Origin of the sequence: Shewanella sp. W3-18-1 (assembly GCF_000015185.1) — a bacterium.
Lineage (GTDB): Bacteria > Pseudomonadota > Gammaproteobacteria > Enterobacterales > Shewanellaceae > Shewanella > Shewanella putrefaciens.
This window is the reverse complement of the sequence record NC_008750.1, coordinates 2,191,521-2,249,191: the sequence shown is the minus strand read 5'-3', so window position 1 is coordinate 2,249,191 and position 57,671 is coordinate 2,191,521. Positions and strand designations below refer to the sequence as shown.

General features: G+C 44.3%; 43 protein-coding genes (2 of these 43 cut by a window edge). 23 read left to right on the top strand and 20 right to left on the bottom strand.

Going from position 1 to position 57,671, the window contains the following annotated elements:
• The 3 genes from SPUTW3181_RS10095 to gyrA form a co-directional block, all read right to left on the bottom strand.
• Positions 1-320, bottom strand: partial view of a ribulokinase gene (locus SPUTW3181_RS10095; RefSeq protein WP_011789270.1) — the beginning only. 1,354 nt of this gene lie to the left of the window's left edge; the window shows 320 of its 1,674 coding nt (coding positions 1-320); its start codon is at positions 318-320; the stop codon falls past the left edge of the window.
• Positions 321-659: 339 nt separating this feature from the next.
• Complete coding sequence (gene serC / locus SPUTW3181_RS10090; RefSeq protein ID WP_011789269.1) at positions 660-1,751, bottom strand: 3-phosphoserine/phosphohydroxythreonine transaminase; 1,092 nt, start codon at positions 1,749-1,751, stop codon at positions 660-662.
• A gap of 101 nt (positions 1,752-1,852) precedes the next feature.
• Positions 1,853-4,606: a DNA gyrase subunit A gene (gene gyrA / locus SPUTW3181_RS10085; RefSeq protein ID WP_011789268.1), complete on the bottom strand. Its 2,754-nt coding sequence runs from the start codon at positions 4,604-4,606 to the stop codon at positions 1,853-1,855.
• Between the two features lie 384 nt (positions 4,607-4,990).
• On the opposite strand from gyrA, the gene ubiG reads away from it, so the two are divergent.
• The 5 genes from ubiG to yfaE all read left to right on the top strand — a co-directional run bounded on the left by ubiG (position 4,991) and on the right by yfaE (position 10,715).
• Entirely contained in the window at positions 4,991-5,701 is a 711-nt protein-coding gene (gene ubiG, locus SPUTW3181_RS10080) for a bifunctional 2-polyprenyl-6-hydroxyphenol methylase/3-demethylubiquinol 3-O-methyltransferase UbiG (protein ID WP_011789267.1), read from the top strand.
• A 1-nt stretch (position 5,702) separates the two neighbouring features.
• Entirely contained in the window at positions 5,703-6,371 is a 669-nt protein-coding gene (locus tag SPUTW3181_RS10075; RefSeq protein WP_011789266.1) for an HAD family hydrolase, read from the top strand.
• A gap of 393 nt (positions 6,372-6,764) precedes the next feature.
• Positions 6,765-9,053 (top strand): class 1a ribonucleoside-diphosphate reductase subunit alpha, encoded by a 2,289-nt coding sequence (nrdA, locus tag SPUTW3181_RS10070; RefSeq protein ID WP_011789265.1) that lies wholly within the window; start codon positions 6,765-6,767, stop codon positions 9,051-9,053.
• A gap of 64 nt (positions 9,054-9,117) precedes the next feature.
• Positions 9,118-10,248 (top strand): class Ia ribonucleoside-diphosphate reductase subunit beta, encoded by a 1,131-nt coding sequence (gene nrdB / locus SPUTW3181_RS10065; protein ID WP_011789264.1) that lies wholly within the window; start codon positions 9,118-9,120, stop codon positions 10,246-10,248.
• Between the two features lie 11 nt (positions 10,249-10,259).
• Complete coding sequence (gene yfaE, locus SPUTW3181_RS10060; RefSeq protein ID WP_011789263.1) at positions 10,260-10,715, top strand: class I ribonucleotide reductase maintenance protein YfaE; 456 nt, start codon at positions 10,260-10,262, stop codon at positions 10,713-10,715.
• Between the two features lie 31 nt (positions 10,716-10,746).
• Here the strand turns inward: yfaE and SPUTW3181_RS10055 are convergent, their stop codons facing one another.
• Entirely contained in the window at positions 10,747-11,229 is a 483-nt protein-coding gene (locus tag SPUTW3181_RS10055) for a YciI family protein (protein ID WP_011789262.1), read from the bottom strand.
• Between the two features lie 154 nt (positions 11,230-11,383).
• On the bottom strand, positions 11,384-13,402 hold the full coding sequence (locus tag SPUTW3181_RS10050; protein WP_011789261.1) for an FAD-dependent oxidoreductase: 2,019 nt from the start codon (positions 13,400-13,402) through the stop codon (positions 11,384-11,386).
• Between the two features lie 165 nt (positions 13,403-13,567).
• On the opposite strand from SPUTW3181_RS10050, the gene sppA reads away from it, so the two are divergent.
• Complete coding sequence (gene sppA / locus SPUTW3181_RS10045; RefSeq protein ID WP_011789260.1) at positions 13,568-15,415, top strand: signal peptide peptidase SppA; 1,848 nt, start codon at positions 13,568-13,570, stop codon at positions 15,413-15,415.
• A 139-nt stretch (positions 15,416-15,554) separates the two neighbouring features.
• Positions 15,555-16,568 (top strand): asparaginase, encoded by a 1,014-nt coding sequence (gene ansA, locus SPUTW3181_RS10040; protein ID WP_011919361.1) that lies wholly within the window; start codon positions 15,555-15,557, stop codon positions 16,566-16,568.
• 173 nt (positions 16,569-16,741) lie between these two features.
• Here ansA and mdoH read toward each other — a convergent pair whose 3' ends face one another.
• The 8 genes from mdoH to SPUTW3181_RS10000 all read right to left on the bottom strand — a co-directional run bounded on the left by mdoH (position 16,742) and on the right by SPUTW3181_RS10000 (position 26,321).
• Positions 16,742-18,925, bottom strand: a complete 2,184-nt coding sequence (gene mdoH, locus SPUTW3181_RS10035) for a glucans biosynthesis glucosyltransferase MdoH (RefSeq protein WP_011789258.1) — start codon at positions 18,923-18,925, stop codon at positions 16,742-16,744.
• A 23-nt stretch (positions 18,926-18,948) separates the two neighbouring features.
• Positions 18,949-20,583 carry a glucan biosynthesis protein G gene (locus tag SPUTW3181_RS10030; protein ID WP_011789257.1) on the bottom strand — a complete coding sequence of 545 codons (1,635 nt, stop codon included), beginning with the start codon at positions 20,581-20,583 and terminating at the stop codon, positions 18,949-18,951.
• A gap of 448 nt (positions 20,584-21,031) precedes the next feature.
• Positions 21,032-22,426, bottom strand: a complete 1,395-nt coding sequence (locus SPUTW3181_RS10025) for an ATP-binding protein (protein ID WP_011789256.1) — start codon at positions 22,424-22,426, stop codon at positions 21,032-21,034.
• 71 nt (positions 22,427-22,497) lie between these two features.
• Positions 22,498-23,157 carry a response regulator transcription factor gene (locus tag SPUTW3181_RS10020; protein WP_011789255.1) on the bottom strand — a complete coding sequence of 220 codons (660 nt, stop codon included), beginning with the start codon at positions 23,155-23,157 and terminating at the stop codon, positions 22,498-22,500.
• 10 nt (positions 23,158-23,167) lie between these two features.
• Entirely contained in the window at positions 23,168-23,995 is an 828-nt protein-coding gene (locus SPUTW3181_RS10015; RefSeq protein WP_011789254.1) for an FAD:protein FMN transferase, read from the bottom strand.
• Between the two features lie 238 nt (positions 23,996-24,233).
• A complete protein-coding gene (locus SPUTW3181_RS10010) occupies positions 24,234-25,553 on the bottom strand; it encodes a DUF3570 domain-containing protein (protein WP_011789253.1) in 1,320 nt (439 codons plus the stop codon).
• Between the two features lie 78 nt (positions 25,554-25,631).
• Entirely contained in the window at positions 25,632-25,850 is a 219-nt protein-coding gene (locus SPUTW3181_RS10005) for a DUF4266 domain-containing protein (RefSeq protein WP_011789252.1), read from the bottom strand.
• A gap of 3 nt (positions 25,851-25,853) precedes the next feature.
• A complete protein-coding gene (locus SPUTW3181_RS10000) occupies positions 25,854-26,321 on the bottom strand; it encodes a TlpA family protein disulfide reductase (protein WP_011789251.1) in 468 nt (155 codons plus the stop codon).
• A 364-nt stretch (positions 26,322-26,685) separates the two neighbouring features.
• Between SPUTW3181_RS10000 and hyaA the strand changes: the two genes are divergently transcribed.
• The 8 genes from hyaA (at position 26,686) to SPUTW3181_RS09960 (ending at position 37,906) form a co-directional block, all read left to right on the top strand.
• Positions 26,686-27,822 (top strand): nickel-dependent hydrogenase small subunit, encoded by a 1,137-nt coding sequence (gene hyaA / locus SPUTW3181_RS09995; RefSeq protein ID WP_011789250.1) that lies wholly within the window; start codon positions 26,686-26,688, stop codon positions 27,820-27,822.
• Positions 27,823-27,825: 3 nt separating this feature from the next.
• Complete coding sequence (gene hyaB, locus SPUTW3181_RS09990; protein WP_011789249.1) at positions 27,826-29,529, top strand: nickel-dependent hydrogenase large subunit; 1,704 nt, start codon at positions 27,826-27,828, stop codon at positions 29,527-29,529.
• Positions 29,530-29,548: 19 nt separating this feature from the next.
• Positions 29,549-30,223: a Ni/Fe-hydrogenase, b-type cytochrome subunit gene (gene cybH, locus SPUTW3181_RS09985; protein WP_011789248.1), complete on the top strand. Its 675-nt coding sequence runs from the start codon at positions 29,549-29,551 to the stop codon at positions 30,221-30,223.
• Positions 30,224-30,230: 7 nt separating this feature from the next.
• Positions 30,231-30,794, top strand: coding sequence for a HyaD/HybD family hydrogenase maturation endopeptidase (locus tag SPUTW3181_RS09980; RefSeq protein WP_011789247.1), 564 nt, complete (start codon positions 30,231-30,233; stop codon positions 30,792-30,794).
• Positions 30,775-32,628 carry a hypothetical protein gene (locus SPUTW3181_RS09975; RefSeq protein ID WP_011789246.1) on the top strand — a complete coding sequence of 618 codons (1,854 nt, stop codon included), beginning with the start codon at positions 30,775-30,777 and terminating at the stop codon, positions 32,626-32,628. The genes SPUTW3181_RS09980 and SPUTW3181_RS09975 overlap by 20 nt, the downstream gene beginning before the upstream one ends.
• Positions 32,629-32,658: 30 nt before the next feature.
• On the top strand, positions 32,659-35,064 hold the full coding sequence (hypF, locus tag SPUTW3181_RS09970; RefSeq protein WP_011789245.1) for a carbamoyltransferase HypF: 2,406 nt from the start codon (positions 32,659-32,661) through the stop codon (positions 35,062-35,064).
• A gap of 223 nt (positions 35,065-35,287) precedes the next feature.
• Entirely contained in the window at positions 35,288-36,913 is a 1,626-nt protein-coding gene (locus SPUTW3181_RS09965) for a cation:proton antiporter (RefSeq protein WP_011789244.1), read from the top strand.
• Between the two features lie 30 nt (positions 36,914-36,943).
• Positions 36,944-37,906 carry a universal stress protein gene (locus SPUTW3181_RS09960; protein ID WP_011789243.1) on the top strand — a complete coding sequence of 321 codons (963 nt, stop codon included), beginning with the start codon at positions 36,944-36,946 and terminating at the stop codon, positions 37,904-37,906.
• A 68-nt stretch (positions 37,907-37,974) separates the two neighbouring features.
• Here SPUTW3181_RS09960 and SPUTW3181_RS09955 read toward each other — a convergent pair whose 3' ends face one another.
• The 5 genes from SPUTW3181_RS09955 to dmeF all read right to left on the bottom strand — a co-directional run bounded on the left by SPUTW3181_RS09955 (position 37,975) and on the right by dmeF (position 45,010).
• Positions 37,975-39,000, bottom strand: a complete 1,026-nt coding sequence (locus tag SPUTW3181_RS09955) for a GGDEF domain-containing protein (RefSeq protein WP_041408173.1) — start codon at positions 38,998-39,000, stop codon at positions 37,975-37,977.
• A gap of 148 nt (positions 39,001-39,148) precedes the next feature.
• Positions 39,149-40,774 (bottom strand): phosphoethanolamine transferase, encoded by a 1,626-nt coding sequence (locus tag SPUTW3181_RS09950; RefSeq protein WP_011789241.1) that lies wholly within the window; start codon positions 40,772-40,774, stop codon positions 39,149-39,151.
• 288 nt (positions 40,775-41,062) lie between these two features.
• On the bottom strand, positions 41,063-43,156 hold the full coding sequence (locus SPUTW3181_RS09945; protein WP_011789240.1) for a prolyl oligopeptidase family serine peptidase: 2,094 nt from the start codon (positions 43,154-43,156) through the stop codon (positions 41,063-41,065).
• Positions 43,157-43,367: 211 nt separating this feature from the next.
• Entirely contained in the window at positions 43,368-43,817 is a 450-nt protein-coding gene (locus SPUTW3181_RS09940) for a MarR family winged helix-turn-helix transcriptional regulator (RefSeq protein WP_011789239.1), read from the bottom strand.
• Complete coding sequence (gene dmeF / locus SPUTW3181_RS09935; protein ID WP_011789238.1) at positions 43,817-45,010, bottom strand: CDF family Co(II)/Ni(II) efflux transporter DmeF; 1,194 nt, start codon at positions 45,008-45,010, stop codon at positions 43,817-43,819. The genes SPUTW3181_RS09940 and dmeF overlap by 1 nt, the downstream gene beginning before the upstream one ends.
• Positions 45,011-45,631: 621 nt before the next feature.
• Here dmeF and gloA point away from each other — a divergent pair.
• Entirely contained in the window at positions 45,632-46,042 is a 411-nt protein-coding gene (gloA, locus tag SPUTW3181_RS09930) for a lactoylglutathione lyase (RefSeq protein ID WP_014610517.1), read from the top strand.
• Between the two features lie 73 nt (positions 46,043-46,115).
• On the opposite strand, the gene msrQ is transcribed toward gloA, so the two are convergent.
• Together msrQ and msrP are read right to left on the bottom strand one after the other, a co-directional pair.
• Positions 46,116-46,739, bottom strand: a complete 624-nt coding sequence (gene msrQ, locus SPUTW3181_RS09925; protein ID WP_011789236.1) for a protein-methionine-sulfoxide reductase heme-binding subunit MsrQ — start codon at positions 46,737-46,739, stop codon at positions 46,116-46,118.
• Positions 46,740-46,761: 22 nt separating this feature from the next.
• Entirely contained in the window at positions 46,762-47,796 is a 1,035-nt protein-coding gene (gene msrP, locus SPUTW3181_RS09920; protein ID WP_011789235.1) for a protein-methionine-sulfoxide reductase catalytic subunit MsrP, read from the bottom strand.
• A gap of 242 nt (positions 47,797-48,038) precedes the next feature.
• On the opposite strand from msrP, the gene rmuC reads away from it, so the two are divergent.
• From rmuC to recC, 7 genes are all read left to right on the top strand, one after another.
• A complete protein-coding gene (rmuC, locus tag SPUTW3181_RS09915) occupies positions 48,039-49,595 on the top strand; it encodes a DNA recombination protein RmuC (RefSeq protein WP_011789234.1) in 1,557 nt (518 codons plus the stop codon).
• 77 nt (positions 49,596-49,672) lie between these two features.
• On the top strand, positions 49,673-51,598 hold the full coding sequence (locus SPUTW3181_RS09910; RefSeq protein ID WP_011789233.1) for a transglycosylase SLT domain-containing protein: 1,926 nt from the start codon (positions 49,673-49,675) through the stop codon (positions 51,596-51,598).
• 215 nt (positions 51,599-51,813) lie between these two features.
• Positions 51,814-52,518, top strand: coding sequence for an EAL domain-containing protein (locus SPUTW3181_RS09905; RefSeq protein ID WP_011789232.1), 705 nt, complete (start codon positions 51,814-51,816; stop codon positions 52,516-52,518).
• Between the two features lie 146 nt (positions 52,519-52,664).
• On the top strand, positions 52,665-53,576 hold the full coding sequence (locus tag SPUTW3181_RS09900; RefSeq protein ID WP_011789231.1) for an AAA family ATPase: 912 nt from the start codon (positions 52,665-52,667) through the stop codon (positions 53,574-53,576).
• Positions 53,577-53,647: 71 nt separating this feature from the next.
• Positions 53,648-54,712 carry a DUF58 domain-containing protein gene (locus SPUTW3181_RS09895; RefSeq protein WP_011789230.1) on the top strand — a complete coding sequence of 355 codons (1,065 nt, stop codon included), beginning with the start codon at positions 53,648-53,650 and terminating at the stop codon, positions 54,710-54,712.
• Positions 54,709-56,838, top strand: coding sequence for a DUF3488 and DUF4129 domain-containing transglutaminase family protein (locus tag SPUTW3181_RS09890; RefSeq protein ID WP_011789229.1), 2,130 nt, complete (start codon positions 54,709-54,711; stop codon positions 56,836-56,838). The genes SPUTW3181_RS09895 and SPUTW3181_RS09890 overlap by 4 nt, the downstream gene beginning before the upstream one ends.
• A 151-nt stretch (positions 56,839-56,989) precedes the next feature.
• Positions 56,990-57,671, top strand: partial view of an exodeoxyribonuclease V subunit gamma gene (gene recC / locus SPUTW3181_RS09885; protein ID WP_011789228.1) — the 5' end (the start) only. 2,999 nt of this gene lie beyond the right edge of the window; 682 of the gene's 3,681 nt are visible here — the first part of the coding sequence; it begins with the start codon at positions 56,990-56,992; its stop codon lies off the right edge, out of view.

The window sequence follows — 57,671 nt, the reverse complement described above, 5'->3', positions numbered from 1 at the left end:
AATGCCATACCTGACTCATCAACAGCAATCGGAGTCGAACCTGTGGTATCGACACTCAAACCACACACTTTTTCAGCGGCTCCCGGTGGCGCTTTAGTCCAAAGCCCCTGAACAACGTCAATTAAACTTTCAATGTAATCGAGTGGATGCTGCCTAAATTGATTTTTAGCAGGATCGCAAAATAACCCCTTTTTCCACCGTGGGTAATAGACCACATTAGTGGCAACCTCAACACCTGTCAGCGTATCAACCAATAACGCGCGAACCGAATCAGAACCGTAATCTAGCCCTAACGCGTAAGACCCTAAAACATTAGCCATTAGCATCCCCGTACATTGAACTCTGCCCTAACCAAGTGAGTGCAGATGACATCAAAACATTTAGTACTACAATACTACTATAGCTTAATGGTATTACAATATTATTTTAATTGGGAATGATAAATTTTTTAACATCACCAAACAGCAAGGGAGGTTTTTGATGATGAAAAAGAGGAGTTATTCAGGATTTGAGGATAAAAAAAAAGCGAATGCACTGTGGCATTCGCTGCTTACTGCTTGACATCTTTTGGTGGTAACCCAAAAAAGTGAGAAAATATTTTGGGATATTTCGCGGTCAAATCAACATGACTTTATCGCTAATATTTAAATAAGCCTGTGTTAGCGGTACTTTGCGGCAAACTCATTCATAAACTTCACTAACGCGATAACGCCCTCAAGTGGCATAGCATTGTAAAGGCTAGCGCGCATACCGCCGACAATTCGGTGGCCTTTTAAGGCCACGAGCCCTGCGACTTGTGCTTGCTTTAAGAACTCACCATCAAGTGTTTCATCAGCGAGCTGAAAGGTCACATTCATTTGTGAACGGTTAGAAGCAACAACACCATTACGATAAAAGGTATTACTGTCGATGCATTGGTACAGCATTTGTGCTTTTTGTTGATTAATTTTTGCAATACTCGCAATGCCACCAATGGACTTAAGCCAAGCAAAGACTTCAGCGGCGAGATACCAAGCAAAGGTTGGCGGTGTGTTGAACATAGAATCATGTTCTACGGCTAAACGGTAATCCATGATGGACGATTGCACTAAACTCGGCAGTTTGAGCATGTCATCACGCACGATAACAATTGATAATCCCGATGGACCAATGTTTTTTTGTGCACCTGCGTAAATCAAGCCATAACGACTAACATCGATTTCGCGGGACATAATGGTTGACGATAAATCGGCAACGATTGGCCATGGACTATCTAACTCATCAAAAATTTCGATACCATCTACTGTCTCATTTGGGCAGTAGTGAACATAACGATAATCGGCATCAATTTTATGGAGATCTGGCAATACTACAGCATTGAGTCCATTGTGTTTTTCAACAATGTTTAGACTATCAATTTGGGCATCACCCGCCAGTTTTTGGGCTTCAGCTAAGGCGGAAGATGACCATTGGCCGCTGACTAAATACAGGGCTCTACCATCATTACCTAAAAAATTATTCACGACAGCGGAGAACTGTCCACGACCACCGCCGTGCATAAATAGCACATGGTAATTGGCCGGAATATGCATCAACTCACGTAAATCAGCCTCGGCTTGCTTAGTCAGCGCGATAAACTCTTTACTTCTGTGGCTTATCTCCATCACGGAAACGCCTTGGCCATTCCAATCAAGTAATTCCTGTTGTGCTTTTTTCATTACCGCAGTAGGTAACATTGCAGGTCCAGCACAGAAATTATAAATCGCGCTCACTGACACTCTCCTTATTTCCAACCATGATTTTTGTATTCATAACATGACTGTGCCCTTAAAAAACGAGCGTCCAATTGGACGCTCGATTTAAAGGCACTTAATTAGTCTTCGTCTTGCTCATCGGCAAGTTCGTCGTCTTCATCGTCGTCCAGTTCATCCTCGTCGATATCATCGTCAAGAGGTTCATTATTGGCTAATTCACCTTCAATGATCGCAGGAACGATCGGCAAACCATTTTCATCCAGTTCGACTTCATCATCTTCATCGGTTTGGATTTCATCAATACGCTGTAGACCAACCACTTTCTCGTCACTTGCGGTACGAATAATAGTCACGCCTTGGGTATTACGACCGATAATAGAAACCCCCTTAGCCGGAGTACGGACTAATGTTCCTTTATCACTGATCAGCATGATTTCATCATTAGAGCCGACTTGTACTGCGCCAACGACCGCGCCATTACGCTCACTCACCTTGATTGATACCACACCTTTAGTCGCACGGCTCTTCGCTGGATATTCAGACAGTTGAGTCCGTTTACCGTAACCGTTTTCAGTCACAGTCAAAATCGCACCATCGCCTTTCGGTACGATAAGCGACACGACTTTCTGGCCTTCTTCTAAACGGATACCACGAACGCCTGTTGCAGTGCGGCCCATAGGACGCAGTGACAACACTTCTTCACCGGTTTCAGGATCGGTTTTCACTTCGCCTGTTTCAGAATCACGAACTTTCTCACCAAAACGAACCACTTTACCTTCGTTTGAGAACAACATGATTTCGTCATCACCGTTAGTGATATCGACACCGATCAGTTGGTCACCGTCTTTGAGATTAACGGCGATAATGCCGTTTGCACGTGGGTTGCTATAAGCAGTCAGTGCGGTTTTCTTCACAGTACCGTTTGACGTCGCCATGATGATGTACTTGTCAGCCGCGTATTCACGTACTGGCAGAATCGCAGTGATGCGCTCGCCATCGGATAACGGCAACAAGTTAACAATTGGACGACCGCGGGCCGTACGGCTCGCTAATGGCAATTGATACACTTTAAGCCAATACATCTTACCGAAGTCAGAGAAGCACAAAATGGTGTCATGGGTATTGGCAACCAGCAGTTTTTCAACGAAATCTTCGTCTTTCACTTTGGTTGCAGCTTTACCTTTACCACCACGGCGCTGGGCTTGATAATCGCTCAATGGTTGATATTTGGCATAACCTAAGTGAGACAAGGTCACTACAACGTCTTCTTCATTGATAAGATCTTCAAGACTCATATCAATTTCGTTGGCATTGATCACTGTACGACGAGCATCACCATATTCCGTTAGGATTTCCTCAAGCTCTTCTTTGATCACTTCCATCAAACGCTCAGGACTGCGCAAAATAAACAGCAGACCCGCGATAAATTCGAGTAGTTCTTCGTATTCAGCGATAATCTTATCGTGTTCAAGACCGGTCAACCGGTGTAAACGCAGTTCCAGAATCGCCTGAGCTTGTTGCTCAGTCAGGAAGTATTGACCATCACGAATACCGTATTGTGGCTCTAACCACTCAGGACGCGCAGCGTCATCGCCCGCTTTTTCCAGCATGCCTTGAACATGGCCTAATTCCCAACCTTGCTCAACCAATTTCACTTTGGCATCAGCAGGCGTTGGCGAGGCTTTGATCAGCGCAATAATTGGGTCGATATTGGCGAGCGCTACCGCTAAGGCTTCCAAAATATGGGCGCGCTCACGGGCTTTACGTAATTCAAAAACGGTACGACGCGTCACTACTTCACGGCGATGCAAAATAAAGCATTCAAGCATTTCTTTAAGGTTAAACAGTTTAGGCTGACCATTGGTCAGGGCCACCATGTTAATCCCGAAAGAGCATTGCATTTGCGTTTGAGCATACAGGTTGTTTAATACGACCTCGCCCACTTCACCGCGCTTAATTTCGATAACAATACGCATACCGTCTTTGTCAGACTCGTCGCGTAGACCGCTTATCCCTTCAAGCTTTTTATCTTTCACCAGCTCGGCAATCTTCTCGATTAACCGGGCTTTGTTCACTTGATAAGGAATTTCAGTGACGATAATGCGCTCGCGGCCATTATCTTCTGTTTCAATATCCGCCAGAGCACGCATGATCGCGCGGCCACGGCCCGTTTTATAGGCATCAATAATTCCTTTACGGCCATTGATAATCGCCGCAGTGGGAAAATCTGGACCTGGGATATATTCCATCAATTGTTCAATCGACAGTGAAGGTTCTTCAATCAATGCCAAACAGCCCTTGACCACTTCGGTTAGGTTGTGGGGTGGGATGTTGGTTGCCATACCGACCGCAATACCTGATGAACCGTTAATTAACAGGTTAGGTACGCGTGTAGGTAATACGGCTGGAATTTGTTCGGTGCCGTCGTAGTTAGGGACGAAATCCACTGTCTCTTTTTCAAGATCGGCCAGTAATTGGTGCGCTAACTTATCCATACGGATTTCGGTATAACGCATTGCCGCCGCTGAGTCACCGTCGACCGAACCGAAGTTACCTTGGCCGTCTACTAAGGTATAACGCAGTGAGAATGGCTGGGCCATACGGACGATAGTGTCATAAACAGCAGAATCACCATGGGGGTGATATTTACCGATGACGTCACCAACCACACGGGCAGATTTTTTGTAAGGCTTGTTCCAATCGTTCTTCAATTCACTCATGGCAAACAGAACGCGGCGATGAACCGGCTTTAAGCCGTCGCGCACGTCTGGTAATGCACGTCCCACGATAACGCTCATGGCGTAATCAAGGTACGAATTCTTTAGTTCGTCTTCGATATTAATTGGCGAAATAGATGATGCCAGATCAGTCATAAACTGCTCGTTCCCCTGAAAAATAGCCGACAACGTATAATCCGTATCATTGCCTAGCCCAAAAACGTGATTTGGCATTCTAACACAGTTATTTAATGTCGCCAGACCTATCATTATCGAATTGAGAAGGAAGCAACTTAATAGATGAAAACACTATCAATTTAGACTTGTGAACTTGGAAAAAGACAAGGTTTTATGCCAATTTGAGCTCAAACCTTGGTTAATCTGTAAACAGAAAAGGCGACTTAGGGCACAGTGAGTTGCTACAGAGATGAAAATTGTCTAAATTTCACTCAACCACAAGGACTTAGAGCCAGCGAACACTTTGTTTATCAATCATAGTCGTTATAATAGCCGCACAATACAGCCGCTTCAGGTAATCCCATGCAACATAATACCAATGTAGACCCACAGGAAATCGCAAAGTTTGAACGTATGGCCGAGACTTGGTGGGATCTTAACGGCGAATTTAAGCCGCTGCATCTACTAAACCCGCTGCGCTTAAACTATATCGATCAAACCACTGGCGGTATTTTCGGTAAAAAAGTGCTCGATGTGGGTTGTGGTGGAGGCATTTTATCTGAAAGCATGGCGCGTATCGGTGCCGAGGTTGATGGTCTGGATATGGGTGAAGAACCCTTAGAAGTCGCGCGTCTTCACGCGCTGGAAACCGGTGTAAACATCACTTATGTAAAAAATACGGCCGAAGCCCATAGCCAAGATCATCAAGGCTATTACGATGTGGTAACTTGCATGGAAATGCTCGAGCATGTGCCTAATCCGCAGTCGGTCATCAAGGCTTGCTGCGATATGGTAAAACCCGGTGGCTTCGTATTTTTCTCAACCATTAACCGCAATCTAAGATCTTATGTTGAAACGATTTTAGGTGCCGAATACCTGCTAAAAATGCTACCAGTTGGCACCCATGATCATAATAAATTTATCAAACCCTCAGAGCTGATCGAGCTGGTAGATAATACAGATCTTATCTGCAAAGACGCTGTTGGAATAACCTATAACCCACTAACAGGCATTTTTAAGTACACCCCAAGGGTTGATGTCAATTATATGATTGCAACCCAGAAGGTTGATTAACATGAGTTTGTCACAGGTTAAAGCGGTACTGTTTGATCTTGATGGTACGCTTGCCGATACCGCGCCAGATCTTGTGCAGGCACTGAACTTAAGTCTCTGTGACGCGGGGATTGAAGCAAAACCCTTCGAGCTACTACGCAGCGCCGCTTCCCACGGCAGTTTTGCCTTAGTTGATGCCGCGCTCCCCAATGCTGATGAGTCCCTGCGTATTCAGATCCAGCAAGGGCTACTCGCCCACTATCAACGTATTAATGGCGACTATTGTCGATTATTTACCGGTATGGATGTATTGCTCGACTGGCTTGAGCTACAGCAACTGCCATTTGGCGTTATTACCAATAAACCAGCGCGCTTTACTCGCCCGCTGGTTAAAAAACTGAATTTGCACCAGCGGATGCAAGTTGTTATCAGCGGCGATTCAACCCGCTATGCTAAACCCCATACGGCGCCTATGTTACTGGGTGCGCAGCAGCTTAACTGCGCCCCTGAACATATACTGTACTTAGGAGATGCTGAACGAGATTTACTCGCGGCCAAAGCGGCAGGTATGGTCGGCGGTGTGGCATTATGGGGTTATCTAGGGGAAGAAGATAAACCACAAAATTGGCCAGCATTGGCACAATTTAGTTCACCTTTGGCTGTCCATCAGGCTTTAGTTGCAACCCGTTAGTTGAGTGGTTTGATCGAACTGCTGCTTATTTTAGCGATCGCGATCTCAAGTGAGATCGCGCAAAAAGTCGACATGGATCATGTACGCTACTCTGAAATAGCACTTCAGGGTTAGCCATTACTAACACAACTGCTTATCCTCAAGATATCCACAAGATACCCCCGAAATTCTAACTTGCAAATAGCGTCAAACCTCACTATCTTGTATCTCAGATTATTTAAAACACCATATCTTGTGTATCGGTAACAATCAGACACACTAAAAACTCCCCACTCAATTGACGCCATTTTAGGAGGTCAGCAGTATTTAAGGGATGTTTGTTGATTGTTTTACAAGGAAACGTACGGTGACTTAGCTCACCTGAATAGATATCAGAACCAAGGCCTCTCTTCAATGAATAGCACTATAACAGTCACAAAACGCTGTGGTGAACGTGAGAATATCGATCTCGAAAAAATACACCGCGTAATTACTTGGGCAGCCAAGGGATTAAAAAACGTTTCTGTTTCTGAAGTTGAACTTCGCTCGCATTTGCAGTTTTACGATGGTATTCCCACCGAAACTATCCACGAAACCATTATCAAAGCGGCAGCGGATTTAATTTCACCCGAATCACCGGACTACCAGTTCCTTGCTGCCCGTTTAGCGGTGTTTCATTTGCGTAAGAAGGCCTTTGGTCAATTCGAACCGCCAGCCTTGTACGATCATGTGACTAAACTCGTTGAACTTGGCAAGTATGATATGCACATTCTGCAGGATTATACCCGCGAAGAACTTGATCTTATGGATACCTATATCGACCACTGGCGCGATATGAATTTCTCCTACGCAGCGGTTAAACAGCTTGAAGGCAAGTATTTAGTTCAAAACCGCGTGACCCACGAGATTTATGAGAGCGCCCAGTTCCTCTATATTCTGGTGGCGGCCTGTTTGTTTGCCCGTTATCCAAAAGAAACACGTCTGAAATACGTGAAAGATTTCTATGATGCGGTATCAACTTTTAAGATATCCTTACCCACACCTATTATGGCGGGTGTTCGTACGCCAACGCGTCAATTCAGTTCATGCGTATTAATTGAATGTGGCGATAGCTTAGACTCAATCAACGCGACCGCATCGTCAATCGTGAAGTACGTTAGCCAACGTGCGGGTATCGGCATTAACGCCGGTCGTATTCGTGCATTAGGTAGCCCAATCCGTGGCGGCGAAGCCTTCCACACAGGTTGTTTACCTTTCTATAAGTATTTCCAAACGGCGGTCAAGTCTTGCTCTCAAGGCGGTGTACGTGGCGGTGCTGCAACCCTGTTCTATCCTATTTGGCATTTAGAAGTCGAATCTCTGCTGGTATTGAAAAATAACCGTGGCGTAGAAGACAACCGTATCCGTCATCTTGATTACGGTGTGCAGCTGAACAAAGTCATGTATCAACGTCTGATCAAAGGCGAGAATATTAGTTTATTCAGCCCATCGGATGTACCCGGTTTGTACGATGCCTTCTTTGAGGATCAAGCCGAATTTGAGCGTTTATATCTGCAATATGAGCAAGACAGCAGCATTCGTAAGAAGACCATTAAAGCCGTCGAACTGTTTTCACTGATGATGCAAGAACGCGCTTCGACAGGTCGTATCTATATCCAAAACGTGGATCACTGTAACACTCACAGCCCATTCGATTCAAAAGTTGCGCCGATCAGACAATCTAACCTCTGTCTTGAAATCGCACTGCCAACTAAGCCATTAAATAACATTGATGATCCTAATGGCGAAATCGCCCTTTGCACTTTGTCAGCCTTAAACCTCGGAGCGATTAAGGAACTTTCAGAACTTGAGCGCTTGGCCGACTTAGCGGTACGTGCACTTGATAACCTATTGGATTACCAAGATTATCCAATAAAAGCGGCACAAATTGCATCAATGAACCGCCGCACACTCGGTATAGGTGTAATTAACTTCGCGAACTACTTAGCCAAAAATGGCATGAGGTATTCTGATGGCAGTGCAAACAATCTGACTCATCGAACCTTTGAAGCCATTCAGTTCTACTTACTGAAAGCCTCTATGAACTTGGCGAAAGAGCAAGGTGCTTGTCCGTTATTTAACGAAACCACCTACTCCCAAGGTATTTTGCCAATTGATACTTACAAACGTGACTTAGATAAGATTTGTAATGAGCCGTTACATTTAGACTGGGAATCACTGCGCAGCGATATTAAGCAGTACGGTTTACGTAACTCAACATTGTCTGCCTTGATGCCGTCTGAAACATCATCACAAATTTCAAATGCGACTAACGGTATCGAGCCACCACGTGGACTTATCAGCGTAAAAGCCAGTAAGGACGGTCAACTCAAGCAAGTAGTGCCTGATTTTGACACCCTAAAAGATAACTATGAATTGCTATGGAAAATGCCAAGCAACGACGGTTACTTACAGCTAGTGGGCATTATGCAGAAGTTCGTTGACCAAGCGATTTCGGCCAACACTAACTACGATCCTTCCCGTTTCGAAGGCCGTAAAGTGCCAATGCAGACGCTACTGAAAGATTTGCTCAATGCCTATAAGTTGGGTGTAAAAACCTTGTACTACCATAACACTCGCGATGGTGCATCGGATCAACACGATGACATCACCAACCTAGAGAAAGAAGATGATGGATGTGCAGGCGGTGCCTGTAAAATCTAGTCTTATACGTTAACGGTTTTGCAGGGGTCCCTTTGGGATCCCTGCCCATTGGAAAAATAGCAACATGGCCTACTCTACCTTCTGTCAAACACCTAACGATGCTACCCGCGAACCTATGTTTTTAGGTCAATCGGTCAATGTGGCACGCTATGATCAACAAAAATATGAAGTGTTCGAAAAACTGATAGAAAAGCAGTTATCTTTCTTTTGGCGCCCCGAAGAAGTTGATGTCAGTCGCGATAAAATTGATTACAACGATCTGCCCGATCATGAAAAGCATATTTTTATTTCAAACTTGAAATACCAGACGCTGCTCGATTCTATTCAAGGGCGTTCACCTAATGTCGCATTTTTACCCTTAGTATCATTGCCTGAGTTGGAAACGTGGATCGAGACTTGGTCTTTCTCTGAAACAATTCACTCACGCTCTTATACCCATATTATCCGCAATATCGTCAACGATCCTTCGGTGATTTTTGACGATATCGTTGTGAATAAAGAAATTTTACGCCGCGCAACGGACATTGCCGAATACTACGACCACTTGATTAAACTGACGCAAGTATTCAACCTATTTGGTGCTGGCACCCATCTTATTGATGGCGAAGAATTAGTCGTAAATACCCGTACACTGAAAAAAGCGCTCTATTTGTGCATGATGTCTGTGAACGCCCTCGAAGCCATTCGTTTCTACGTGAGTTTTGCCTGTTCCTTTGCCTTTGCTGAACGTAAGCTAATGGAAGGTAACGCAAAAATCATTCGCTTAATTGCCCGTGATGAAGCCTTACACTTAAACAGTACTCAGCATATTTTAAACATTATGCAGGGCGGTAAAGACGATCCTGAAATGGGCGAAATTGCGGCGCAGTGCCAACAGGAAGCCTACGATCTGTTCTTAAAAGCCGCCGAGCAAGAAAAAGAATGGGCAAAATACCTGTTCAAAGATGGCTCTATGATTGGCTTGAATGAGCAAATTCTTTGTCAATATGTTGAATTTATCACCAATCAACGCATGAAGTCCGTCAATCTGCCACAACCTTATCCAGAAAGTACCAACCCATTGCCTTGGATGAAAAATTGGCTAGAAAGTGATGCAGTACAAGTTGCCCCCCAAGAAGTAGAAGTGTCTTCTTATCTTGTCGGGCAAATTGACTCGGCGGTGGATGGTGATGAATTCCTCGACTTCGATCTCTAGGTAGACCTACAGTGGCAAAACCAAGGCACTTCAGCCCCAATTTAGCCAAAAGCCCCTTTGCGAAGGCGCCCATAGTGCGCCTTCAGGGCCAACCTGTGCTGCTCTTTACCGAGCAACAGGGGTCTTTGTTGCAAGCACTCGAAGCGAAGAACATCAAGATGTTCTCTGAATGCCGCAGCGGTTTCTGTGGTGCCTGCAAGACGAGGATTATCAGCGGTAAAGTCAGCTATTTGAGCGAGCCCTTAGCCGAGCTGAATAACGACGAATGCCTACCCTGCTGCTGTATACCTTCGCAGGATTTAGAACTCGATTTATCCCCCGAAGGGGCGACTGTTGTCACCTACGCAGCCAATGTGGCCAGAAAGCCACAGCAAATGGGCCACACCCATTCACCAACACAGAGCACCATATCCCATAGTGCAAAGCCGCAGATCTCGCCAAAAATCGCCGAAGTGTGCGAAGAATAACCTCTGCTAATTGAGTCTAGCGACTTGGCTGTTAAATATCTTTTTTCGCCATCACCCTATGCAGTTCATTCACCTCTGTCAGTGCGGCGCTGCCATACCAAGGTAATAACTCCAATACTAGGCTACCCGCTTGAATTGCAGGATCGGTTTCCGTTAAGGCTTTTGCCTCTTCAACCGTAGTAACGTCAAAAATATAAATGCCGCGTAATTCGCCATCGTGTAAAAAGGGCCCTGCCAGCACTAATTTACCCTCATTGGCAAGGCGAGTGATATTGTTCAAATGCGCCCGTTGTAATTGCTCGGCCTGTGCCTGTGTTCTATCCCGATTAGGGCCCCGCTTTAAAAAGGCCATGACATAGTGCTTCATACCGTATTCATCGGCACCGGCATTTTTAGCACGCTGCTCGTCAAACTGTGGAGTACTATGCGCTGAAAAACTCACCACTAATCCACATAATAGACAAGTGATAAGGCTGATGGTGACCTTAGCGTTAAAGACAGTGTTAAGCTGCATAGCGAATTCCCTCTGCATGAGTTATGGGTGAGTTATGTTGCTTAATTTAAACATTTAAACCTTAGCGTATTTGCGGCAACAATGTTGAAAATACAATAAAAAAAGCCTGATTAAGATTCAGGCTTTAATTTTATATGGGTTCTTCAAAATGGCTCTATAACCGCATCGCCAGTTCGGCACCTTGGCGAATAGCCCGTTTCGCATCAAGTTCTGCAGCAACATCTACACCGCCGATTAAATGCACAGGAATGCCTGTTGCTTTCATCTCATCCACTAACGTGCGATTAGATTCTTGGCCAGCGCAGAGGATAACATTATCGACGGGCAACACTTCTGCTTGCTCGCCAACGCGAATATGCAATCCTTCATCATCAAACTTGTTGTAGCTCACACCCGTTTTCATCTTCACATCATGTTGCTTTAACACTAAGCGGTGGATCCAGCCAGTCGTTTTACCTAAGCCTTGGCCCATTTTTGAGGTTTTGCGTTGCAATAAATAGACTTGTCTGTGTTCTGGATTATCGGTCTCAGGCTCACTTAAACCGCCCGCATGTTGATATTGCTTATCAATGCCCCACTGTTTTAACCATTTGTCAGGATGTAATGTGCTCGATTCGGATTCACATAGGTAATGCGCCATATCAAAACCAATACCGCCGGCACCAATTAAGGCGACTTTATCGCCAATACTGACTTGGCCTGTGAGCACTTGTTGATAATCCACCACTTTATGGCTGTCAAATCCGGGGAAGTTTAATGCTCTGGGTACCACGCCTGATGCGATAACGATTTCATCAAACGTCTCCGTTTCTAACACCTTGGCATCTAACCGAGTATTTAACCGCAAATCGATTTTATACAGTTTGATTTGATTGAGGAAATAACGAATAGTCTCGTTAAATTCTTCTTTTCCTGGGATTTTACGTGCCAGATTAAATTGACCGCCTACTTCAGATTTAGCTTCAAACAAGACAACTTCATGGCCACGCATGGCGGCATAAACAGAAAATGCCATGCCCGCAGGACCTGCGCCCATCACAGCGATACGTTTTTTATTTGCTGTAGGTAAGAAGTTGATTTCAGTCTCATAACAGGCACGAGGATTCACTAAGCAGGTCGCGCGCTTGAGGGAAAAAGTATGGTCAAGACAAGCTTGGTTACAGCCAATGCAGGTGTTGATAAGCTCCGGTGTGTTCGCCGCAGCCTTATTCACAAACTCGGGATCGGCAAGGAAAGGTCTTGCCATCGACACCATATCCGCTTGCCCTGAGGCGATGATTTGTTCGCCAATCTCCGGCGTATTAATACGGTTAGTTGCAATTAAGGGGACAGAAACGGATTGTTTGAGTTTTTCAGTCACCCATGCAAAGGCGCCCCGCGGCACACTGGTTGCGATTGTTGGTATACGCGCTTCATGCCAACCAATCCCCGTATTGATAATAGACACCCCCGCTTGCTCAAGCCACTGGGCGAGTTGCACCACTTCATCCCAAGTCGAGCCGTTATCGACCAGATCGAGCATGGATAACCGGAAGATAATGATGAATTCTTTACCGACTTTTGCCCGTATCGCGTTAACAATCTCAATAGGAAATTGCGCTCGTTTTTCAAACGCACCGCCCCATTCATCGCTGCGAGTATTGGTACGCGCACTGACAAACTGATTAATTAAATACCCTTCAGAGCCCATCACCTCAACACCATCGTAACCCGCTTTTTTAGCAAGGGCGGCAGAGCTGGCGTAATCCTTAATGGTCGAACGTACTTGCCGGCTCGACATTGCCGACGGCGTAAAGGGTGTAATGGGTGACTTAATCTTGCTTGGTGCTTGGGAAAAAGGATGATAACCATAACGACCCGCATGCAAAATTTGCATACAAATCTTACCGCCAGCCTCATGCACCGCCTGCGTAACCACGCGATGCTTACCCACTTGCCATGGAAAACTCAACTGACAAGCATGGGGCGTAAGGCGGCCACGAAGATTGGGGGAAATACCGCCCGTCACAATCAAACCTACACCGCCCAGAGCGCGTTCTTTGTAAAACGCTGCCAGTTTCTCAAATCCGCCCTTTTCTTCTTCTAAACCTGTGTGCATTGAGCCCATAAGCACGCGGTTTTTGAGCTGGGTAAATCCCAGATCTAAGGGTTCTAATAAATGGGGAAACGACATTCAAACATCCTTTTAAAACAAGTGATTTAAATCAGCATACCTTGACTCAAATATAAGCTCAACCGTTGCTTAGATGCCTTAAGTTAAAAACCTTTACAATTGTGTTTAGCCTGAAACGAGATTTTCGGTTAGCATGGGCAGATTGGACTTATAAAGGAGTGGCAGATGTCCGCTAACCCATCGTTTTTCAAGAGAATATGTTTGTTTATTTGGAATATCCTCAACGGAACCCGTAAACTCATCCTCAATCTGATCTTTTTTGGTATCTTGGCAGTCATCATGATTTCCATAACTGCCGGCGAAGATATCCAAGTCGAAGATAACTCGGCACTGGTACTTAACCTAGCCGGTTCTATCGTCGATCAAAAACAACAGATTGATCCTATAGAAGCGGCGCTCAAACAAGGGAATAAGGCAAATGCCGATGGTGAAATCCTGCTCGCAGATGTGTTATATGTGATTGATAACGCAGCACAAGATACAAGGATAACAACCCTAGTTTTAGATTTAGCCGATCTTAAACGTGCGGGGATCAGTAAACTACAATCTATAGGTAACGCCATTAACCGCTTTAAAGAAAGCGGCAAACAAGTGGTTGCCATTGGTAATTATTACGAACAGAATCAATATTTTCTCGCCAGCTTTGCCGATACGATATATCTCAATCCTCAGGGGGGTATTTCACTCGATGGCCTCAGCATGTACAACTTATACTTCAAATCGGCTTTAGAGAAACTCAAAATAAAAGCCCATATTTTTCGGGTCGGTACCTTCAAATCTGCTGTTGAACCCTATATGCGCGATGATATGTCTGATGCTGCAAAAGAAGCTAACAGCGCACTGCTCGCCGATGTATGGCAAAGTTATACCCAAACAGTTGCCAACAATCGCAATATAGACGCCTCAGCCCTCGTTCTCGATGCATCAACCTACTTAGCCGAGTTAGATAAAGCCCAAGGCGACTCTGCGACGATGGCTATCAATATGAAGTGGGTTGATTCACTCGCCACTGCTGAAGATTTCCGCAAAACCATGCTCGATACGGTAGGCAAAGCGAAAAGTGGCGATAGTTTTAAGCAAATCAGTTTTTATGACTATTTAACCCTTGTCGCCCCTAAACCTAGCTTTATTGAGCAAGATAGCGTTGGAATTATCGTTGCCAGTGGCACTATCCTCAATGGCAAGCAACCTGCTGGACAAATTGGTGGCGATAGCACGGCAGAATTGTTACGTAAAGCCCGCTTTGATAAACACATTAAGGCCTTAGTGCTTAGAGTGGATAGCCCTGGCGGAAGTGCTTTCGCATCAGAGCAAATTCGCCAAGAACTACTCGCCTTAAAAGCGGCGGGTAAACCTGTGGTTGTCAGTATGGGAAGCCTTGCTGCATCCGGCGGCTATTGGATTTCGGCCAGTGCAGATTATATTTTTGCAACGCCCACTACACTTACAGGCTCAATCGGTATTTTTGGTATGATCACCACTTTTGAAGATTCCCTTGATAGCATAGGAATACATACGGATGGCGTATCCACATCTGAATGGGCTGGTTTATCGGTGACTCGTACCCTTTCATCATCGGTTGAAGCGGTTATCCAGCGCCATATTGAGCGAGGTTATCTCAATTTTATTTCCCTCGTTGCCAAAGAGCGTAACATGACCTTAGAACAGGTCGATAGCATCGCCCAAGGGCGGGTGTGGAGCGGTAAAAAAGCCCTTGAGTTAGGTTTAGTCGATGAGCTAGGCGACATCGATGAAGCTATCGCCAAAGCCGCAAAATTAGCCAATTTGAATCTATTTGATACCCGTGTGATTGAACAGGAATTAACCCCTGAACAACTCTTTATTCAGCAAATGTTTGCTTCAGTATCGAGTTATTTACCGGCATCACTTAGCCATTCTTCTGTGCTTGAGCAAATGCTACAACAATGGACTGGTAGCCTAAAGACGATTACCTCTTTCAATGATCCTAATCATGTTTATATTTACTGTGACAACTGTGAGTTACTCAATTAACGCGAAATAATAGGGTTAACCTATCGTCACAACGCATTAAGTGTTCGATTTAAAAGCCGATGTTAAATCGGCTTTTTTATTGGGTTTAACTCCGCAAAATCGTATAATCGCCCCACTTGCAGCTAAGATAATGACAAGAATGACTAAACGCTCCATTTATGTAGCCTACACAGGTGGCACTATCGGTATGCAAAAAACCGATAACGGCTTCGTTCCCGTAGCGGGATTCCTCACTCAGTGCGTGCAATCGATGCCTGAGTTTTACCATGATGAAATGCCAGATTTCGTGATCCACGAATATTGCCCATTGATTGATTCATCAAATATGGCACCGACCGATTGGCAGATGATTGCCGATGATATTAAAGATAATTATCAAGAATATGATGGCTTTGTTATCCTCCATGGCACAGATACCATGGCGTACACGGCGTCTGCTTTGTCATTTATGCTACAAGGTTTATCAAAACCTGTAATAGTGACAGGTTCGCAAATTCCTCTCGCCCAACTGCGCTCAGATGGGCAAACTAATTTATTGAACTCACTCTATATCGCAGCTAATTATCCAGTCGCAGAAGTGTGTTTATTCTTTAATAACAAACTCTTCCGTGGTAACCGTTCGACAAAAGCCCACGCCGATGGATTTGATGCCTTCGCGTCCCCCAATTTTCCACTTCTATTGGAGGCAGGGATCAAAATTAATCTTCGAGCGGGTAAAATTGCGGTGGCAAGTGATAGGCAATTAGAAGTCGCGAATATTAGCCCGCAACCTATCGGAGTCGTGACCTTATATCCGGGTATTTCAACACAGATATTTGAAAACATCCTCCAACAACCAGTAAAAGCACTCATATTACTGACTTTCGGTGTCGGTAATGCACCACAGGATCCTGCGCTGCTCAAAACCTTAAAACAAGCTGATGAGCGTGGAATTGTACTGGTTAATCTGACTCAATGTTTCCAAGGCAAAGTGAATATGGGGGGATATGCAACGGGTAATGCCCTCGCTAAAGCTGGCGTTATTAGTGGTGCGGATATGACCATTGAAGCCGCCCTCGCAAAACTGCACTATTTACTCTCCAAAAACTTACAACCGCGTGAAATAAAAGCGGCTATGCTACAGAATTTAGTGGGTGAACTCAGCGTTGATTAATGCCTAAATATTATTTAGACCGCGCCGTATAAATTAAATTTTCTGATACGCCATAGAGACAAAAATGCCACTGATAAATCAGTGGCATTTTATTTTTAGCCTATCTTCTAACTCGCTAAACTCATTCGAAGTCTAAAATTATTCGAGACCTAAAATTGAGTTACCGTGAACTACTAGCAAAAAGACACTAAATCCTCTGCCACAAACTGCTCAGGTAACTTTTGTAAGCTGCGAAGCATCAATGGATTGGCTAAGACTAATGCCATTTCTTGACGGTTAAATAATGCCATCGCACTTTCTTGGCACTGCGCTTCATGCACCTTAACATGCACAATAGCTTCGACCGGCTCAATAGGCGTTCCCGCCGCACGCAGTGGTTGTTTATCCACCATTGCTAAATGCAACTCCATTAACGCTGGATCTTTCAATAACTGTGCTAATGTCCAAGGTTTAGAGATATGTGCTTGATAGGCTGCACGCGCATCCTGAGCCTGCAAACAAATTGCCGCAGGACTACGTTCTTCTGGCGTAGCTAAAATACCCGCTCGCTTAAACACTTCACCAATTTTGACTGACCCTGTCCAAGCCGAGATAGGCACTGCAAACCATAAACCAATCAGGGCTGGGCTCATCCACGCAAGCAAAGTTAATGAGTCCAAAATGGCGGCATAACCTAACATCACCCCTGCGAGCATATGCCAACGGTGACGATAAATAAGCGTTAACCAAGGCATACTGCCATCATCGCGTCGCTGAGGCGACCAGCCGCTATCACGCCCCATCAGAATGGACATCACAGCACCACAGTGAATAAACATCATAATAGGTGCGATTAATGCGGAAAGCACAACTTCAAACAACACACTGAAAATGGCTTTGATACGGCCGCCCACACTGCGCGCAAACTGACCATCTTTGAGTAGCAGTAATACCCCAAATATTTTGGGCCCAAACAGTACACCCATAGTGATGTAAAATAATCTCAATGCCCTATCGGAGTCCATGATTGGCCATGTAGGGAACAAAGAAAACTGATCGGTGAAATATTCAGGTCTGATAAAGTGCGCCTGCAAGGCAAGCATTAAGCCCGTTAAGATCAACAATAACCAAAATGGCGATGATAAATACGCCATAATTCCCGTCAACAAATGTAAACGGCTGACCCAGTGCAAACCTTTGGTCGGCAAGATACGCGAATGCTGTAAATTACCCTGACACCAACGACGATCCCGTACCGCTAAATCAACGATTGATGGTGGACATTCCTCATATGAACCAGGCAAATCATAGGCTATCACCACACTCCAACCCGCGCGGCGGATAAGTGCAGCTTCAACAAAGTCATGGCTTAGTATGTGACCACCAAAAGGCGGCTTACCTTTCAGATTTGGTAAGCCCGCTGCCCCCATAAATGCTTCGGTGCGAATAATCGCATTGTGGCCCCAGAAGTTCCCTTCTTTTTGTACCCACCAACCTAAACCAGTACCAATTACAGGACCATAAATACGCGCCGCAAATTGCTGCAAACGAGCCATCAAGGTCGTACCATTGATAAGCGAAGGTATGGTTTGGATAAGCCCAGCATCAGGATCCGCCTGCATTCGCTGGGCAAGACCTGTGATGGTCGAAGACTCCATTAAGCTATCCGCATCGAGCACTAATAAGTGATCATAACGCGAGCCCCAGCGGCGACAAAAGTCCGCGACATTACCCGCTTTACGAGCCACGTTTTTACGACGGCGACGGTAATATACACGGGAATGTTTATGAGTCTCTTGGCGCAACACCAAAAATGCCTGTTCTTCTAACAGTGCAATTTCTGGATCGGTTGTATCACTTAAAATAAACCAATCGAAGGCATGACCATGCCCTGTCTGTGATAAGGCTTCAGCCATCACAGACACGGCAGAAAACACCCGATCAGGGGATTCATTATAGGTGGGCATTAGAATCGCAGTGCGAGTATGTAACTCGGTCACTTCCAAATCTTTTGCTTTGGGTTTTCTCAATAAAATTAAAAAACCAGCAATACCACTGCAAAATGCCAGCGCAATCCAACAGAAGTTGATCGCAAAAAGCAACAGCACCAAGTATTCCAGAGGCGTGATCCCACCGATACTGAATACTGCACCCATTTCATAAATTGCAAATGAGGAAAGTAACAGCGCACCACCAACAACAAAGAAACGCCTAGAAGAACGTGAACGAACACCATTAGCCACAGTACTGCGGCGAGGAAAACCCTCTGGCATTTCAGTTAAACTTTGTGGCTCCATAGCGCCAGGCCTTTCATTTGGCATGGCACTACCGCCCACGAGCACTTCAGTCTCGAGTACCGAATTCTCGGATACAGTCATATTATTTTGCTCCGTCATGGACCTTAAAGCGTCCAGCGATAGAGCCAGGTTTCAACCTGACGAGGTGTTGGAAATTTGAGTTCAGCCCGTAGTTCAATCAATTCTTTACCTTCTGGCTCTAACTCAAACGCGAGGCGATAGCCGTTATTAGCAGCATTAGGGGCGATCACTACGTTAGAAATGATACCGCCTGAAGCTTCCACTTTTGCCAGCGGTAACTCCTCTGGCATAGCGCCATTGACTTGATAATCCACGACAAATAAACGTCTAGGTGTCGGTTTGGCAATGTCGGCACGACCACTTGCTGTTCGGCTAACTACGACATAATTATGTTTTACTGCAGGCTCTTCTCCCCAACTCATGCGGTAAGCAAAGTGGTATTCGCTTCCAGCAGGAATCGGTTGACGCGGCTTCCAGAAGCTCACGATATTATCATGAATTTCTGATTCTGTTGGAATTTCAGTAAGAACAACCGCTCCTTGTCCCCAGTTACCCACAGGTTCAATCCACAAACTTGGACGACGTTCGTATTGGGCTTCAAGATCTTGATAGGCCGCATAACTGCGTTCACGTTGAATTAAACCAAAACCTTGTGGTGAATTATCAGAAAAAGCACTGACCTGTAATTGACGTGGGTTAGCTAACGGACGCCATAGGTGTTCACCACGACCATTGAACATCAATAAACCGTCAGAATCATGCACCTCTGGTCTAAAGTCATCAGTATCATGGCGACCATTGAGTGAATGTAAAAACATACTCGTACTGGGGGCAAGACCGACTTTACTTAACTCGACTCGCGGGAAAAGCGTCGCTTCAACATCGATTTGAGTGTTATCCCCTGGACGAACTGAGAAACGATATGCACCCGCAACACTCGGACTATCGAGCAGTGCGTGCACCACGATCAAATTGCTATCATAGTGAGGACGTTCAACCCAAAAAGCTCGGAAAATAGGAAATTCTTCGCCTTCAGGATCTGCGGTTTTGAGTGCAAGACCTCGGGCTGATAACCCATAAGCATTACCTTTACCTAATGCTCGAAAATAACTCGCACCTTGGAAAACCATTAACTCATCAAATACACCATTGTTATTCAACTGGTTATGAATGCGAAAACCAGAGTAACCAATGTCATCATTCGGTAATGCCTGTGTAATCACCTCACCCGCGGTGAAATATTTAGGCTCATAGGCTAAGTGAGTGGCTTTATTGCCTTCAACAATGGCGATTTCAATCAGATCTTGGAAATAAAATCCACGGTGGAACATCTGCATTTGAAACGGTAACCCTTGATCACGCCAAATAGACGCCGTCGGGTTAAAACGAATATCACGATATTCATCATAGGTCAGTTTTGCCAGACCCACTGGAAGTGGATCCTTTAATACGGAATAGGGTTTGGCAGCCAGCTTTCTGGCAAGTTTCACCACATAATCACTATCAAAAGCGCCAGTCTTAGTGAATCTCACTTGATTTTTAGTCGCAGGTGGAGGAGTCACTTTGGGTGGCGTCACCACTGGCGCGGGGACTGTTTCAGTCGGTTTAGTCTCTTCCGCGTACGCGGTACCAGACAAAGCAAACGCTACGCCTAGTGCCAGTGAACAAATAAGAGACGAATAAGGTTTTGACGATTGGCAACGCAACAAGCTAACCATAGAATTGGTGACCTAAAAATAAACTAAGAAATCAATGTTTTTTCTGTATACAGTGAATTTTTTTCATCTCTATTTTAAGCTGAAAAAGAACATACTGTTACATATCGCGAAAGATATCAGAACGAGAAAAAAACGCATAAATAAAGATGCAGTTAACCTCACCTAAACAATACTATTTAGCAATATACTTATATCATAAAGGCATAACAAGTGACTGTTAACCTATCCTTCTCATTTAAAAACTAATAAAGATCCCATGTATAGAGCGCTATCTCTATTTATAACACAGGAAAAAGCATTATAAGCCAACCACCATTTTAGGCTATATAATCAAATTAGCGAGCTAATTGATTGCTATAGTTGAGAATATTCTAGCTGAGTACCGCCATAATCTCTGCACAGGGCGACACAAGAGAGAGTGATAACAATGGAAGCCGCAAAACATGCCCTATTGAGGTAAAAAAAGGATAACCACTAACCCTCCCTGCTCCCGAGGTCTTATCTCAAGCCGTCCTTGATGCAACTCTACAATGTGGTGGCAGATGGATAACCCAAGCCCTGCACCTATGCCTTCATTTTCATTCACACGATAAAAACGCTCTGTTGCACTGGCAATTTGTTCTATTGTCATCCCCTGTCCACGATCAGCGACACGGATCTCAATACCTGACGGTACTGAATCTGCAAAAATTGAAATCTCAGTTTCTATCGGGCTGTATTTACACGCATTTTCAATGATATTTTTCAGGACTAGCAGTAAATAAAATCGATCACATTTTAAGGTTAAGTTGGGGTCGATTTGAATATTCCACTCATAATCTGTTATTTGCGGCATTAACTGATTTAATGCATCTTCCACTATGGATAAAATGGCATGGGATTGCACATTCAATTCATCGATCGAGTCAACCCGTGCAAGCACTAGTAGTTGTTCTACTGTATGGCTCATATGTACAACACCAGCATCAATCGCCGCTAAATGAAACCGCTGCTGCGGATCATCTCCGATAAGACTCTCTAAGCCATGTTGATGTAATTTGATCACAGATAACGGGGTTTTAAGCTCATGGGCTGCATCGGCACTAAAGCGGCGTTCCCTCGCAATAAAACGCGCAATGCTTCTAATGTACTGGTTAAGTGCATTGCGTACAGGAATAAGCTCTTTGGGTAATGACATCGTCAAGGGGGTCAGATCGTTAGGCGCACGCTGGATTAATTCTTTCTCAAATATTTTTAATGGCTTAAATGCAATATAAAACAATAAACTCACGATCAATAATGTTAATGGCACAACAATTAAAGGCACAATGACCGTATTGTGCATAATCTGTGAGACAAGCTCCTCACGTACCTCATCCTGCTGAGCAGTGATAATCCACACTCGATATTTTGTAGAAAAAAAACTAAAAACGTGCCAAAGCTCACCGCCTAATAAGGTTTTGTGGTATCCCTGCTCAAACTCAGTGATAGGCTGGCGACCAATATTGTCCGATAGGACTAGTATTTGCTTTGCCTCATTCCAGATCTGAAAAGCCAGTTTATGTTCATAAGCAAGCTCTAAAGCGTCCGATTTTTCAGTAAAGGTACTCACTTGACTATCGGGAATATGGAGGACTTGAGGTGTAGGGTTTGGCTGGTGAGCATCAACCTCATCATGATAGAAAAGCTCTAGTATTTTAGCGGTTTGCAACATTTGCGCATCAAATAATTCTTCGATTTGATATTTTGCATCTAGAATACTGAACCAGCTAGAAATCCCCACTGAAACGGAAATTCCCGAAAGCATCAACAGCGTCAGCAATAAACGTAGTGAATACGTGTTCAGCTTCTTTAATCGGTTCACGGTGAAATTCTCATTCTCTCAAATTGCCAACTACATACTATAAACTGAGGTATATCACGCTATTACTCTAGTTAGTGCATTTCAATCAGGGTATAACCAATACCACGGACCGTTTTTATCAGTTCATTAGCGAGTTTTTTACGTAAATGGTGAATATGCACTTCAATTGAATTACTGCCAACCTCATCCCAACCATAGGTCAATTGTTCCAACTGACCACGAGTCAATACTCGCCCTGCCGATTGTGCTAGTTCCAACAAAAGTTGAAACTCTCGCCTTGAAAGCTGAATGTTTTGCTCTCTAAAAGTCACATCACGGGTGTTTAAATCAATACATAAAGCCCCCACTATCAAACTGTTATGATCTAATCCATACTGACGTCTTACTATCGCTCGAATACGTGCGGCCAACTCTCTGACATCAAAAGGTTTGCCTAGATAATCATCGGCTCCCATATCCAGACACTCAAGTTTAGTGTCGAAATTGGTATTAGCGGTAAGCACTATCGTTGGGATTGAGATCCCCTGTTGACGCCAAGCTTTCAGAAGATCTTTTCCATTACCATCGGGTAACCCAAGATCGAGAACGATTGCGCTAAAGGTCTCATTTTTAACGCCTTGTAAGGCTTGTTGATAACTGTTGAGATGATCAACTTGCATACCCAGCTTTGCCAAACTAAGGCAAATACCCTGTGCAAGTAATTCATTATCTTCAACTAACATAATGCGCATTCGCTTTATCCTATCTAAAAATACTGTATTTAACACATTGTTGCGTCAAAAAAACTTCAGCATCAGCGCCTTGCAACATCGCCATTGTTGCAAGCATTCCAGCCGTAACACAATTAGGTCCCAACACAGTCACTGAACGTGGCGCGCACACCACAGGATATCCCGTTCGCGGATCAATAATATGTCCGTAACGCTTTCCTGCTACTTCAATAAATCGGCGGGTATCACCACTGGTTGCGAGTGCGCCATGCCTTATTGAAAGTACTTTAGCTGCATGATCAAGATGTTGTGGATCTTCAATGCCCACTTGCCATGGTGTCGCTTTTGCAATTGGGCAAGCAATATCCCCCCCAAAATTGACTAATACTGCGATAGTGGGATAAGACTCCGCGAGCTGATAGGCGACGCTGTCGACTGCGTATTCTTTTGCTACCCCTCCAAAATCTAACTGCATTCCTGCTGGCATAACTAAATATTGTGAGGTGAAGTCTATACGCTCAAATCCCACAAACGCTTTCATTCTCAGAATATCAATATGGGCAGGCAATGGTGTGTTAGGTTCGAATCGCCAAAGTGCCATTAAAGGCCCTGCCGAAATATCAAATAATCCCTCACTTAACTGAAAACACTGCTGAGCAAATTGCAATAATTGCCAAGTTTCTTCATCAATTGATTGTTTTTGGCCTTGGGCATGATTTACATTCCAGAGCATATTGTGTGCAATAAAACGGCTATACTTTTGCTCTATTCGTTGAACCTCTGCCACGGCCATACTGAGCATATGATCAGCAATATCGAACTGGTCACAGGCAATCAGCAGCTCACAGGGGCTTGCCATGGCGCGAAACTCACCGATATAACCCCAATCCCGACGCGACAAAGTGTATGGTATTTTCTTAAGGGGAAAAGTTGGCTGCACTATAAATCTCTCATAAAGATTAAATCACTCATCACGATTGCATTGCACCATAGATCATATTAAGCATGGCGGGAAATAAATGAATAAGTATGGGTTGCAAAGCTTCCCATACTTATTAGCGCCAACATCTTTTTATTCCACTGACTCAACAAATCGCTTAAAAAGAATAACTAAACTGTGCTGCAATCGCCTTTTGAGTCGGGAAAAGATCGAAATTTTGTAGCTCTCCAGGAATACTTGTGCCGTTATTTTTAGGATCTTGTTGATAATATTCCAATCGATAAGACATTTCGTGTCCACCCGATAGTTTATGACCAAATTTAATCCCAATGGTGTACGCCGTCATCTCCCCAATTCGGTAATCGGCACTGGCAAACTCAGGTAATGGAATATCAGCCATTAAAAAGGGCTGATAAAAATCGACCGCACTTTGTTGGTAGTAACGTAAATGCAATTGACCATAGAAACTGCCGCTAAAATAATAACGGTAATGGGTCTCTAGGGTATGCGAGGTGAGATCCCAATCATCGGTATTGTAGCGGTAGGAAAAATCGACCACACCAGAATCTAATGCCCCTTTTGTCATCACATAAAAACTGTGTTTTAAGCGGGAGTCAGGCCTACTTTCATACAATATATCCTGAGTGACACCATTCTTATCGACCACACTGAGTACTTTATAGGGATCGGTCAAGTAGCCATTAACACTCGATAAACCATAGTTTGCTTGTAATAACCAACGCTGATTGAGTACTTGGGTAACACCTAACATAACCTCGGCCGTTTGTTTATTATCGCTACCTCCTTGACGTGTCGCATCAAATGCACTGCGATAGGCCTCCTGCGTCGTGAAGTTATCGCGAATCGCCATAGAAGATAAATCGACTGGCCGCCCTCCGACTGGATCGACCACATCAAAACTGTAGGCGGTCCCTAAAAATAACGTCGTATTATCCTTATTAAAGCCCCGCTCAATGCCAACATTGGTTCCGATAGACATATAATCAAACTCTTTAGAACCATAGACACCAACATTGAGCTTCCAATCCGGATCCAGCACTTCGCTCCAAGCCGCATTGGCTTGCACACGCGTATCATGGAAGGTGTCATCTAACGGCGTTTCCCCCGCGGATACATGATACTGACCATTACCAGAGGGACGAGTAAAGGTTTGACTGCTGTTTTGAGCGACGGCTCCCGATGCTGATGCACCTGTTAAACTATCAACAACCAATTTGAGATCCAACACACTCTCATCACCAAAGGCCTTTTGTGCGGTTCCAATCGCCTCAATCGCCTGTACTCTATCTTGCTCGCCGTAATACATTAGCGCGGCATCAATTTTCCACTCATCGTTTTTTTTAGCTAATTCAGTGGCATGGGCACTGGTGGTAAACAGGCCACAACTGGCGAGTGCTAAGGCACCTGCAATCTGCTTTGTTTGTCTATTTGGAATGGTATTTTGTTTATTTGTCATAACTGACAACACCTGTAGGCTACTTGATTTTAATGTTGATCGCCGCGATATAGCAGAGAACATTAGTCACATAACGCACTAATTACAGCCACACCCACCACCTGCAAAGGCTCGGCCACCGCTACTACCTTCTTTACTAAAATAAATATGATCATCAAGCGCTAAATCGAGTTTTTCACTGTCAAGCGCCATATCACTCCGAGCTAAGTGGCCCTTTTCCCAGGGTTGGACACCTAAGTTTGAACAACCACTCAAACCAATCACAAGAGTTACAGCGACAGATATAGGTTTAAGCATAAATTACTCCTTGAGTAAGCTGACGAGCTCTTGCTCGTAATCTGCGGCCTTATTGGTATAAAACCCCACGTGGCTCTGCACTAATTGACCTTGACGATTAAAGATAAAGCTGCTTGGCATACCTAATAAATCAAAGCTACGTGCAACATCGCCTTCAGGATTAAAGCGCACAGTAAAATGGGCGGGAACTTCGGCAAGAAAAGCCTGAGCAAGCAAAGGATCGGTATCAAGATTGATGGCCACAACGGCTAAACCTTGTGCTTGATACTTTTGATGCATTTCGTTCATCCAAGGAAATGACTTACGGCAAGGCACACACCAAGATGCCCAAAAATCGACATACACCACCTGCCCCCTAAATTCAGCAAGCGAAGTCGTTTCATTTCGGGCATCAAATACTGTGTGATCCAAAGACGGTGCGGCTTGGGCACCCACAGCCATTAAAACCAATAGCGACAATAATTTTTTCATAACATATCCATTACTAACAATTAAGCTTGAATCTATTAACCCTATCTTAAGGTTTTCTTAAACAATCAAATAATAAATCCATTCAAGGATGGAGCCGTCAAAGGGTTAATTGATCATCCCGAACAAACACGATGAAAAAACAAGCAATTTATATCAAAACCCTTAGATTGAGACATTTTGTCCCATTAGAAAAACTGAAATTAGATCTGCGTCATGTTAATCAAATGTCAAAATCAGTTCTGTCACATCTCTTAAAAATTCTTGATATACATCAATAATCTTTACAAACCTAAAGCCTAAACTGATAACGTCAATTATGTAAAACATTTACAATTTACATTCAAATAACAAAAAAGGTTGATCCATGGACACACATGCAGCCCTATATGAACAGGGAAAAGCGCGCTTAGAGGCACTTCGCCAGCTCGCTCCCCGTCAACAGCAATCCCTTGTCGAAAAAATGCAACAACATGGCATTAGTCGCCGTGATTTTATGAAATGGAGTGCGATGGTGACGGGCATGCTCGCATTACCACTTCCGTTTAGTAACTTAGTAGCCGAAGCGGCCGAATTAGCTGACCGAGTCCCCTTAATTTGGTTACATATGGCCGAGTGTACTGGTTGTTCTGAATCTCTTGTTCGTGCCGATACACCGAACTTAGATTCACTGATCTTCGACCATATTTCGCTGGAATACCACGAGACCTTAATGGCGGCCTCTGGTTGGCAAGCAGAAGAAAATCTCGAACATGCGCTAGAAGCCTACAAGGGTCGCTACTTGCTGGCTGTTGAGGGGGCCATTCCTACCGCCAATAATGGCAGTTTCTTAACTGTGGGTTGTAAAGGCCACACAGGTTTAGAGATTATCAAGCATGCTGCTGAAGGTGCTGCAGCCATTATTTCAGTCGGCACTTGCGCCGCATTTGGTGGCGTTCAAGCCGCATACCCTAACCCCACTGGCGCCAAAGGTGTCCATGAGGTCGTGAGTAAACCTGTTATTAATTTAGGCGGTTGTCCACCGAGTGAAAAAAATATTGTGGGTACATTGATGTACTTCATTATGTTTGGAAGATTACCCGCACTGGATATGTTTAATCGTCCAAAGTGGGCTTATGGTGCTCGAGTACATGATAACTGCGAACGTCGTGGCCGTTTCGATGCAGGTGAATTCGTTGAAGAATTTGGCGATCACGGTGCGAAAGAAGGTTATTGCCTTTATAAGGTGGGTTGTAAAGGTCCTTACACTTACAACAACTGCCCAACCGAACGCTTTAACCATCACACTAGCTGGCCAGTACTTGCTGGACACGGTTGTATGGGCTGCTCAGAACCTAACTTCTGGGATGATATGGCTGACTTTGAAAAACCCCTTGGCCGTCAACTCCTCCATGGATTGGATGCGACCGCAGATACTATTGGTGCGGTAATTTTAGGCGCGACTGTGGTGGGCATTGGAGCCCATGCTGTTGCCAGTATTTTTGCCAAACCGCTGGAGGAATAACCCATGAGCAAGCGCGTTGTTATCGACCCTATTACCCGTATTGAGGGTCACTTACGTATCGAAGTTGAAGTTGATGAGAATAATGTCATCAACAAGGCTTGGTCATCCTCTACCCTTTGGCGTGGTATTGAAGTCATCCTCAAGGGCCGTACGCCTATGGATGTTGGCCTTATCGTTCAGCGGATTTGCGGTGTGTGTACTTATTCCCATTACCGTTGTGGTACAGAAGCCGTTGAAAATGCACTGGGGCTCCAAATTCCACTGAACGCAAAATACTTACGCTCCTTGATGCAAACCTCGCTCTATATGCACGATCATATTGTGCACTTCTACCATTTACATGGTTTAGATTGGGTGGATATTGTTTCTGCATTGAGCGCCGATCCTGCGAAAGCAGCACAGGTTGCCTTGAAGTATGCAGATAATCCGATTGCAGCAGGTGAAGGCGATCTGCGGGCGGTGCAAGAAAGAGTGAAAGGTTTTGTCGAAACAGGCAAACTTGGCCCATTCGCTAACGCTTATTGGGGCAATGGCACCTATAAATTTACCCCTGAACAAAACCTTATTGCCTTATCTCACTACCTAAAAGCACTTGAAGTGCAGCGTGTTGCCGCAGAAATGCTAGCAATATTTGGCGGTAAATCACCTCACCCACAATCACTGGTTGTCGGCGGTGTCACCTCGGTTCGCGATATGTTAAGCCCTGCGCGTTTGCAGGAATGGAAACAAAAACACGCCATCGTAACTGACTTTATCCTACGTGCCTATCAAGCCGATATTGTGATGGCTGCAGAAGCCTTTGGGACAGAGCCAAGCGTTCTTGGCGGCGTGAATGTGAAAAATTTCATGGCGACTAATGACTTTGTCTTAGCTAATGGCGAATTCATGTTTGATCAAGGTGTGATCATGAATGGCGATCTTGCTGGCGTTAGTGATATCAACCCAGATCTTATCGCCGAAGACGTCAGCCACGCTTGGTATACCGCCGATGCGCCGCAACATCCCTATGACGGTACGACGATTCCTAACTATACGGGTTTTATCGAACGCGACACTGTGTATGGCAAGCTGCCAACACTGGATGGTGATGGAAAATACTCTTGGGTAAAATCACCCCGTTATCAAGGCGAACCTGTAGAAGTAGGTCCACTGTCTTGTCTACTGGTGAGTTATGCTCGTGGTAATAAAGTCGTAGTGGATGCCGTTAATGGTTTATTAGCTCGCACAGGTTTACCCGTTGAAGCCTTATTTACCACATTAGGCCGCACTGCTGCCCGTATGTTACAAACCGTGATTGTGGCTCAAGAAGGGTTAAAAACCTTCGAGGCTTTACTTGTCAACATCCAATCCGATGAAACAACCTTCGTTAAGCCCAATATTGACCCCAACAAAGAATATGTAGGTCATGCCATGATTGAGGCGCCGCGCGGAATGTTAAGCCACTGGATCCGTATCAAAAATGGGGTTGTTGAAAACTATCAAGCTGTCGTACCAACCACGTGGAACGCAGGTCCTGTCGATGCCAACGGTAAAATGGGTCCCTATGAAGCTTCGCTCATTGGCTTAAAACTGGAAGATCCAACTAAACCCCTTGAGGTGATACGTATTATTCACTCATTTGACCCTTGCATGGCGTGTTCTGTACACGTAATGGATTTTAAAGGTCAGGCATTGAGCGAGTTCCGTGTCAGCCCCAATGGACAATAATCGAGGGAGGGAGCGCATAATGAACCATTCTGCAACCCGCATTCGTACACTAGTATTTAGTCCTGCAATACGAATTTTTCACTGGCTCAGGGCACTGTCAATATTGGTGCTGGTGATCACAGGATTCTATATTGCTTGGCCGTTTCTTGTGGCACCAGAAAGTAGCGATGTACTCGTTCAAGGTTGGATCCGTTTTGCTCACTTGGTTTGTGGTTTTTTACTGACCGCAATTACTTTAGTTCGCTTCTACCTGTATTTTTTCAGCCGAAGCGATATTGAGCGACGTTCATTCCGGGATGTAATGAGTATCCAAAGTTGGATAACCCAACTGAAATCCTATATTTGGATGGGACATTTGCATAAAGCGGGAGTCTATGGACCACTGCAATTTGTGACTTATGTAGCAATATCCTTAGTTGCACTGGTGATTTGTATTACAGGCCTCGTTTTATATGCCAATGTATACCACGAAGGTTTAGGTGGCATGCTTTGGGGAAGCGCAGCCTGGATTACAGCACAAATGGGTGGACTCGCACAGGTCAGGATTTGGCACCACTACCTCACTTGGGCATTTGTTATCTTTGTGGTTATCCACGTCTATATGGCGGTTTGGTCAGGGATACGCTTCAAACATAACTCTGTTGACTCAATTGTCTCTGGCTATGACTACCATAAGCCAGACTCACATCACTAGGAGTCCAATGAAGATATTGCTACTTGGTATTGGCAATGTCCTGTACGCCGATGAAGGCATCGGCGTACATTTTGTCAATTACATTGCTGATAATTATCAGTTTACCCATGAGTCCCACCAGCTAGAACTGCTCGACGGCGGTACGCTGGCTCAGGGACTCATTCCTATTATCTGCCAATATGATTATTTAATTGTGGTTGATACCGTTAATGCCAATGGTGTCGATACTGGCGAAGTCTATTTCTTCGATTTTGACAAAGCACCCAAGGAAATTGATTGGCAAGGCAGCGCACATGAAGTGGAAATGCTGCAAACCCTCAATATGATGGAAATGGTGGGCGATCGGCCTAAAACCTTTGTGCTAGGTGTCACACCTACAGTGCTTGAACCTATGATCCTAGGGCTAACTCCTAAGGTCGCAGCAGCCGTGCCTTTAATGGAAAAAACCTTGTTAACCCACTTAGCCTCCCTTGGCTTTACTGTGACGCGCATCGCTGAACATAGCATTGATTCGCTGATCCCAGACTCTTATAAACGTGGTGTCCTTATAGATGAAAAACATCAGATTTGATTTTACCTGCTCACGTCAGGTGCCTTTGTACGCGCATTTATGTAATCAATATCTAAATTATGATGCACTGAACATTACTATTGGCTGTGACAATCAAAACCACTTTGGTTCACAAACCTATTTCATTGAAGCCCAAGGTGAGCAAACACAACTGGAACAACTTGCCGATGCAATCGCCGCGGATTTTTTAATTTCTGCTTGGCTCATTGACTCAGGCATCAAGGTCATCAATGAATCCACCGGTCACAAAACACTCCTTCCTTGTTTATATGCCACACCTTCGTCAACCAATACTGCCCGAGCGATCGCACCTTTTTGTCAGCAATGCTACCCACTGTTCGGTGATAATCAGTCAGCTCAATTTGGCATCATTGACCTGGCTTGCCCTTGTTGCAAAGGCGAAAACCTGTTAACCACCGAACAAAAAGCTTTAACCTTGTCAGACATAAAAGCTATGGCACAGCATTTACTGACACAAGGCACATTAACACTTAATGCACCAGACAGTATCAGCCTTAGCTTGACGCCTTTTACCAGGGACGCCTTAGGCGAACGTCCCCAATTATTGATCTGCAATCCCAATACACTCAATGCCCATTTTTGCCTCAAAGATCATCAAGTATTAGCGCTTTCCAGTATAGAAAAACCGCTGATCTGTGCCAGACCCACCCAAGAGCACAGTAAACTTACCGCCCCACTTTACGATATATGTTTTGCTTATAGTCGCGTTATCTTAGTGCTGGCTGAAGTGCTCAGGCAAAAAGGCGTAGATTGGGTCTATATTCAAGGCGATCACCAAAGACCAAAGCTTGCGTGGGTCGATGGCGCTTGGGCTCAGCTATCAAGCCAACACATTGTGGCTGTTAAACAATTTATCGCACCTGAACCGCTACGCGAAAAAATCAGCTTTGAGGGCTATCAAGCACAATGGCAAGCCATTAAGCGCTCGCGTTCGCACCAAGGAGAATTGACTGTCACGGCGTTATACGACCCACTATCAAACGAACACTCAGCTATTGAGAACACCCATTCAGAAGATCATACTTTCACCGATTGTGCGCTATTCAGCGCATTGCTAAACGGCAAGTTAGCCAGCCATAAACAGGCAAAAAATGCCGCTATCATCTACCTTAGCCACACTAGGCCCAGCCAAATCGTTACCTGCGATAAAAAGGGTGATACTGAACTCTTCTTCGCATTACCTGAGTTACCCGATAACGGCTATGAAATCTTCCATCAATTGGATAGCAGCCCACAAAAAGCCGTAGCACAAAAATTTAAAAGCTTGTTTCCGGATGACTATTTAAAATTACTGAGCCTAAAACTGTCAGGAAGACGTGATAACTTACAGAGCCTGTGGGCAATTGCCGCTATCTTAATGGGACTTAACCACAGTGAAGAAACTCAACGTCCAGAAACTTTGAGTGATGCCCTAATGGCGGCGGCCATGCGTTACCAAGGTGCCAATGCGCCGCGTATCGATTACCCCTTGACTAAAGGTGAAGCACATCGCAGCCTTAATTGGTGCAAAACCTTAGGCACTGTGCTGAGTTTTCGTATTGCAGGCAATGGCGATCCCAGCCAACTCGCCTTTGCGATGCAGGATTCCCTTGCTGACTATTTCGCAAACTGGTTAGAACATATCGATCTGAATATCGGATTACAGCAGATTGCTCTCGCTGGAGATGAGTTAACCAATGAAACCCTCTGCAAACGGATAAGTTTACGCATAGGAAAGAACTTTCCTCTTGTGATTAATCGCAGTCTTGATTTAGACGGAGATAATTTAGCCGTCGGCGCGCTCTACGCTAAGCAACGTAAACTGAATGAGTAACGTTTAACAAAAAAGCCAAGAGAATACGTATTGGAACATGTTGTCCTAGAGAACCAAGCGCTCAAGCGATATAAATTGCATATTACAGGCATAGTACAAGGGGTGGGGTTTCGCCCCTTTGTATATCGTTACGCCCTTGATAACCAACTAACGGGCACTGTACTCAATAATGCCCAAGGTGTAACCATTGAGTTGCAGGGTAATGAGACTGGTCTCGAACTTTTTCTCACCGCACTCAAATCCAATCCACCACCACTGGCGCGAATCGATCAGATAACTCAAACATTACTACCCGTTATTGAAGGCGAAACCCTATTTGCCATCATCGAAAGTTGTGATGAAGATATTGAGGGATCAGGCAGTGCTGTCGCTGTATCTGCCGACAAAAGTACCTGTCAAGATTGCCTAAACGATATGCATAACCCCGAGGATCGCCACTTCGGTTATGCCTTTACCAACTGCACTAATTGTGGCCCAAGATACACTATTATCAATGCGTTACCCTATGATAGACACAACACGGCTATGGCTGATTTTGTCATGTGTCCAGATTGTGCAAAATCGTACTACGATCCGCTCGATCGCCGTTATCATGCCCAACCCGTAAGCTGCCCGAACTGTGGTCCTCAACTCTATTTAAAAACACCACAGGGAGAAGATATTACGCCAGTTAACGTCACACAGCAGACTGTGTTACAACTGGCGGCCAATAGATTAGCCCAAGGGCAAATTCTGGCGATTAAAGGATTAGGTGGGTTTCATTTAGTATGCGATGCACGCCATACTGGGGCTGTCACAGCACTTCGCCAACGTAAACAGCGTCAAGCAAAGCCCTTAGCGGTCATGGTGGCCAATATTGCGATGGCGCAGCGATATGTCACCGGGACAGATGCTGAATGGCAAGTGCTCAGTTCACAGGAACGCCCCATCGTACTGATGAATAGCATACCCGCAAACGATCTTAGCATTGAAGTCGCCCCTAATCTGGACAAACTCGGGGTATTCTTACCTTATACCCCACTGCATCATTTGCTGTTAGCTCTCTTCAATGGACCCTTGGTCGCCACAAGTGCCAATGTATCGGGTGAACCTATCATCACCCACTGTGATGAGTTAGTGAGTCACCTGAGTCATGTTGTAGATGCCATAGTCGATCATAATCGCCCTATTATTAACGGCTGCGATGACAGTGTTGTACAAGTCATCCAACCTCGAACACATGACACGGCCCCTTATCTTATACCGCCAAGTGTACAAGTACTGCGCCTCGCTCGGGGATTTGCTCCAGCCAGTTTTTCCCTAACAACACCTTTGACTCAATCGATTCTTGCCGTTGGTGCACAACAAAAAAATGCGATTGCCTTCGGTTTTGGCTCGAATGTTTTTTTAAGCCCACATATTGGCGATCTCTTTAGTGTCAGTGCTGAGCAGTATTTTGAACGTACATTAACCACCTTCTCTCGCCTATATCACTTTGAACCTAAATGGATTATTTGTGATAAACATCCAGACTACGCGCCTTCTCGTTGGGCGCAGGCTAATAGTGTCTTAGATGCTAATAACGCCATAGATACAAGCCAACAACGCAAATGTTTCTCGGTGCAGCATCACCATGCCCATGTATTGAGTGTGATGGCAATTAATCAATATCGCGATCCCGTTCTCGGCTTTAGCTTCGATGGGACAGGACTTGGGGAAGATGGCCGTTTATGGGGCGGCGAAGTGCTATTAACCACGCTCGATAAAGCAGAACGGTTGGCTCACTTTGAGCCCATCGCCTTACTGGGCGGCGAGCAAGCGATTAAACAGCCCGTAAGACTCTTATTAGCACTCCTATTTGAACAAATGAGTCTAAGCGAGGTACTGGCTCTGCCATTACCTATATTAAGATGCCTTAGTCCAAACACACTGACGAATTTACATAAAATCTGGCAAAACGGCAGCGCAATAGAAAGCTCATCCGTTGGACGTCTGTTTGATGCCCTCGCCTGTGCATTAGGGCTTATTGAAACCACGCTATTCGAAGGCCAAGCAGGGATGGCTATTGAAGCTGCAGCAAATCGTGCCGATATGCTGGCACTCGATCCGTTAATCCTCGTTCTTCCCTTCAGCGAGGGACAATGGAACAGCAGTGCCATGTTCAAACAAATTATTCAGTTAATCACAGCGCAACCCTTAACCGCTCACAGACGCGACACAATAGCCCGCGCCTTTTTACATACCCTAGGTGAAGCAATCTGTGTTTATGCCGCTAAATACAAACATCTTCCAACCGTACTTTGTGGTGGTGTTTTTCAAAATAAATACCTGTTGGAATACTGCCTGAGTCAACTCAGTGTCCAAGGTAATCAGGTATTATCTAGTCAACACATCCCCATCAATGATGGAGGGATAGCCCTTGGCCAACTGTGGTATGGGATTCATCAAACCGATTGAAAATGCGTTATTTGATGCACCACGCGTGCGATAGAAGAGGCTTTGTTAAAATGTAAGTATGCTCTATGTCCTTATACTATTGACAGTTTTTAGTAAAAACGCTGGACATACATTAGCCTTTTTGTTCTATCCTTATACGTAAATACGGTGCTTAACTGAGGGTGGAACCTTGATTGACATCATTACGCAATCCTCATTCACTGAAATTGCCGCACTGCTGGTTATGACCGCTATTATCGGCTTTATTGGTATATTTTTGCGTCAGCCTCTTATAGTCAGTTTTATTGTTGTCGGTCTACTCTCTGGTCCTTCCGTTTTAGATATAGTGCATTCAAAAGAGCAAATTAATTTACTTTCAGAATTAGGCATTGCTGTTTTACTTTTCCTCGTGGGTATCAAGCTGGATGTAAAACTCATCAAATCTATTGGTGGGGTTTCAATACTCACGGGGCTTGGACAGGTTATTTTCACCTCCATTGTTGGCTATTTTATCGGGTTAGCTCTTGGGTTAGACGATATCACTAGTATTTATATTGCCGTCGCCCTGACCTTTTCATCGACCATTATCATCGTCAAGCTTTTGTCCGATAAACGAGAAATTGATTCTCTGCATGGGCAAATAGCGTTAGGTTTCTTGATCGTCCAAGATCTTGTCGTCGTGGTCGCCATGATAGTCTTAGCCGCCATCGGCATAGGTTCTGATGCGGGGCATAGCGGAACTCAAAACACATCGATACTGCAAGTGACAGCATCAGGCATCGGATTAGTGCTATTTGTCATTGTTTTTGTTAGATATTTAGCCAACCCTCTCACAGAACAATTGGCAAAAGTACCGGAATTACTGCTGATATACTCAATAGCACAAGCGACGCTATTTGCCGCCGTCTGTGATTTATTAGGCTTAGGAATGGAAGTGGGAGGCTTACTCGCAGGGATTGCGCTTGCTTCAACCCCTTACCGTGAAAGTATTGCCGCAAGACTTGGCCCCCTGCGCGATTTTCTATTGTTATTCTTTTTTATCGCCCTTGGTGCGACCTTAGATTTGTCTCAACTTGGATCACATATCTACGCAGCCATCCTATTTTCGGTCTTCGTGTTAATAGGCAACCCTCTGATTGTATTGATTATCATGGGATTAATGGGCTACAAAAAAAGAACCAGTTTTTTAGCTGGCCTAACCGTTGCACAAATCAGTGAATTCTCGCTCATTTTTATTGCGATGGGGATAAGCCTAGGCCATATTCAACAAGACATTTTGGGGTTAGTGACCTTAGTCGGCATTGTCACTATCACGGCATCAACCTATATGATCACCTACTCCCATAAACTTTACGCAATATGCGAACCGATATTGGGAATATTTGAACGAACAGGCACTCCACGTGAACAACCTTCTAAACATTCAACCCAAGATCATTATCAAGTGGTCATCTTTGGATTAGGACGTTTAGGGACGGCAATTGCTGCGCGTCTAAAAGAAAAAGGCGTGAAAGTACTCGGTTTAGACTTCAATCCATCAGCCATAAAAAAGTGTCGCTTACTCGGTATTGATACAGAATACGGCGATGTGACAGACGCCGAGTTTATCGCCGAACTTCCTCTTAGACACGCCCATTGGATTGTATCTACTATGCCACAGCACCATACGGGCCTGACATTAGAAGATACAAGAAAAACCATTATACAACTCACTCGCACAAGCGGTTTTAGTGGTAAATTAGCCACGGTTTCTCAGAGTAAAAAAGAAACGGAAGAATTAACAATGCTGGGTATCGACCTCGTATTAGAACCCTTTCAAGATGCTGCAGATAGGGCAATAGAGTTGTTACTTGATGGTGTGGATGTATAAATCTACCCACGATAAATAAGGAGATATTCCATGAATCAATTCAAAAACATCTTATATGTACTGCATCCTCATGGAGATGAAAATCCCCAATCATTAGCCAGAGTCATATCACTTACCAACAATAATCAGGCTGAATTAACACTGTTACGTATTATCCCTAAGCCTTCATTGAGTGCTTATACCAAACAACTAGGCATTAATGATGAAGACATAGCACAAAAAATACAGAACCATGAAGAAGCTAAATTGCGAGAATTACTGGCGTTTTTTACGCCCCACTGCACCGCGAAAGCTGAACTAAAAATGGGTAAAAGTTACATCGATATCATTCACACAGTGCAGATGGAAAATATTGATTTAGTCATCAAAGAAACTGAATCAAATAGCTGGCTCGATCGCCTTTTTGGCAGTAACGATATGCACCTGCTGCGCAAATGCCCCTGTCCAATTTGGTTAATGCAACCCAATGAAAATCCCAATTACCGCCATATTATGGCCGCGGTGGATTTCAATAGTGATATTACCGAAGAAGAAAATAGTGATTTAAATCAAGAGATAGTAAATATAGCCAGTGCACTCGCACTGTCTGATTTTGCATCACTACATGTAGTAAATGCATACGATACGCCTGAAGCTGGATTTATTGGTTTATGGGCAGAGCAACCCGAAAAATTAGAGCGCCAGTTATTAGAAGACGAATATCTTCAAAAACGCAGTAAAATGGCAACGCTCTTTGATAATTTAAAAAATAAACTGGGTAAGCAATCCTACGATTATCTTTCCCCCCAGTCCCATTTGGTACAAGGCGCCGCCGCTCAAGAACTTCCACAATTAGCCAAAAAGCTACAGGTCGATATTGTCGTTATGGGCACCGTTGCCCGTACAGGTATTCCTGGGCTTATCATCGGAAATACAGCGGAAGCGATCCTTACCCAACTGAATTGTTCAGTACTAGCGATTAAACCTAAGGGATTTATTTCCCCAGTAAAATAGTTCGCGAACTGGATACTCAAACAATCTGAAGATGTGGCGTTGTGTATTGTGAGCAGGTTTGGGTATCTCTATCCCCTAACACAGTTACGCCCATCGGATTTAGCTTCATATAAGGCTTTATCCGCTCGGCTAAAGAGCGTTTCGGCATCATCACCCTCTTGTAATGAGGCAAGACCGATCGATACTGTAATTGCGCCGAGGGATAATTTTTTATCTTTACCTATGGTTAAGTGCCGCTCTGAAATACGTTCTCTTAAGGTTTCCGCAACTTGTAAAGCATCGTGAAAATGGGTATTTGGCAAAAGCACTACAAACTCTTCGCCACCATAGCGAGCAACAAAGTCATCACCTCGAACACATTGCTTTAAGGCGAGTGCGACATAAGCTAATACTTTATCGCCAATTTGATGACCATAGGTATCATTAAATTGTTTAAACCTATCTATATCAACAATCAGTAAGCTACAACGGGAATGCTGTTCTTGGGCGCGGTGAATATGGTCTTGAATGGCAATTTCATAGGCGCGGCGATTATATAAAGACGTTAATTGATCCGTCATGGCCGCCAGACTTAAATTTTCCATTTCCGACTTAAGATGTTGTACCTCTTGCCCCATGGCATTTAGGCTTTGTTCCATGTTTTGGTTGTTGATCAGTAAATTTTGCATTTCATCCATCACACCATCAACAAGTTGATTTAAGGTATTAATGTCAGAATTGGATTGAAGCTTGATGCCAAATTCCGCTAAAGTGCCCGAAAAATCCGCGGTCCCTTGGTTCAATTGTACAATTTTGCACAGTAATGAATTGATTAAAATCTGAGTCTCTATTTGTACATTCTCAATCACCTCGGGGGATTGTTCTTGGATAAAATTTTTATATAAGCTTGTATTAACCTCTTTTGTAAACACAACACCGTTTGCGATAAAACCATCAATCGCACGGTTTAAGTCAAGATTAGTCCCCGCAAAATATTCATACCAAACCGTATAGTTTTCCGGGGTAACGGGGATATCAAGGGCCGACATTTGTGGCACGGCTAGCCGCAAAATTTGCGCCGCGGAATCAAGTTCTTTATTTTCAACAGAAAACATAAATATTGAAACCATATTATTGTTAATTTTTTGTATAACATAAGTTAGCTCAACTGATCGAATTTGGATATGGGGAAGCATAATTATTGTGATGGTTTTAAACCTATACCTGACATTCGCATAGGTTTATCTTATCTAATACCGTCCATTAGCTACGACAAGAGGCAAAAATATCAAGATGGCTTTGGTACACCTCAGTCTTCACATTCATTAACCCTAAGAGGCTATCGAATAAATTGTCATGGGAGTATCCTCCCTTGTCAGCATGTTCGGCCAAGCACGCCATATTTAAATGATTATCTTGACTGAAATGATCAGAGACCCAAGCTAACATGGGGATACTGGTTTGTTCTATCGGCGCAATACTGTAAGGCGCACCATGTAAATACATCCCCTTTTCCCCCAATGATTCACCATGATCACTGAGATATAACATCGCGGTATTAAATTTATCTTGCTGTTTTTGAAGTTTTTTAACGACTTCGCTCACTATATAGTCCGTATACAGCAGCGTGTTGTCATAGGTATTTACCAACTCTTCGTTGGTGCAATTTTGGATATCACTGCGTTGGCAATCGGGTATAAATCGACGGTATTGCGGGGGATAACGTAGAAAATAAGTTGGACCGTGACTGCCAATAATATGCAAGGCAAGCACAGTGTCTTTCGCTTTTGCGCTATTAAGCGCCTCATCTAATTTCTCTAATAACACCTGATCAAAACAATATTGCCCAGAGCAGAGTTTAAGATCACTATTGAGATCAACAGTGATATTCTCTATGCGATCGCAAACGCCTTTACACCCAGAGTCATTATCAAACCACTTCACCTCAATATCAGCATGTTTCAGCACATCCATAACCGTATCTTGAGCATAAGCGCGGCGTGAATCGTAATCTTTGCGCCCCATTCGTGAAAACATACAGGGCAAGGACACCGCCGTTGCGGTACCACAGGAATGGGTATCCTTAAACACTATCAAGCCAAGATCTTGGGTATAGGCATTGGTTGGCTTTTTATAGCCATAATATTGGTAGTTCATCGAACGTGCAGTTTCCCCGACCACCAGCACCAATAAGTTGGGTTTATGGTTAGGGGTAGCACTGACATCTTTTGCATCCAATCCAAGTGTTTCATATTGGATTGGTGTTTGTAAATAATGTGAATACATGTACTTAGAGACCGAACCCACAAAATAAGTTGGCACAATATAACGTCTCAGGCCATCGTTATTTCGACCAAACGTGGCGTAATCCTGAAAATAGAAAAAACCAATCACCCCGATACCAGCAAGCATTATTAGCATAAAAAATACTTTATGTGCCAACTCCTTAAAGAACGGTTTGTATTGAATATCGGCTTTATAGATAAGGTATGCTGGCAATATCCCTGTTAACAGTAAATTAGCCACTGAAGCAACATTAATATACATCCAGGCTTCCGCCTGATTCGTCTGAAAAATGTTTTCAATCATGCCGTAATCAAATACAACCTGGTATTTCATCGTGGCAAAAAATACCGTCGACGACATTAAGGTGAGCACGATAAACAAGGGTTTTAGTAGATACTTCACCGAAAAAAACGAAAATACCAAGCCAAGGGCAAAGGTAAAAAACAGTGGCATACTGGCGATAAAAAGCGGATCTACCTCAGGCTGTTTTTCAATACCTTCGTGAATAAAAGTAAAGAGTGGGATATTAAAAATACACACATAGAACAATGCAGTGATCAGCGTAAATTGATTCACTGATAAGGTCTTAAATCTTGTTAGCACCGATAACGCTCTCTCAAATTGGCCGTTGGCCGAAGCTAACTTAATTTTCTTAAGGTAATCTTACGACTTAATTTTCGCGCCATAGTAGCAAGCGACGCCCCTAGCTCAAACCTTATTAACTCCCTGTTATCCATAAAAAAACGGCCGAATATCAATAAACTCGGCCGTTTTACTCCCCAACCTATAGGGACTTGCTCGGTTTTTACTACTCTGTTTTTACAACTCTGTCTTTTATAACCCAATCTTTTACGACTGAGTTATTACGTCTATGTGTTTCTCGTATGACAATTATCGTAAACGCTGTAATAAGTAGGCAAACGTCATCGCATTAAGTTCCGCAGCTTGATTATTATCCGCAGCGCCAGCGTGGCCACCTTCAATATTTTCGTAGTACAAGACATCAATTCCCATGTCTTTCATCTTAGCCACCATCTTACGAGCGTGGCCTGGGTGAACCCTGTCATCACGGGTCGATGTGGTGAAAAAGACCTTGGGATAATGCACGTCTTTATGCAGATTATGGTACGGAGAGTAAGTTTTAATGTAAGCCCATTCCTCAGGAATATCAGGATTACCGTATTCACCCATCCAACTGGCACCCGCTAGCAACTTGTTGAATCTCAACATATCAAGCAGAGGCACTTGGCATACAACAGCGTTGTAAAGATCCGGCCTGCGGGTAAATGCTGCCCCCATTAACAGGCCACCGTTGCTGCCACCTTGGATGCCTAAATGTTTGCTTGACGTGATTTTACGGGCAATCAAATCTTCCGCTATTGCCTCGAAATCCTCATAGGCTTTATGTCGATTTTGCTTTAACGCCGCTTGATGCCAAGCTGGGCCATATTCGCCACCGCCACGAATGTTAGATAACACATATACGCCGCCCTGCTCTAACCAATTCTTACCAATGGTGGCCGAATAGGATGGACGCAATGAGACTTCAAACCCACCATAGCCATAAAGTAGCGTAGGATTAGTGCCATCTAACTTAAGATCCTTAGCCATTACCACAAAGTACGGTACTTTAGTGCCATCTTTAGACGTCGCAAAGTATTGCTCAGTTTTAAACTTATCCGCAGCAAACTGTTGCGGCATACCTTTAATTTTCTTCGGATTTAAGGTTTTTGCGTTAACCGTATAGAGGCTTGAAGGCTCAAGAAAACTGGTGTAATTCACGAAAAAATCATCACTGTCTTGCTCAACGTCCATTACCGTCAAGGCGCCATTCGCTTCGAATGGAACTTGGGTGCTTTGCCAAGCGCCCTTTTCGTCTTGCTCATACCGCACTAATTTGCTTTTCACGTTATCGAGCCAATTCACGAATATAGCACTCTTACTAAAACTGAGCTGCGCAATCGATGCGGTCTGAGTCGGGCTCACAAATAAACTGAATTTGGCTTTTTGGGCGATAAGATCCGCCACATCGGCATACACGACCGCGCCTTGCTTAAAATTACCGTCCTTATTAGTTAAATCGCTCTTTAACTCAATAAATAACTTACCTTTAAAATAGCCTTTAATTTCAGCATCTTCTGGCACTGGTAGTTTAATAAGTTTGCCATCTTGGTAAACATATTGGGTTGCGGTATAAAAAGTATGTGCTTCGGTGACTAAGCTAAGGGGCGTTTTATCATCGAAGAGTACCCAACCTGATACTGCGACTGAGGTTTTGTCGCCTGTGAAAATCGGTTTCGCTTGCTCGAGTGGTGTACCCCGTTGCCAGAGTTTCACCTCCCGTGGATAACCTGAGTCAGTCATGCTTTGACCATCACCAAAATCAGTACCAACAAAGGCGTGGTCTTTATCTATCCAGCTCAGACTTGATTTAGCTTCTTTCAAAAAGAATGGCTTATCTTTGGTGGCAACAAAGGATTTAGTATTTAAATTAAATTCTCGCACTTCCACCGCATCGGCACCGCCGCGGGAAAGTGAGACAAAACAGCGCTCATTTTCGGGATACTGACAGCTAATATCCTTAAATACCCAATTGACGGATTCAGCTTTGCCTAGGGCATCGATATCAAGCACAGTCTCCCATTTGGGATCGGGTTTAGCATATTCTTCCATGGTAGTACGGCGATAAATACCGCGCACATGGGTGTCATCCTTCCAAAAGTTGTATAACTTGTCGCCAATGTGGGTCGCGTAGGGAATGCGTTCTTTATCGTTCAGGATGGCAAGACTGTTCGCCACTAAGGTATCAAAACCTTTAAACGCTTTAATTTCGGCGGCAGATGCAGCATTTTGGGTTTTCACCCATTCCATCGGCTTTGCGCCTTCAACATCTTCTAACCAAATGTATTTATCTTCTTCTGCGTGAAGTTGACCGCTCATACCGAGCACTCCTGCAATGCACCAAGGCAGTAATTTATTATTCATTCTATTCCTTTTAAACAAAGTCCATCTTGAGATCTGCCCTTACATTACCTTAATTAATCTCCAGTTCAACTATTAATCCAACAAGAATGTAACAAAAGGTAAGGTACTGTAATAGCAGATGATTAATCTAGAATGAATCGCGTTTTTAAGGATGTCGTGCTATAAAAAAACGTCCACGAGGGACGCTTTTTAGTGGCTGAAATAGAGTAAATTAAAACTCGTTATTCATACGAGACAATAAATTGAGCAGCACGATACGTTCTTCACTGCTCATTTTAGCGGTGAGATCTGTGGTGAGCTGTAGATGCAGAGCATCATGTTCGAGGAACAAAGTTTGGCCCTTTTCGGTTAACTCCACCAGAATCGAACGACGATCGGTTTCATGGGGACGACGTACAACCCACTCAGCTTCCACCATTTTATCGATTTGTACGGTAAGGGTACCCGTAGTGACACCGATTTTATCGGCCAGTTCCTTCATCCTCATGGCGCCATGTACGCCGAGTAACTCAATGGTATGTACCTGCGACAAGCTGAAGCCTTTGTCACGCACGATAGCATGTTCCCAAGACGACAGCTTTTCGTAAAACTCAATAATCACATGGTTCAAGCTGTGATCAGTCGAATGATGTTGAGTGGTATTGGGATGCCCCGCTGTCATTAAACTTCCTTAGCCAAACACTCGCTTTGGCGACACGTATGTAATTCAATAGTGATATGTGATAACTCAGGAAATTGAGTCAGTAACTGATTAAAATAGCTGGCTTCTTTCGGTGAGTGAGACACGATTGACACCATCATAGCATGATGATCTGCACTCAGACGCCATATATGTAAATCGGCGACTTGATGATCCGGCACAGCTTCGATTGTTTGTTTAACCCTATGCTGCAATGATTCCTTCACACCGCCATCGAGTAAAATGGGGCTGGTTTGCTGAATAAGCCCCCAAGACCAGCGGCTAATAATGACGGCGCCGACAATTCCCATAATAGGATCGAGCCAAGTTAAGCCCATATATTTACCAAATAGCAATGCCACAATAGCGAGCACTGAGGTTAACGCATCGGCTAAAACATGAAAATAGGCGGCGCGTAGGTTGTGGTCATGGCCACCATGTGCCTTCTGACTCTTGTGCTCATGCTCATGCTCATGCTCATGCTCATGCTCATGCTCATGCTCATGCTCATGCTCATGCTCATGCTCATGCTCATGCTCATGCTCATGCTCAGCATTATGGTGGCAATGTGTATGGTCATGGTGTCCATCATCGTGATGAACATGCTCATGTTCAGAATGCATATGGGAGTGGTCATGACCGTGATGATGACCATGATCATGGCTATGATGATCTTTGAGCAAAAAGACACTCAGCACATTTACACTTAACCCTATCACAGCCACAAAAATCGCTTCATTAAAATGAATTTGCTCAGGATTGATAAGTCGTATCCCAGATTCAACCAGCATGATTAATGCCACTAAACCTAGGGCGATCGCGCTAGTGTAACCACCGAGCACACTCACCTTTCCTGTACCAAACGCAAAAGTAGGATCATTGGCATGTTTACGGGCATAGGAATAGGCAAACAAGGTGATCATAAAAGCCGCAGCATGGGTGCCCATATGCCAACCATCGACTAACAGTGCCATTGAGCCGTAAATCGTACCAGCGACAATCTCTGCCACCATAGTGATCAGCGTTAAATAGAGAACATAGCGTGTATTTTTCTCGCCAGCGATATTTTGGCTCGAAAAGCCATGGGAATGCTGCCACTTTGTAATTGCGTGCCCTGTAGTGGTGTTTGCGGCATCTAGACCACTGGCTGGTTGTTCTGAATGTTCTGATTTCATTATATAAATTCCCTACGCCACATAAGGCTTGATAAGTGATACTCACTGGCTCGGGATTATAGTTTGAAAATCAAAATATATGAATATCAAATTAGTTATTTTTCAAACTATTTTGCTAAACCAAATTTGAGGTAAACAAAAAGCCGCTATTGCGGCTTTTTGTTTACATAAGAAACGAACAATAACCTTATATACAATCTAAGATTGAAAATCTCGGTTTTGTCGTCCAACGAAATTACGGCAGGTTAACACGAGCTAAATCAAAACATTGAAACAAAGAACGCACTGAAAAACAAAGCAATAACAACAGTTGTACCTAAGGCCATTTTAAGTTCGGTGTTCATCATTCACTCTCCTAGTTGGTATGGCTACATTATTATCAACCTAATGATAAAAACCATGTTTGATTCCCTGTTTTGTGAGCAACAACCAATTTATCGGGCATTTTATCTACTATTGGTCTCAAAAAAGCACGCACACAGGTAAAAAACAGCGTTCCCTAGCCTAACACCACATTCAGGTCAATCAGTATTAATGATCTCGTTAACGCAATTTTTAGCATCATATAAAAGCACATTTTTGTTATACTCGACCGCGCAATTCATTGACCGAGAGAAACCTATGTCTCAACTGTTACACACTATGATCCGCGTCGGTAACTTAGAACGCAGTATCGCTTTTTATACCCAAATATTAGGCATGAAATTACTACGTACCTCTGAAAATCCAGAGTATAAGTATTCTTTGGCATTCGTTGGTTATGGCGAGGAATCCACAGGCCAAGCCGTCGTTGAGCTGACCTATAACTGGGGCACAGATAAATACGATTTAGGCACAGGTTTTGGTCACCTTGCTATTGGTGATGAAGATATTTATGCCCGCTGTGAGGCCATTGCCGCAGCAGGTGGTAAAGTCACACGCGCACCAGGTCCTGTCGCTGGTGGCACAACAGAAATCGCCTTTGTCGAAGATCCAGATGGTTATAAGATTGAATTTATTCAAATGAAATCAGCCACTCAAGGTTTAGGCTAATCGATAGACTAAGCGATCATTAAACGCTGCGTTTGCTGGTAAGGCTTAACGCAGCGTTTAAGCTTCTGGCAAATTATTTTGCCATTTTCCCGTCTGTAATATCCCGTCCAACACGCTTCAATGGTAGCCGCCATAGCAATAACAAACAAAACCCCACAAGATATAAACTCGGTTCAATAATTTCCGATTTAACCGACCAATAAAAATGAATTGGTGCGAGTATGGCAACCAAATACACGCCATTGTGGATTATTTGCCAGCGACGCCCCATTCGACGCATTAATGCCTTAAACGAGGTTACGGCTAATGTTGCTAAGATAAGATAAGCAAAGGCACCCACTAGGATATAAGGGCGCTTCACTACTTCACTCAACAAAAGGCCCCAAGCAAACAGCAAATCCAAGCTAAAAAAAGCCAGAATATGCAAGGTAGCATAGGCGAATACATATAAGCCGACTAAACGGCGGGTTTGCATTAATACACCTTGTTTAGTGAGCTTAGCAATGGGTGAGATAAGTAAGGTCGCCACTAATGCATTGAGTGCGCCCATTCCAGTAAAGTGAATGATGTACTGGACCGGATCGCCACCCGCGCGACCCGTTGTGACTAGGATAACTAAATAGGCAATAGGTATAACACCGATTAAGTGGAACACACTCTTAAGCCAAATGACATGCTTCGCCGTTAATCTCAACATCCCACTCCCATATAAATGATGATCAATAAAATTGGCGAAGATCCATGCCATCATAGAGCGATGCGACAAACTCACCATACCCATTAAACAACTGAGTATCGATTCGCGTCGCGGAAAATAATCCTCCTTCACCGATCCGACGTTCAGTCGCCTGTGACCAACGGGGATGATCTACTGCGGGATTGACGTTGGCATAAAAACCATATTCATGGGACGCTAACTGATTCCAACTCGTAGGCGGTTGTTTGTCCATGACTCGAATACGCACTATGGATTTAATGCTTTTAAAACCATATTTCCACGGCACCACTAATCGAATGGGGGCGCCATTTTGTGGGGGTAAGGTTTTGCCATATAACCCCACCGACAGCAAAGTCAGATCATTCATGGCTTCGGCTAAGGTTAAACCCTCAACATAGGGGTAATGTATTCCCCCGCCCATCAATCGACTTTTTTGGCCGGGCATTTGTTCAGGATCGAAAGCCGTTTCAAAGGCAACATACTTGCCTTTACTGGTCACCCCCACTTTTTTAAGTAATGCAGCTAAGGGAAATCCCACCCAAGGGATCACCATTGACCACGCTTCGACGCATCGCAAACGATAGGTTCGTTCTTCTAAGGGAAACATTTTCGTGAGTTGGTCAAAGTCCAATGTCATGGGTCGCTCAACCTCACCTTCAATCCGAAGTTGCCAAGGATCAACCTTAAAACCTTGGGCATTGTCCATTGGATCTTGCTTGCTGGTGCCAAATTCATAGAAATTATTATGGGAGGTGACTTTATCAAAGGGCGTTAAACCGTCACTCCCGCCATATAACGAATTCGTTTTGAAGGTCAGTGGTGTCGTGATAAACGATGTTTTAGGTTGGTCGCCAAAAAGATCAAACAAACCCGCCTGCACATAACCTGGAATACTCGCCCCGATCGCGCCAAGTCCCAATGCTTTAACAATATGCCTGCGTGAACGAAAAACAGATTCAGGCGTGACTTGATTATCTTGAATATGCCACTGCGCTTTTTTAAGAATACCTTGGGTGAAACGGGAAGAATGAGCCAATTGACACCTCAACTTTGTTTTGCCATTTTATGGTCACGCAGCGCCCAGTAGAGCCAAGCTGCGGTAGATACAGATATAGACAGCGAAATCCTTAAAAAACTTTCACTTCACGGATATTTCAGCTTAAACGTATAAGACTTGCTCATTCAAGCCAGACTCACAGAGATTGTTCATTAAAGCACTTGAAGCCTTTTGGGGAGCATGCGAACCTAAGCGCCAATGCTAAAGGAGTGCAATTGACCATGCCATTTTCTCAATCTTTTTCCGTTGCCGACATCATCGGTTTTATCGCCATCGCGTTCTTGGGTCTTTTGATTGGTGCCCTTCTCAATCAACGTTTAACGCGCCAGCGTTGGCAGCAGTTTAAAGACGAACTCGAACAAGAAATGCGTCAAGTCAATGAAGATGCTGAACTCTCATTGGCACAACAACAAATACTGGTCGATGACAAAGAAGCACAATTACGTCAATACCAGCAAAGATTAGAGCAAAAAATTGAGCAATTAGGTAAAGCCGAAGCCTTAGCCGAGCGTGTACCGAGTTTAGAGCTGCAGCTTAACGATAGCCAGCGTCGCCAATTAGAATTGCAGTTAGCATTATCAAAATCCAATGCCATGCAGCAGACAATTCAAGCGAAGGCCGATGCCCAGCAGGAATCCCTTCAGGAAAAAATTGCCACCTTAGAAACCGCCGAGGTGCGTCTTAAAACCCAGTTTGAAAATCTGGCGAATCGTATTTTTGAAGAGCGAAGCGAAAACTTTAAGCACCAAAATGCCAGCCAGCTAGAGGGTGTCTTAGGCCCACTAAAACAACAGCTTGAAGGGTTTAGACAACAAATCCGAGAATCCTACACCCACGAACAATCCGAGCGCAGTGCCCTTAAACATCAACTCGAACATCTACGAGAACTTAATTTAAAGATGAGCCAAGATGCCATCAATCTCACGAAAGCGCTCAAAGGGGATAACAAACAACAGGGCAACTGGGGAGAGGTGATACTCGATCGTGTGCTACAAGAAAGTGGCCTACGTGAAGGACATGAATACCATACTCAGCAGGATTTAAAAGATGATAATGGCAAACGATTTAAGCCCGACGTCATCGTCCATCTTCCCGAAAACAAAGATGTCGTAATCGATGCCAAAATGTCACTGGTGAGTTACGAGCGCTATTTTAACAGTGAAGATCCCGCCCTACGCCAACAGGCTATCAACGAGCATGTGATCTCGATTCGTAACCATATTAAGGGATTGAGCCAGAAGGATTATCAACATTTACATGGGCTTAAAAGTTTAGACTATGTACTGATGTTTATCCCCATTGAACCTGCATTCTTGCTCGCCTTGGAGCACGACCCAAGTTTAGTGAATTTTGCACTAGAGCAAAATATTATGCTGGTCAGCCCGACCAATCTTTTAGTGGCACTGCGTACAATCAATAATATTTGGCGTTATGAATATCAAAACCAACATGCTCAAACTATCGCCAAGCAGGCTGGCCGCATTTACGATAAATTATGTGGCTATATAGAAGACATGGAAAAGCTTGGTCGTGCCTTAGATAACGCGGAAAAAACCTACCATAGTGCAATGAACAAGCTATCATCGGGCAAAGGTAACTTAGTTCGCCAAGCCCATTTAATGCAGCAACTCGGTGTAGATACCAGTAAACAATTGGACAAAATGTTGCTGCAAAAAGCATTGAATGAAGCGCAAGACGACAGTGACACAGAGGACGATGAGCCAACTCAAACACTCGCCCATGGGCCACAGGGAATTGCCGAACTGGAACCCTATTAAGCAAAAACACAATAATCATTTTCACCTTGAATCGATACTAAAATATCGATAATGACATTACAGGAGGCAAGTTCTGCATGTGCAAGCCATTAATGAATATGGTTTTATCGAGCGCAATTATCATAGCTGGTGCATTCAATGCCTCTGCTGCTTTCGCCTTGACCCCAGTTCAAAAAACATTTTTAGAAGCAGAAAAAGCGCTAAAAAAACAAGATTATGCAAACTATAAACCCCTTCGCGCAAAATTGGGTGACTATCCGCTGGCGATTTATTTAGACCATGATATCGATATAGGTAACCTCAATGCGCTACCGGGCACTCAAGCCAAGGCGCTTATTGATAAATACCAAACCACACCTATGTATAACCGCTTGCGCGCGAAGTATTTAACCAATGCAGGTAGTCAAAAACGCTGGAATGACTTTCTTGTGATAGCGAAAGATCCACCCTCGGATATTCGCCTGCAGTGTCTTTTTTATGAAGCCAAACTTGCCAAGGGTGAAACGCAAACCGCCTATGCCGCCGCACAATCACTGTGGGTTTATGGCGGTTCTCGTCCTAAAGAATGTGATCCCCTCTTTAACGCGTGGATAAAAACGGGCAAGCGTACTCAAGATCTGATTTGGGCGCGAATGCTGCTAAGTTTTGATGAGGGCGAAACCAGTTTATTGAGTTATTTATCCCAAAAAATCACCACCCATAATAACGAAGCTAAGCGTTTAGTGGCGGTGTTTAAGGACCCGAATAGCCTACGACATACCGAAAAATTCAACGATAAAAATCCCATTGTGGGCGATATTGTCGCCCTTGGGTTAAAGCGACTGGCCCGCAAGGATCTCGACCAAGCCATCCATTTATATACCCGATATCAAAAGTCTAAGCGCTTTACTCCCGCTCAAGCACAACAACTGCAAAAATTCTTAGTCCGTCGAGTATTAATTGAGCAGGATGACAATCATAAAGATTTCGTGGACACACTCTTACCCGAAATGAAAAGCGATGATTTAGTTGAACGTCGTTTAAGGTGGGCCATTCGTAAACAAGATACAACCCATATTGCCCGTTACCTAAACTTACTCGAACCAGAAACCCTCGCCAAAGAGCGTTGGCAATACTGGTTATACCGCACCAATGCAAAAAATGCCCCTGATAGCGCAACAAAAGCACTCGGGGCCATCAGTAACGAGCGTAATTTCTATGGTTTTGCCGCCTCACAACTGTTAAATAAACCGGTATCGCTCAACCAAAGCCCTGAGCCTGTTGTGGATGCAAGCAGTCCAAAACTAGAGGATGACTTAGGTTTTGTACGCGTAAAAGAACTGATGGCGCTGGATCGATATTTCGATGCCCGTTATGAATGGGTTACGTTACTCAAGCGCAGCGACAACCCAATGCGGGCCCGCTACGGCCGTTATGCCCATGCTCAAGGTTGGTATGATTTTGGTGTCGAGGCGAGTATCCAAGGCAAATTATGGGACGATATTCCCCTACGCTTTCCCATGGCACATCAACCCGGATTTGAACATGCCAGTAAAAAGCATCGGGTTAATATCGATGAAATCCGTGCAATTAGCCGCCGCGAAAGTGCTTTTTATCGCTATGCGACCTCTGGTGTTGGCGCCCGCGGCCTAATGCAAATTATGCCTGCAACCGCCAAAGCCACCGCTAAAAAACATGGCGCAAAATATAGCGATCCTAAGGATCTTTACAGTGCGGAGCTTAATCTTAATTTGGGTAGCGCCTATTACGCCCAGCTTTTAAAAGAGTTTAATCAAAACCGTGTACTCGCCACCGCAGCCTATAATGCTGGCCCCTCAAGGGTACGCCGCTGGTTAGCAGAGTCCAATGGACGATTGGATACCATGGGATTTATTGAGTCCATTCCCTTCACTGAAACCCGTGAATATGTCCAAGCAGTGCTGAGTTACCGCTTGATTTACGAAGCGCAAAAGAAAAATCCACAACCCTTGTTCAGTGATGCTGAGCTAAAATTTAGCTATTAATTGCAAATCTTCGTTATACGGCTTGCCTCGTATCAAAATTGATTGGCACTGATTGTCTCCTAAAACGCCCGATATTCCTTATCGGGCGTTTTATATGAGAGTAAAAATGCATACAAAATCCGCGATCAAACCAAATTAGTCAAAACTTATTTGCACTCCCAGAGGTTAAATGCAAATAATAAGCAATTGAATGATTTAGCTCTCGCATTTGGCCAATGATTAACCTTAAAACGCTCAGTCTAAGCAGTGAATACCAGCCCTTTGTCGATCCACAAACCTTAGCCATTGACGGTTATGAAGCCCTCGCCCGCTTTTATTTTCCCGATGGTAAGGCCATTGCGCCTAATCTTGTATTCGAGCAATTACATGTATCCTCAGACATGTTAGCGGCAATTGAATACCAAGCTAAGGTATTTCAACTCGCCCATGCTCCCCGCAATCAACCCATTTTCATTAATGTCGACCCTCACGCCGTCGACGGTTCGCATACGGCAAAACTATTAGCATTGCTGTCTGATTATCAGCAGATCACGGTCGAAATTATTGAAAATACCTGTGTAAGTGATGCAAACCTTGCCAATCAACTTTTTGCTAAGTTCAAGGAAGCCAACATTAACGTAGCGCTCGATGATATAGGTGCGCCCCATTCCATGCTGTCTGTGGAATTAATGATGAATGTAGATTACCTCAAATTTGATCGCCATTGGTTAACCTTGATTGAACAACCTCAGGGTATCCAATTATTAATTGCACTCGTCGACTTTGCGAAGCGCTCGGGCAAGCGATGTATTCTGGAAGGGATAGAAACCGAAGCTCAGCTTGCCTTTGCAAAGGACATTGGAGTGCATTTGGTGCAGGGCTTTTTATTCAAATCATGGTTTATTCGCCCCACCAGCACAGAAGCCTTACGTTTTTCCTAACCTCATCACTAAACTCGGTTTTATTGAGAAATATGTAATGCACCTTTGACTCATTACTCCCAACTGGATATCAAGGGAATTATCCACCATAGTGATAGGACGAGTCGATTATCGACTCTCCTCTAGCATGGCATAAGGAGTCTAGTGTGGCACCATCAGGGATTAACGACCTATTAGCACAACTTGAGCAAGTGCTACTGGGTAAACCACGGCAAATTCGCCTCGCACTCGCCTGCATACTCGCCCGCGGCCACTTACTGATTGAAGATCTACCTGGCATGGGCAAAACCAGTCTTTCCCATGCTATCGCCCAAAGCTTAGGCCTCAGTTACCAAAGAGTGCAATTCACTAGCGACATGCTTCCCGCCGATATTTTAGGAGTCTCCATTTTTGATAAGCACCAAGGGCAATTTATTTTCCACCCTGGCCCCATTTTCAAACAAATGGTCTTAGCCGATGAGATTAATCGCGCAAGCCCCAAAACTCAAAGTGCCCTGCTTGAGGCCATGGCGGAACAGCAAATCTCCGTTGATGGCATCACCCACAAACTCCCACATCCCTTTTTTGTTATCGCAACACAAAATCCAACGGATCAATCGGGTACGTTTCCGCTACCTGAATCCCAGCTAGACCGTTTTATGATGCGGCTTTCCATTGGTTATCCAAGCCACGAAGCTGAACTTGCCATGCTTAAAACTCGCCATACACCGCAAATACTGGATCAATTGCCCCAATGTTTAACCCCGATGACCTTAATGCAGTTACAAGAACAATGTGACAAGGTCAGTGCATCCGATGCCCTACTCAATTACATCTTGGCTTTAGTGAGCTTTTCTCGCATTCACACTGAAAGCCTTGGGTTATCTCCCCGCGCCACCAAAGCCTTACTGCAAGCAGCAAAGGCATGGGCATTTTTAGCAGGACGGCATTACCTTGTCCCAGAAGACGTACAAGCCGTATTTGGCTGTGTCGCGGAGCACAGACTCAGAACCAGTAGCCAATTACAAGGCGAAGCGATTTCAGAGCGTATCCTCGCCAGCGTGAATCCCATTATGTAATGGGTAAGATGAATGTCGTGATATAGACAAAAACCAGCATCAATGATGAGGACAGAGTGAAACGATTAATCATGCGCATTTGGCAGCAATGGCTTGAAAGACGCCTCCCTCCCAATTCCGAAATCACCCTCAGCCATCGCAGTATTTTTATTCTGCCCAGTGGGTTTGGGCTTATCTGGCTCAGTCTTGTTTTACTGTTATTTATATTTGGAACCAACTACCAAAACAATTTGGTGATCGGGTTAAGTATTTTACTCTTAAGTCTTTTTAACACCTGTATTCTCTACAGCTATAACAACCTTGCTGGGCTACATTTACGGGCAGATATACCGCCTGAAGTCTATGCGGGGCAAACTCTCACCTTCCCCATTCAGCTTAAATCCCACCATAACCGTTATCATATCCACCTAAAATACCCAAACAATCACAGTTACACGCTTATGCTAGTCGGCATAGATGAAGTCCAAGCCCTCGTTCCCTTTGAACATGGAAAACGCGGTATTGTGAGACCGGGACGACTGACCATTGAATCTTGCTATCCACTGGGGCTTTGTCGTACCTGGTCCTATGTTGATTTGGCTATCACTCATATCGTCTATCCAAAACCAATAGAAACCCCACTCCAACTTTTAGCAAGGCTTGAACACACTGAGCCACCCAGCACATTCACAGGCCAGCATGTAGCGGGTATTGATGAGTTTAAAGGGCTCAAACCCCATGTACTGGGCGAATCCCTTAAGCAAGTAGCCTGGAAACAATGGGCGCAGGGACGCGGCATGCTAAGTAAAGAATTTGAGCAGCCCCAAGGTAAGCCTCTATGGTTAATACTAAGGCCCGAACCTAAATCGCTTGAACGCCAATTAAGCCAATTAAGTTGGCAAGTGAATAAACTGAGTCAAGGTGAGCAGCATTTTGGCCTCTGGTTACACATCCCTTCTGGCAAGGATATTATTCTGCCGCCCGCTGTCGGCAATCGTCATCGCATGGCTAGCCTGAAAGCTCTGGCACTCTATCGGCTCAATCCACACACGCCACAAGCGGGTGATCTCTCCCATAGTGCTAGCGCTGATTCACTTTTTGACGACAAGGAATACATTGAGAAACTGCGCACATTCACGCCGAGCCGCTCAAAATGAGCCTATCAAAGCCTACGGCAGAAGTTATCACAGCCCCACAAATCGGTGACAATATCAGCCGTCAAACTCTCTTTTGGCTGCTACTGACTAACCTTGCCGTATTAAGCCCCTTATTTGATAAAGCGACCCCTTGGACACTTGGGATCTGCGCAATTTGTCTACTTTGGCGCATAGGCATTTATATAGGCAAAGTGGCGAAACCGCCGCGCTTTTTAGTGACAAGTTTGGCCATTGGTGCTGCCATCACCTTAGCACTGGTCTCAGGCCAAATGGGAATTCTCAATGCCTTAATCAATCTGCTTATTTTAGGTTATGCCTTAAAATACATTGAGATGCGTAATCAAAGGGATGTCCGAGCTGTAGTGGTTGTTGGCTATTTTCTAATCGCGCTAACGTTTATCGATCACCAATCGATGCTAAGCACTGCGCATTTACTCGCAGTGACAGTGGTGAATACCTGCGTACTTGTGACGTTATATCAAAGTCAATACACATGGCGCCATACATTGTGGTTTGGGGGCAAGTTGCTGTTACAGAGTGTACCGCTCGCGTTATTGCTCTTTTTAGTCTTGCCCCGCTTTACACCGCTCTGGCTCGTCCCCAATATGAAAGAGGCCAAAACAGGCTTATCCGATACCCTTGCCATTGGTGATATTAATAAACTGACCCGCTCCACCGAGCTTGCCTTTAGAGCAAGTTTTACAGAACACACGCCACATCATGCTGACCTTTATTGGCGGGCATTGGTGATGGAAGATTACGACGGAGTGACATGGCGACAAGAGAAAGGGATCAAAAAACTGCAACAGGATGCCTTGATTTCCCCCCCCTCTAGACCAAGCCCTGCCCTACAGATCTCCACGTTAAACATGAAGGACAATCAAGCAAAAGTTCGCCGTCAACAGGTGCAGGTTTATCGATATCAGATCATTGCCGAGCCAAGTCATCAGCCATGGCTTTTTGGTCTTGATGTGGCCTACAGCGAAGATAAAGCGGTAGTCAATCTACCCGATTATCGCATTGTAGCCCTACGTAATCTCGATCAGCGAATGAGCTATCAGCTTGATTCTTGGCCCCATGCCAAAATGGATCTTGTACTCTCTTCTCGGCAAAGGGATATCAATCTGGCGCTACCAGATAAAAGTAATCCACGTACCCTGCAACTTGCGCAGCAATTTAAGCAAACCTACCCCGATGCCAAACAACGTCTAGGGGCCATAATGCAATATTTCAGCACTGAGCCCTTTTTCTACACGCTTACACCACCTACGCTTGGTCCACAGCAAGTGGATGATTTTCTGTTTGAAAATAAAGCGGGTTTTTGCGTGCATTATGCAACTGCATTGATTTTTATGGCGCGGGCGACGGGCCTCCCCGCGCGTATGGTCACGGGCTATCAAGGCGGTGAATATAATCCCAAAGCGGGATATCTGAGCGTATATCAATATATGGCACACGCGTGGGCCGAAGTTTGGCTTGAAAACGAAGGTTGGGTACGTTTCGACCCCACAGCTATGGTGGCGCCTAATCGTATTGAACTCGGTTTTGATGCCGAATTTACACCAGAGGACAGTTACCTAAAAGAAAGCCCTTTTAGTAGCTTACGCTTTAAATCCACACCATGGCTCAATGAGCTAAGACAACGCTTTGCCAGCATAGATTACTACTGGAGTGTGTGGGTATTAGGCTTTAATCAAGAAAGACAAAATCAGGTGCTCAGTCATATTTTAGGGGATGTCACTAAAACCAAAGTAGCGGTATTTATGGGGTTGTGCCTAAGTTTGATTGGACTTTATATCGCCTACAGCGTGGGATTATTTCAGCGTAAGCAGACAAATGATCCGATAAGTTCACGCTATCAAAAAATTTGTTTACGCCTTGCAGCACATGGGATAACGCGTCAAGAAGGTCAAGGCCCGAATGATTTTGCCGCGCAAGTGATGAAAGTTTATCAACATAAAGCACCTAACTTTTGCACCCTATTTAATGCATTAACCCAAAGCTATGTCGCGCTTAAATATCAAAATTTATCCCCCAAAGTATATCAACAACAGTTAAGGCAATTTAACAACACGGCAAAGGCATTATATTGGCGATTAATACGGCCGAATAACCCATTAAAATAGGCACTAAATCAACTGAAAAAGTAAAGAGTTGAATCTTATAAATCAAACACATAGAATTGCTTTTACTGACACTATTGTCATTTACCTTGTTGCTACTTAAACAAACCGTTGTTTGTTAAACAATAGTCACCCACAACACCACGAGTTGCCCATGCTAAAGTTAATCCAGTCTAATCAAATGGAAGTACTCTGTGCCCATTTAGCCGCTTACCTTCGCCAGAGTGTCCCCAATACACGCCTATTACGCAGTGAGCATATTCTGGTACAAAGCCCCGGTATGTCGACTTGGTTACGTCTTGAAATTGCAAAGCAAAATGGTATTGCAGCAGCACTCGAATTTCCTCTGCCCTCCAGTTTTACATGGCAGTTGTGCCACCATTTATTACCTAATGTCCCGAAGGAAAATGCCTTCACTAAGGCTGCAATGACCTGGAAACTCATGCAGTTATTGCCCCGTCTGTTAGCGGATGATGCCTTTGGGCCACTTAGGCACTATTTAGGTGATTTAAGTTTACATACGTTAGGTAACATAAATGGATTGGATGAATTGGCTCATCAGCGTCCTGCCGATGATATCAAGCTGTATCAGTTGTGCGGTCGTATTGCCGATATTTTCGATCAATATTTAGTGTATCGCCCCGACTGGATGTTAGCTTGGGAGCAAAACCAGCACCCTACAACGCTCAACAAACCGCTCAATGAAGACCAACGCTGGCAGCCTATTTTATGGCGCGCCTTAGTTGCCTTTAATCGAGATGAACTCAATCAAAGCCATTATCACAGGGCAAACCTACACAGCGCATTGATTGAAGCGCTCAATGATCCCAATACCT

Bases quoted from the DNA above. Each gene is read 5' to 3' on its own strand.
- gyrA (WP_011789268.1), bottom strand. From the start codon at position 4,606: ATGACTGATCTGGCATCATCTATTTCGCCAATTAATATCGAAGACGAA.
- ubiG (WP_011789267.1), top strand. From the start codon at position 4,991: ATGCAACATAATACCAATGTAGACCCACAGGAAATCGCAAAGTTTGAA.
- SPUTW3181_RS10075 (WP_011789266.1), top strand. From the start codon at position 5,703: ATGAGTTTGTCACAGGTTAAAGCGGTACTGTTTGATCTTGATGGTACG.
- nrdA (WP_011789265.1), top strand. From the start codon at position 6,765: ATGAATAGCACTATAACAGTCACAAAACGCTGTGGTGAACGTGAGAAT.
- nrdB (WP_011789264.1), top strand. From the start codon at position 9,118: ATGGCCTACTCTACCTTCTGTCAAACACCTAACGATGCTACCCGCGAA.
- SPUTW3181_RS10055 (WP_011789262.1), bottom strand. From the start codon at position 11,229: ATGCAGCTTAACACTGTCTTTAACGCTAAGGTCACCATCAGCCTTATC.
- SPUTW3181_RS10050 (WP_011789261.1), bottom strand. From the start codon at position 13,402: ATGTCGTTTCCCCATTTATTAGAACCCTTAGATCTGGGATTTACCCAG.
- sppA (WP_011789260.1), top strand. From the start codon at position 13,568: ATGTCCGCTAACCCATCGTTTTTCAAGAGAATATGTTTGTTTATTTGG.
- ansA (WP_011919361.1), top strand. From the start codon at position 15,555: ATGACTAAACGCTCCATTTATGTAGCCTACACAGGTGGCACTATCGGT.
- mdoH (WP_011789258.1), bottom strand. From the start codon at position 18,925: ATGACTGTATCCGAGAATTCGGTACTCGAGACTGAAGTGCTCGTGGGC.
- SPUTW3181_RS10030 (WP_011789257.1), bottom strand. From the start codon at position 20,583: ATGGTTAGCTTGTTGCGTTGCCAATCGTCAAAACCTTATTCGTCTCTT.
- SPUTW3181_RS10020 (WP_011789255.1), bottom strand. From the start codon at position 23,157: ATGCGCATTATGTTAGTTGAAGATAATGAATTACTTGCACAGGGTATT.
- SPUTW3181_RS10015 (WP_011789254.1), bottom strand. From the start codon at position 23,995: ATGGCAAGCCCCTGTGAGCTGCTGATTGCCTGTGACCAGTTCGATATT.
- SPUTW3181_RS10010 (WP_011789253.1), bottom strand. From the start codon at position 25,553: ATGACAAATAAACAAAATACCATTCCAAATAGACAAACAAAGCAGATT.
- SPUTW3181_RS10005 (WP_011789252.1), bottom strand. From the start codon at position 25,850: ATGCTTAAACCTATATCTGTCGCTGTAACTCTTGTGATTGGTTTGAGT.
- SPUTW3181_RS10000 (WP_011789251.1), bottom strand. From the start codon at position 26,321: ATGAAAAAATTATTGTCGCTATTGGTTTTAATGGCTGTGGGTGCCCAA.
- hyaA (WP_011789250.1), top strand. From the start codon at position 26,686: ATGGACACACATGCAGCCCTATATGAACAGGGAAAAGCGCGCTTAGAG.
- hyaB (WP_011789249.1), top strand. From the start codon at position 27,826: ATGAGCAAGCGCGTTGTTATCGACCCTATTACCCGTATTGAGGGTCAC.
- cybH (WP_011789248.1), top strand. From the start codon at position 29,549: ATGAACCATTCTGCAACCCGCATTCGTACACTAGTATTTAGTCCTGCA.
- SPUTW3181_RS09980 (WP_011789247.1), top strand. From the start codon at position 30,231: ATGAAGATATTGCTACTTGGTATTGGCAATGTCCTGTACGCCGATGAA.
- SPUTW3181_RS09975 (WP_011789246.1), top strand. From the start codon at position 30,775: ATGAAAAACATCAGATTTGATTTTACCTGCTCACGTCAGGTGCCTTTG.
- SPUTW3181_RS09965 (WP_011789244.1), top strand. From the start codon at position 35,288: ATGACCGCTATTATCGGCTTTATTGGTATATTTTTGCGTCAGCCTCTT.
- SPUTW3181_RS09960 (WP_011789243.1), top strand. From the start codon at position 36,944: ATGAATCAATTCAAAAACATCTTATATGTACTGCATCCTCATGGAGAT.
- SPUTW3181_RS09955 (WP_041408173.1), bottom strand. From the start codon at position 39,000: ATGTTTTCTGTTGAAAATAAAGAACTTGATTCCGCGGCGCAAATTTTG.
- SPUTW3181_RS09945 (WP_011789240.1), bottom strand. From the start codon at position 43,156: ATGAATAATAAATTACTGCCTTGGTGCATTGCAGGAGTGCTCGGTATG.
- SPUTW3181_RS09940 (WP_011789239.1), bottom strand. From the start codon at position 43,817: ATGACAGCGGGGCATCCCAATACCACTCAACATCATTCGACTGATCAC.
- dmeF (WP_011789238.1), bottom strand. From the start codon at position 45,010: ATGAAATCAGAACATTCAGAACAACCAGCCAGTGGTCTAGATGCCGCA.
- gloA (WP_014610517.1), top strand. From the start codon at position 45,632: ATGTCTCAACTGTTACACACTATGATCCGCGTCGGTAACTTAGAACGC.
- msrQ (WP_011789236.1), bottom strand. From the start codon at position 46,739: ATGTTGAGATTAACGGCGAAGCATGTCATTTGGCTTAAGAGTGTGTTC.
- rmuC (WP_011789234.1), top strand. From the start codon at position 48,039: ATGCCATTTTCTCAATCTTTTTCCGTTGCCGACATCATCGGTTTTATC.
- SPUTW3181_RS09910 (WP_011789233.1), top strand. From the start codon at position 49,673: ATGTGCAAGCCATTAATGAATATGGTTTTATCGAGCGCAATTATCATA.
- SPUTW3181_RS09905 (WP_011789232.1), top strand. From the start codon at position 51,814: ATGATTAACCTTAAAACGCTCAGTCTAAGCAGTGAATACCAGCCCTTT.
- SPUTW3181_RS09895 (WP_011789230.1), top strand. From the start codon at position 53,648: ATGCGCATTTGGCAGCAATGGCTTGAAAGACGCCTCCCTCCCAATTCC.
- SPUTW3181_RS09890 (WP_011789229.1), top strand. From the start codon at position 54,709: ATGAGCCTATCAAAGCCTACGGCAGAAGTTATCACAGCCCCACAAATC.